This window comes from Thauera terpenica 58Eu (assembly GCF_000443165.1).
Lineage (GTDB): Bacteria > Pseudomonadota > Gammaproteobacteria > Burkholderiales > Rhodocyclaceae > Thauera > Thauera terpenica.
This window is the reverse complement of sequence record NZ_ATJV01000046.1, coordinates 1-55,312: the sequence shown is the minus strand read 5'-3', so window position 1 is coordinate 55,312 and position 55,312 is coordinate 1. Positions and strand designations below refer to the sequence as shown.

The window sequence follows — 55,312 nt, the reverse complement described above, 5'->3', positions numbered from 1 at the left end:
ATGGGCGCCTTGCCTGCCGCCGTCGTGGTGGTCAATCGTGCGGGCACGATCGTCCAGGTCAATCGTGCCGCCGAAGCCCTGATCGGCAAGGCGCTGGCCGGTGCACGCTGGCAACAGGTGGCGCAGCGGCTGCAGCCCACCGAAACGCCGGGTGAGCTGATGTTGACGCGTTCGCCTGGCGCTGATGCCGGCCACGCCGTGGTAGACGAGCCGCGCCGCCTGGCAGTGTCCGAGTCAGCGCTGGAGTCGGGTGAGGAGCGCATCATCTTGCTGCACGACATCACCGACACTCACCGCATGCGCCTCACCGCCGAACGCAACGAACGCCTGGCGGCGATGGGCGAGATGGTGGCCGGGCTGGCGCACCAGCTACGCACACCCCTGGCTGCAGCGCTGCTGTACACCGGCACCCTGCGCCAGCTGGACCTCGAGCCCGCACAGCGCAGCAAGGTGGCCGAGCGCGCGCTCGAGCGCCTGCGCTATCTGGAGCGCCTGATTCGCGACATGTTGCTGTTCGCCCGCGGTGACAGCGTGGGCCGACAGCGCTTTGCTGTGTGCGAGCTCGCCGCCGAACTCGCGCACACCCTCGAGCCGCTCGCCCGCGCCCGTCAGGTCGCCTTCGAGCTCGACTGCCAGCTCGGCGACAGCGAGCTGATGGGCGACCGCAAGGCGCTCGGCGGTGCGCTCACCAACCTGCTGGAAAACGCCATCCAGGTGAGCGCGCCGGGCAGCGTGGTGAGCTGGCAGATCGAGCCCGCAGCGGCCGGCGACAGCGGCCTGGGCGTGGCTGCGGTGCGCTTCGTGGTGCGCGACCGCGGTGCCGGCATCGCCGCCGAACTGCACGAACGTCTGTTCGAGCCCTTCTTCACCACCCGCGCCGATGGCACCGGTCTGGGCCTGGCCATCGCCCGTGGCGTCGCCCGCGCCCACGGCGGCGACATCACGCTGCGCTCGACGCCCGGGCAGGGCGCCACCTTCACCCTCAGTCTGCCGCTGGCGCTGGACGATGCCCAGGCCGGCCCTCCCGATGCCACTGACTCCACTCCCTTGCCGCCATGATCGAAAAACTCAACATCCTCGTCGTCGAGGACGATGACGCCCTGCGCGACGCGGTGTGCTTCACCCTCGAGCTCGCCCACCACGAGGTCACCGGCGTCGATGGTGGCCCGTCGGCACTGGTGGAACTGGAGCGCCAGCGCTTCAACCTCGTCATCACCGACTTGCGCATGCAGCCGATGGACGGTCTGCAGGTCTTGCACGAGATCCGTGCCCGTCAGCCGCAGCTGCCGGTGCTGCTGATGACCGCCTACGGCGACGTCGACAAGGCGGTGGCGGCGATGCGCGCTGGAGCCTGCGACTTTCTCATGAAGCCCTTCGAGCCCGAGCTGCTGCTCGAGAGCGTGCGCCGCTACGCTGCGCTGCCGCTGGCGGTGGAAGACACCATTGCCGAAGATCCGCACACGCTGAACCTGCTCGCGCTGGCCGCGCGCGTGGCCGACACCGACGCCACGGTGATGCTGTCGGGTGAGTCCGGCACCGGCAAGGAGGTGTTCGCGCGCTACATCCACAGCCACTCGCCGCGTGCCAAAGGGCCCTTCATCGCCATCAACTGCGCGGCCATTCCCGAGAATCTGCTCGAAGCCACCTTGTTCGGCTACGAGAAGGGCGCCTTCACCGGCGCACAGACGGCGCAGCCGGGCAAGTTCGAGCAAGCCCAGGGCGGCACCATCCTGCTCGACGAAATCTCCGAAATGCCGCTCGGCCTGCAAGCCAAGCTGCTGCGCGTGCTGCAGGAGCGTGAGGTGGAGCGCGTCGGCGGCAAGAAGCCGGTGGCGCTCGACATTCGCGTGCTCGCCACCAGCAACCGCGACATGCCGCAGGAGGTGGCGGCCGGGCGCTTTCGCGAGGACTTGTACTACCGCATCAATGTGTTTCCGCTGGAGATTCCGGCGCTGCGCGCGCGCCCCGGCGACATCGTGCCGCTCGCGCGCCACTTCCTCGCCCAGCACGCTGCACGGCTCAAGCGCCCGGCGCGCCTGTCCCCCGAGGCCGAGGCCTTGCTGCCCGGCTACGCCTGGCCAGGCAATGTGCGCGAGCTGGAAAACACCTTGCAGCGCATGCTGATCCTGAGCCAGGGCGAAGCGGTGAGCGCCGACACCGTGCGCCTGTGTCTGCCGCATTGGGATGGCAGCACGTCGAACCCGGCAAATTTTGCCGCCCACACGGCAAGGCCTGCCGTTGCACCGCCCCCGCCTGGCTTCCCGTCCGCTGCGAGTGCGCCCTTGTCGTCGTCAGCGCCGATGGCGCCGGCTTCAGCCGCCCCTGAACGCCCGGCCAACATGAAGGATCTTGAGCGCGAACATATTCTGGCGACGCTGCGCGAACTGGGCGGGTCGCGCAAGAAAACCGTTGAAAAGCTCGGAATCTCCGAACGCAGCCTGCGTTACAAGCTGCAGCAGTACCGCGCGGAGGGTTATGATGTGTGAGGCAAAGCACGCTGGCGCTGCATCTGGCATGCGGCTTGCTCTGCTTGACTGAACAATCAACACCCTACCTACACCCTAAGATCGGGGGCGAGCATGGACACCCGTGGAATTGACCAGATGTTGAGCGACCTGCGCTCGGTGTCGCAGGCTGCGCAAAACAAGCCCGTCGCTGCGACCGAGCAAGCCGCGGGCGGCGTCAATTTTGCCGACGTGCTCAACAATGCGCTCAAGGACGTGAGCGCGGCGCAGACCGAGGCGCGCGGCATGGCGCAGAGCTTTTCCGCCGGCGACCCCAACGTCAACCTGCAAGACGTGATGGTCGACCTGCAAAAAGCCAGCCTGTCCTTTCAGCAGATGGTGCAGGTCAGGAACCGGCTCGTCACCGCGTATCAGGACATCATGAATATGCCGGTCTGAGGACGTCCAGCGGGATCCGTGGATGTCTGGTGTTTTGCGCTAATTAACTGAAAAACAAAGAATTACGCCCTTGGGTCTTTCCAGGGGCGTTTTTGTTCGTCCATTGTATTCCGGCCCTTGTGTGGGTAAAGTTGTGGGTAAAGAACGGAAGAGATTCCGCCATGTCCGCACACACGCCGCTGACCATCCTGCTCGAGCTGTCCGAAGAGAACCGCCTGACCTCGGACGACTTCACTCGCGCATTGAACGCCGCAAAGGTGCGCGCCACGAAGCCGGGCACGGCACCCACCAAGTTCGCCGACGGGGGAGGGCTTACCCTCTACATCCCGCCGACGGGTGCGAAGGTCTGGCGCTACCGCTACCGCCTTGGGGGCAAGGAGCAGATCCTCACGGTCGGCGCCTATCCCGATGTCTCTCTCGAGCATGCCCGCATTGCCCATAGGGCGGCGCGCTGGCTCGTGGCGCGCGGCATTCACCCACTGAGCTACGCCGAGCATGAAGCAAGGCGCCGGGCGGCGGAGGCCCAAGCCTTCGATAAGCACACCTTCCAGGTGATTGCCGAGAAGTGGCAACAGGCCACCGCCGCGAACCTTGCTCCGCGGACCGTGGAACACCGCCGCGCCATGCTCGACAAGCACGTCATGCCCACGATCGGCGCAAGGTCGATCGGCTCCATCGCACGGAAAGAACTACACGCCATGCTCACCGAGCTTGACCAGGTGTCGCCGGTGACCGCGCGCCACTGTCGCGGCTACATCCGGCAGATCTTCGAGTACGCCGAGGATGCGGAATTGGTTGACGCGAACCCGACGCCGCGTGCTCGCGTGCTCGTGAACGCGACAAAGCGGTCCGAGCAGCCGCGCAAGGCGCTGCCGCTCAATCGCCTGGGGGAGTTCCTGAAGACCCTGGACGATGCGCCAGGGACCGATCCGACGACCAAGGCGGCGCTGCGACTGCTGGTGCTGACCTGGTGCCGCACGTCCGAAGTCACCGGCGCGCATTGGGAGGAGTTCGACCTGGAGACCGGGACGTGGGTCATTCCGGCCGAGCGCATGAAGGGCAGGGAGGCGCATCGCGTCTTCCTCAGCAGGCAGGCCGTCGCGCTGCTTCGTGGGTTGAGGGCGAAGGCGGCCGGCCCGGTATTCCCGAACCGCCGGCATCCGTCACAGCCGATGCATCGAATGACCCTGACCAACTGGCGCAAGCGCTGGGGATTCGCCGATGTGATGGAAGTCCATGGCCTGCGCGCCATGGCATCCACATGGGCGAACGAGTCGGGCAGGTACCGGCCGGACGTGATCGAGGTGGCACTTGCTCACAAGGAAGGGGACCGTGTACGGGCCGCGTACAACCGCGCCCGGTTCGGTGACGAGTTGCGGGCCTTGTGGCAGGACTGGGCGGATCTTTGCGACGAAAAGGTGGCTGCTGCCCGGTCTTGCAACGCGACGTGAACCGCGCCCGACGCCCTGAAGGTGGACCGTAAGCCGGTACGCACGGTGACGGCGCTGCAGCGGGTGGGGCTAGGCCGAATCCGGTGATGACTCACCGACCAGATCGCCCAGGTGCATCGCGCCGACGTGCATGGCGCGTCCGGCGAACCGGGATAAGCTGTCGTCGGCTTCGGCTTTCGGCCGCAGCAGGTAGGTGATCAACTGCGGCGACAGTCCGGCCAGCGGGCGCATCACCACGCCGAGCGGACGATGGGCCACGATCTGCGCGGCCGGCGCTAGGCCGGTGCCGAAGCCTGCAGCCACGAGGGTCATCATCAAGTCGGAGGATGCGACCCGCTCGGCCACGATGGGGGTGTCGGTGACGTCATGAAGGATGCAATCGACTTGCCGATGGATGCCCGCGCAGGCTGTCGGATCCCATAGCACCATCGGGTAGCGCAGCACCTCGGGCAACGGGACGTGCGTGTAGGCGAGGAGGGGAGAGCGCGCCGGCACTGCGAGCGCAAGCGGCTCCCGCCAGATGGGCTCGGCAGTCAATCCGCTGCGCTTCTCTCCAGATGTCGCTAACCCGACATCGTACAAGCCAGTCAGCAAGCCCTCGATTTGGCGACCAAGGATGGCTTCGGAGAGCGAAAGCTCAACGTCCGGCTCCTCGTTGCGTTGATGGGCCAGAAGACGAGCCAGTGGTGGCTGAACGCCGGCCTCACTGATGACAAGCCGGAGCTTGGAGGCGCCGGGAGCATGCGTCGACATTGGCATCGTCCAAGTGGATGATCTCCTGGAGATTAGCATTATTGAGTTAAATTTAACGTGGTTTAAGATGTGCTGATATTCGACGCTTCTGCCGATGCAGAAGCGTCCGATACAACGCGGCCGCCCGGCCGGTTCCACCTCTTTCGAAGCTGAGCCCGCCCTGGCCTTTGGCGCCGCCGTGCGGGAGGCCCGGACCGCTCAAGGGGTGGCCCAGGAGACGCTCGCGCACCGTGCCGGCATCGAACGATCCCACATGGGCAAGATCGAGCGCGGCGAGCACGTGCCGACTCTGGCCTTGATCATCCGGATCGCACGTGCGTTGGGGTGTAGCGCGACGGCGTTGGTGGAAGAGACCGAACGGAAACTCGGGGTGCCCGAGGGCGGGCGTGGATAGCCGCGCTTCCCGACGAATAGGGGCGTGCTGCCTCGGAGTTCGAGGACTGCGCGCCGGGGAGGTGTGAGCCGGCAATTCGCTGAACAGCGAATATTTCTGCTGATTCGAATATTCGACCAATGCGCTCCTCAGCCGACCTACCTGCTTTCCATTAGCTGTAAATACGGATTGTTCGCGGGCGTGGCTTCGAAGAGCACTTCAGGTGCCATCAGGAGGTAGCCGTGCAGACGCCGCGATTTGCGCGGCCCCGCCACCTCGCAGGTCCAGATGTTCAGGCCGTTGGGTTGTTTGCGGTGCAACTGCAGGCGTTCGAAGCGCTTCTGCACCCATTGCCAATCGGCAAGTTCAGCTTCCTTGGCCTGTTTCGCGAACATGGGGTGCTCCTGCGCGTAGCGCTGGAATACACCGGGGCTGACCAGGTAGGCGGTGTCGGCCACGGTGTGCACCAGCGCCTTGGCGTCGTTGATGATGAGCTTGCGGGTGTGGATGGCATGCCGCAGCCAGGCAATGAAATGCTCGCCGGAGGGTGCGATCGTGGGTGGGGTCATTACTTCTGAGACGATCGACGGCACGTCGGCAGGTGCGGACGCTGCTCCATGAGGTAGCGGAGCGGGCGGTTCGGTACCGGCGGAGGTGTCGGCTGAGGACGGGGCGTGCGGCGCTGGCGGCTCGCCAAGCATCTCCAGCAGGCCTGCGAGTGGGTCCGGCGGAACGATGCTGGATGTGACTGCCACGGGGGTAGTATCGACGGTGGCGGCCTCAGCGGTCACGGTGGCCGGCGCTGCAGGCGGTGGGCAAACCTCCGGCGATGCTTCGTCCTGTTCGATGTGCACCGTTCCTGCGAACGGCGCCGGCCGGTCGGCGGCATCCCAGATCATCGCTGGCGAGAGTTTCAGGAAGGTGAAGGCGTGCGACCAGCCGGCGTCGCTGGTGACGGTAGCCTTCCAGATCGCCTTGCCATCCGGCGTCGGTTGCACGATGCCGTGATCCTGCAACACGTTGAACACCGCCGTATTGTTCGCCGGGATGCCGTCGATGCCCTGCGACAGCAGATGTGCGCGCAGCTTGTCGGAGACGGTCTTGCTCACCAGCCACAAGGCGTCCTGGGTCAGCCAGCCGTCCGCCGGGCCGGCTTGGTTCAACTTGAATTCTCCCTTGAGCAGGTAGCGCAAGCCGTCGAGCAATTTGCGTTGCAGCGCATGCTTGGGGGCCGCCAGCGCCTTGCTGGGATCGCCGCCGAGTTCCTGGGCGACCGATGCCTGGTCGGCCTGCACGACCAGCTCGCCGAGCGTGCCGGCATGCTCGTACTGGCCGGCCAGTACGTACAGCAGCGCGGCCCAGAGGTCGGGATAGCCGCTGAGCCAGTCGAAGATGTCCCGATCGAGAAGGCGCACGTAGAGCAGCCCGGTGGCGGCGCTGTGCAGGCGGTATTCACGCTCCTTTCGGTAACGGAAGCGGTAGGGCTTTCGCAGCGGGCCGTGCCAGGGATGCCAGACGCTGCCGTCGGCATGTTCGACGTGCAGATCGACCGCAATCTTGCCGATGTCGTGCAGCAGGGCCGCGTAGGCCGTGCCTGCAGTCCAGGCTTCGGCCTGGGCCGCCTGTGCCTCCGGCGTGACGCCCGCAGGCAGCAGGTATGACTGCCGCAGCTTCAGCGCATAGGCGACGATCTCCAGGCCGTGGTCCAGCATGCCGCCCGGATAGGCGTGGTGGTGGTTCTCGGAGGCCGGGAACTGCTGGACCAGCTCGGCGTAGCGCTCCAGTGGGGCGAGGTAGAGCGTGGCGAACTGCCGGCGCGAGAGCGATGTGCGCTGCCAGATGTGTTCCAGCAGTTTCTGCCGGCGCGGCGTGGCCAGCAGCGATGCGGCCGACTCCGGCCGCATCGACCCTTTCGGAGTTTCGATGGCGGAGGTGGGCGGCGTGCCGGCGGCGGGTGGCACCCTTTTGCGCTGGAACAGCGAGAGCATGGCGAACCCCGGATGACGGGCTGCTCGGGGCGCCTTTTGGCCTTTTCAGGATAGGGCCTTTCCCCTTGGCGCCCTTCCTTTGCCCCTTCCCAGCCCTTTGGCCTTTGTCGGAAGCCTTTGGGTATAGGGCCGCTGCTTCGTGGATGCCACGATGAATGCGGCATGGGGCAATCCCGGCAAGTGGGGCGCTGCGGGATGTTCGTCAGCTCTGGCCCAAGCCGGTGTCGAGGGCGGCGGATTGCGCTGCGAAGTCGTCGGGACGGCGCTTGCGGAAGGTTTCGAGATTGGCGAGCTTCCAGCGCAGTGCCGGCAGTTGCGCGGCGTGCTGGCACCGCACCAGCGACCAGTCCGGTTCTGCGCGCGCCAGCCCGCTCAGAAACTGCTTGTGCGCGGTGCTCAGTCGCTGTGGCAGCTCGCGCCGCATCCTGGCGCGAGCATCAAGCAGTGTCTCCAGGGAGCAGTCCACTTCGGTCATGCCGACAAAGGCCCGCTCGTACTCGCCGGCGATGTCCTTGTCGTTGCCGAACAGCACTTCGTGGGGCGGCCGGTTGTGGCCCGCCAGATAGATCACGAAGCACTCGACCATGCCGTCGCTGATGTCGCCCGATTCGTAGAGCTGCCACACGTCGAACAGGTCGCGGGGGTGCTGCCGATCCAGCGCGGCCACCAGCTTGCTGGCGTACAGCTCGTCCGGTGCCAGAACCGGCAGCTCGAACTCGACGCCGAACAGATCGCTGGTCTTGGCGCTCAGCGGCCGCCGCTCGACGGGCAGCACGCTGCCTCGGAACACGACGTTGACCTCGATCTTCACCTGGCTGGCATCGTTCTCGACGATCAGCTTGGTGTCCCCCAGGTCCTTGGCGCGAACCAGGCGTGTCTGCACGCCCAGCGGTGCAAGGCGCGCGGCGATGGCGGCCAGCTCCTGGTTGATGGCTTGCAGCGCTTCGTCGCGCGGCGTCTGCCACGGGAGGTATACCACGTCGATGTCCACCGACAGGCGCGGCATGTCCCGCACGAAGAGGTTGATGGCCGTGCCGCCCTTCATGGCGAAGATGTCGTTGGCGAACACGTCGGGCGCGACGGCCAGCAGCAGGCGAACGGTGTCCGCGTAGGTCTTATCCATGAGGTCTCAGGCTCAGCAAGGTGCCGTCATCGAGCCGGCTCATCCAGCGCGTGTTGCTGCCGGTGCGAACCGGGTACTGCTCCAGCAGGGCATCGACATCCACGAGGCTGGTCTCGCGCGCCCAGGTGAGGAACAGGCGCACGGCCTTCACGCTGGCGCAGCAGGACAGCAGTTGTCCGAGCAAGTCCTTGCGGGGGGAACGCAGTCCATCGAAGATGTTGCGGGCCTCTTCGAGGCTCTGCTTGACGCCGGCTTCGTACAGCAGCTCCAGAACGGCACACTCGGAGGCAGCCACCCGCAGATCCTCGGGCAGGCCAGGCGGCGTGGTCAGGGTCTTGCTGGCCAGCGCCGTGTCCGGCCAGTCGAACAGGCGGGCGTGGACGTAGCGGGCCGGAAAGCGCGAGGTGAACCAGGCCGGCAACACGAAACGACCGTCGCCCCACAGCACCAGCGCCTCCCGGCTGCCCAGGTTGTGCCGCACACCCTGCAGGGCCAGGGCGCTCTTGCCGCCGACGTGCAGGCCGGGCACGCGCTGTTGCAGGAACTTCAGCGCACCGTAGACCCCGAATTCATCGTTCGGGAAGGCATAGACGCCATGGGCCAGGCGCACGAGCCACCCGCCGTCGGCATAGTGGGCGGCGAGCTGGGGCGACACCCCGAACTGGCTCAGGGTGGCAAGGTCGAACGGCGCCCCGCGGGGAAGTCCCGCCTGCAGCCGCTTGATTACCTGGTGCCTAGAATTTCCATCCATGCTATAAAAATAGCACGGAATCCAATCAGCCCCTAGAGCTATCGCAGGAATGTGCATGGAAAGTAGCATAAGGTTTGATTTATAGCGCAGAATCTAATCGACCTGCGCCCCGAGCCAACCCGGCTCTGCCGGACGCAACCCGCCCTCCTGATCGCGGTCTATGCTGGAGGGCAGGCCACGACCGGCCGCTCCGCGAGGTGAGGCACCACTGAAGCCGAGGCATATGAGCATGACCACCAACACGCACAACGGGCGCTGGAGCCACCGGCTGGGCCGGGGGGCTGGCCGTGCCTGGCGTGGATACCTGCGCCGCGAGCAGCGTGTCGCCGGCTGGCTGGTGACGCGCGGGGTGCCCGCGGGCGCGGCGACGGCGGTGCTCTGGATCGTCAAGCTCGCCGTGCTCGGTGCGCTGCTCTACTCCGCGTTCTGGCTGGCCCTGCTGCTTGCCTTTGCGGTGACTGCTGCATGGCTCGTGCAGCACGACGACTCTGATCAAGAGGAACCGCAACCCGAGTGGAGGGAAGGCCCCAACGGCTTCGGGCTTTATGACAAGAGCGACTGGCGCATCGACCCGCATGTGACCGACGACGACTGAACGGCGGTCACTTCTTCGATACGGCGCTCATTGCCATACCAGCGCCACGCCCCCCAGCGCCCTTGGCGTCCGAGGTGGCGGTGGACAACCCCTGCACGATATTTCCCGTGCGAACGCCTGCCCAAGCCAATGCCATGACCCAAAACGTCGGCAGCACGATGAACATCATCGCCATGACGAAGTTGAGCAGCATGTCGCCAAAGGCGTTGTTCAAGCCGATCAGCGGATCGAAGTTCGTGTGCGGCCTGTCGGCGCCAAACCCCCAGCCGTAGAGCGCGTCCAGGATCGTGCTGTCGATCCAGCGCGCGAGCTGGAACCAGAAGTCCACGAAGAACAGCGCGAACTGGACGCAGCTCACCGTCACCACCGTCTTCAGGTCGTAGGTGCCGATCAGCAGCACCAGCGGGATGCAGATGACGAGCGCCATCTTGAGCATCGTCAGCACCATCGGCAGCGCCTGGCGCACCACGTCCATCGCCGGAAAGAAGCCCAGCGAGCCAACGGTCATCCCCAGCTCGCTCGCGCCGCGCGTGACGATGTTCGGCAGCGTCTTGTCGATCTGGCCGCCGTAATCGGTGTAGACGGCGCCCTGGTTCATCTTCTGCTGCCGCGGTGAGACGACGGCGCGGATCACCGAGTCATTGACCTCGCTCTGCGACAGGAAGCCCACCCAGCGCCCGATGCGGGTCAGCAGGTCCGGGTCGACCTGTGCCAGCAGCCGGCTGCGCAGTCCCTGGCCGCCATCGGCCCACCACTGCCGGCAGGACGGATAGCCGCCGCCGCTGTCCACCTGTGCCAGCCCCGCATCGCGGGTCGCGTCGTAGGGCCAGGCCGTGCGTGGGGTCTTGGCGCGATAGGTGTCATAGAAGCCGGGCGTGTCGAGGAAGTAACTCGACCCGATCCAGGTGACGTCGTTCATCTGCTCGTCGGAGAGCGTTGGCCGGTTCATGAACAGCTTGGCGCGCGACGGCCCGTAGCAGTCGTGCGTGAAGTCGGCGACCTCCTGTGCCAGCACCGGATCGTCGATGCGCGTGGCATCGACTTCCATGCGAATCTGACGCAGGTCCGTGCCGCAGGGAATCGCCGCCACCGCGGAGCCCGTCACGGCTTTCGACAGCGCGTGCATGAAGAACCACCACACCGGCACCAGCGCGCTCTGGTCGTTGAGCGCCGTGTAGACGTTGGACCAGCCCGTGTCGTTGGGCAGCGGGACGCTGACCTGGCATTGCGCGGAGCGCGTGGTGTCGAACTTGATCGTGGCGAGATCCACCGGGATGAACGGGATGCCGGCGAACATGATGACCACGATCGCCACCCACACCCGGTTCTCGATGCGCATCGACGACAGCACGCCCTTGTTGCCCTCGTCCGCACCTTCGCTGCGCGCCTTGAGCCATTCCTGTATCACGATGGCCACGAACGGCAGCGCGAACACGCCGCTGGCCACGAGGATGCTCCAGATGCCGTTGTTGACCACCCAAGCAACCAGGGTCAGGTAATACTCCAGGTAGTCCGTGGTGTAGAGCGTCATGCCTGCCTCCCGGTCTCAGCCGTGCCGCAACAGTTGGCTGGCTTCCAGCGCGACCACGGCGATCACGGTCGCGACCTCCGTGCGCAGCAGGCGCTGATGCGTCTCGCGTGACGGCTCTCGCCGCAACAGGCGCCGACGCATCCACCACCAGCCGTAAGCCGTCGCTCCGTAGAGGCACAGCCGCCACACGAAGAAGTGGCCGGCATGCGCCTGCAGCCAGTGCTGCCAGCCCTCGACGCCGCCGACCACGTGGATGCCGGCGATGTTCACCGCCACCGCGGCGGCGGCCACCAGCAAGGTCCACAGCAGCGCCACGCCGACGCGGCGGTTGAACAGCCATGGCAGCCGCAGCCAGGCCAGCCGGCTCATGGCGTACCGCTCCGCGGCTTCTGGACTTCCCGCAGACGGTCGCGTGTGGTGTCGCCCTCGAAGACGCCGCGCGAACCGGCAGCGCGGGTGCTGTGGCGCTGGATGATCGCCATCGCCGAGTTGCCGGCCAGCGTGCGGCGCAGCTCCAGTTCGGTCTTGAGGTTGTTGATCTCCTGCTCCAGCGCGCTGTTCTCCTGGTCGACCGCCCGCACGGCCAGCTCGTTGGCAGCGACGTTCGGCTCCTTCTTGCCGGTGAGCAACGTGCGTTGCAGCAGCAGGGCCTTCTCCAGCACGCTGGACAGCGCCGCCTCGGACGCGAGGCGCCGGCCCAGCACGTCCTGGTCAGGTTCGTCACGCAGGGCCTCGATCACGCCGCGGGTGATCGGCAGCGAGCTGCTGCCGGCCGCGTCGAGATTGGCCGGCGTCGTCGGCCGGGCGCCCGTCACCAGTTCCTGCAGCGCCTGCAGCTTGGTCTCGTACTCTTCCTGGATCACTGGCGTGAGCCCGACGCCAGGCGTGGTCTGGGTCTTCGTGCAGTTTTCGCAGGTGCGTTGCTCGCGTTCGCCCAGAACTCGATTCGCAAAGGCCGCGGCCGCGCCAGGCGACGACCAGGTTTGGCAGGTCAGGCGGTTGCCGCAGGCGCTGCGCGCGATCGACGAGGTATCGGTGGCGCTGCGCCCGTTGAGCAGGTTGTAGCCCGCGCGCGTCACATCGCCGACCACCTTGATCGAACTCTGGCCAGAGCCACCCGCGTTGCCGCCGCCGACCCAGGGCACGCCGTTGTTCCCTTTGTTGGACTCGGCCTGCTCGATGGCGGAGACGGCGTCGGTGCTGCTGACCGCATCCCGCAGCGCCATCCCCTCGGCGAGCTGGTCCCAGCCGGCCTGGCCACCGGCCATGTCCGCCATGCGATTGGCGATGGCCCGGCAGGTCATCTTCGAGCGGTCGAAGTCCAGGCGCGCCTGGAGGATGCCGTTGGTCAGCAGGTTGTAGAGCCCCGGGTCGGCGCGCTGGATGATCAGCGCCGGCAGCGAGGCCACGGCGCTGGTGGCGTTCTGGATCACGTTGCTCATGATCGTCTGGAAGCCGTTGGTGATTCCGTTGAGCTGGTTCTGCAGCGTCGTGGTGATGCTCATGTCGCCGCAGATCAGGTTGCTGTTCCAGCCGACCCCCACACCGATGCCCTGCATGTTGCCGGCCCCACCCATCGACACGGCACGGCCGCCGCCGATGCTGTAGAGGACGTCATCGCCGATCACGCTGCCACTGACGTTCACGCCGTTGGGGTCGATGCGGGTCTGCGCCCAGGCGACGCCCGCCCCCAGCGTGATGGCTGCCACGAGCAGCGTGGCCCGCAGGAGCGGCATCGCGCAGCGCAGGAAGTCAGGGAGGGATGTGGTCATCGTGGGTTTCTCACATGAAATCGACGCTGCCGAGGAAGACCTGGCCACGACGCCGGCAGCAGGCGTACGGCCGCCACAAGGCCCAGGCGTAGTCGCCTTGCCGAGCCTGCACGCGGGTGCGGCTGTGCGGGAAGACCACGCAACTGTTCGAGAGCGTGGGCGTCAACTCCTGCCACTTGCCCGTGGAGGCGTCGGTCTCCATCAGCGCGCCGGCAGGCCAATAGCCGTCGCGCGCGCTTGCCAGTAGCGGCTGGTACACGTGAATCTGGTTGCGGCGCGTCACGATGTCGCCTGCGCGCTGCGCGACCACCGCGCCGCTCTTGTGGCCATCCGTCTGGTGCAGGAAGCCACCGCGGGGATACACGTTGCCCCAGAGGTTCAGGCCGGTGCGCGTACCGATCTCGCGCAGGCCGGGAACCAGCGCTTCCGGGTACGCCATCTCGGGGACGTTGTAGCGCCAGGCCAGCGTGTCGAGCGTGCTCAGCAGATACGGCATGAAAGCGGTGCCTGCACCTTCGCAGGTGTAGCCGGAAGTGCTGGCGAACTGGCGGAACACCATCCCGGCCGGATGGCCGACGACATCGGCGTTCTTGAACTTGGCGAGGTTGTTCTCGTTGTCGTGGCTGGTCGTGCCGTCACCGCCTGCCTTGGCGCTCGGGTTGGGCATGCTCATCGCCCTGACTTCCAGCCAGGGGTTTTCGCCGGTGTTCGAGTAGCTCGACACCACCGCATCGGGGACGTAGTGGCGCACCTTGACGGAAGTGCGCACCGAACAGCCGGATCGCCCGCAGTTCAGCCAGTAGCAAACACCCACCACGCGGTATTCCAGGCAGTCGCGGGACAGCGCCGACGAGACTATGGTGGCCGAGTCCAGGGCGAACGTAGACGTCGCCGCGCTCAGCAGCAGCGAGGCGACGGTCGCGTGCAGGCGCGAGGACGCCAACAGGCGGCTCACGGCCGCGTGCTCCGGTATGCGTCGATGCGTGCAACGGCGCGGGGAACGTCGGGCTCGCCGTAGACCACGTACTGCCGATCGACCACCACCGCGGGAATCCTGACGACCCCCAGCCCCCAGGCCTCCGCGACACCCTGATAGGCGTGGCCGATGCGTCGCTGCAGCGCCTCACCGCCGGCATGCAATCGTTGCCGCACCAGGGCCGCGGCCTGTCGCGGGTCGCTCGGCAGATGCGCCGCGAGTTCGCTCTCGATGCGCGCGGCCTGATCCAGCTCGATGACCCGCACCCCGGCCGAAGCCTGCACCGGGTGACGGCTGTCGGTGACGACGAGCACATCGGCCGCCGCCGCTATGGGACCGAGCAGCGCGGCGCACAATCCAGCGGTCACCCTGGCGGCCAGGGGGCGCCGCGAGGCGCCAGGAAGGTTGAGGGAATGAGCCGGCACGGCGCGCCTCCGCGGAGTCGATGCAGACTCGTAGTCGAACGCAATGCCCATCAGGGCGCGACAAGGAAACCGAAACCGCTCAGTCCCGATTTCCTGCGGAAGAACTAAAAGGAAGCGGGAGCCAATGGCTCCCGTGGTGATGAAATGAATCCGCCTGAGATGCTGCTACAACAAGCCGGCTTCGGCGAACGAGTACGGGCTGCCCTTGCCGACGATGAAGTGATCCAGCACCTGGACATCGATGGTGGCCAGCGCGCTCGTCAGTCGCTCGGTGATCGCACGATCGGCGACTGAAGGCTCGGTTTTCCCCGACGGGTGCTGATGCGCCAGGATCAGGGCCGAAGCGTTGAGCGCCAGGGCACGCTGAACCAATACGCGCGGATACACCGGCGTCTGGTCGACCGTGCCCTTGAATAACGGCTCAAAGGCGAGCACCTGGTGCTGGCTGTTGAGAAACACGACGGCCAGGATTTCGTTCGGTTCCGCGACCAGTTTCAGGCGCAGGTAGTCGCGCACGGCGGCGGGACTCTCCAATACGGGACCGCCCCTGAAAACGCGGTTCTCCAGCAGCATGATCGCCTGCTGGATGATCCAGTCTTCGTGCTGGGTGGCAATCAGGGTGAGCGACTCCGGGCCGGAGTCGGCGATGACAAGAGACATGGCGAACCTCCATTGGATGAGATCGGAGGGCGCCTGCCCCCGGAGGGCAAACCCTCCGGGGGCCGATAGGAATGGAACAGGTGACGAGCGGGCATCCACCACCGCGGATGCAGTGGCTGTTCGCGTCAAGGGATGCGATGCGAACGGGTTTCGATCAACGCGGACCAGCCGCGCCGTAGCCTTGAGGATCGATGGCTACCTGGGCATGTCACCGGCAACGCCGGTGGGCATGTCTGCGGAATGGGCGGGTTCGGAAACGGTCCTGCCGCCGGCAGCGAGCAGGTCTATGGCCGACAGCAAGGCATCGCCTTCGACAGGACCCTGCAGCAGGAGGGTCTTGCCGGTCTCGCGGTCGCGCAACTGGAGGGCGGGCGTGGCCGCGATGCCCTGCTCTGCGGCTTTCACCGTCTGGGCACGGATGACGGCATCGGGCCGCTCGCTGTCGAGACAATCCTGCATGGCTGGCGTGAGCTCGGGATAGCGCAGGCCCTCCGGCAGGCCCTGGCCGTCGCCACGGGTGTGCGCGTAGAGCCACGCCACGGCCTGCCAGAACGTGGCATGTCCGCCCGTCTCGCCCGCGCACTCGGCCAGGCGAGCCCCGGCAGTCGCGGCCGGCTCGTGCATGGACAGCGGCAGGTGGTGCCACTGCCAGTTCACCTCGGGATGGGCGTCGATCCAGCGCTTGAGCGCGGGGAAGTAGGCCCGGCAGTACGGACACTCCAGGTCGGCGTACCCGATCACGGTGAAGCGCGCATCGGCACGGCCATACAGCCAGGGCCGGCCGGCCGGTTTCGACGCTTCGGACCCGGCGGCGGCCGGGGACATGGGCTCGGTTGCCGGATGCGGCGCGCGCAGCAGCATCCACGAGACAACCCCAATCGTCACCACGATCAGTAGACCGATCCAGGGATGACGGCGGGCGAATGAAGGCATGCGCATCGTGCTGCTCCCGTCAGGCCAACGTGTCCAGCGCCAGGGGTTCGATGCCCCGCGCACGGTCGATCTTCTCGGCCACGCGGAAGGCGGCATCCAGCTCGCTGATGCCGTTCTGCTGCATCAACTGGAAGCGTTCGGCCTTCTCCTCGGGCTCGGTCATCGCCATCGCCAGGTAGAGGCTAGGCGGCACGGCGCGGAACAGCACCTCCATCGACTTGGACAGGATGACGCCCTCGCTGAACTTGCCGGCCTCCTTGCGCGCCGAGAGCATCAGCGCCTTCTGCGACGCGTTGAGTTCGCGGAAGCGCGCGATCTTCTCCACTTCATCGGGCGGCATCGACAGGCAGATCCACCACTCGATCATGTTGAGCATGGGCTCGGCCGCTTTCGGCAGGTCGTCCAGGTTCTGCGTGGCGAGCCAGAACCAGGCGCCGAGCTTGCGCCACATCTTGGTGATCTTGACCACGTAGGGCGCGAGCAGCGGGTTCTTCGTGATGATGTGGCCTTCGTCCGTCACGTTGATGATCGGGCGGCCCAGGAACTGGTCGCGCTCGGCGATGTTGTTGACGGTGTTGATGAGCGAGATGTAGGCAATCGAGAGTTGGGCGTTGTAGCCCTCGCGCGCGAAGGTGGCCAGGTCCACGATGGTGATGTCCGCCTCGGGCCACGGCGTGCCGGACCGGTCGAACATCTCGCCGTCCACGCCCTGGCAGAACATGTCCATGGCGTCGGCCATCTCCAGCAGCCGTGCGCGCCGCATCTCCGGCAGCGTGGCGTCGCGGGCGCGCTCGCGCAGCGCGTCACGCACATCGCGCGTGAGCACCGTGCGCCTGTCCGCCACGCAATGCTGGGCCGCATCGAGAATGCACTGGCGAATCAGGCTGCGGTCGGCGCGCGTCATGCGCGCTTCTTCCTTGTCCTCGCCTCCGGTAATCATCAGTCGTGCAGTGATCTCCAGCTCGCCGAGCACGTCGCGCTGCTCATCACCTTCCACGGCCATGCCGGCATCGGGCTGGTCTTCGTCGAGCGCATCGGCGTCCAGCGTCTGTACCTGGCTCGGCGTATCGACCAGGCGCCAGGCGTCGGCGAACGGAGCCAGACTGACGCCCGCGCCCGGCGCGAGCTTCACGCGATGCACGGTGAGGCCCAACCGTGCCGCGAAGTCGCCGAACAGGCCGAAGCTGTTGCCCGCCTCGACGATGAACAGGCGCGGCCGATAGATCGCCGTGACTTGGTTCAGGATGTTGTTGAGCGTCGCGCTCTTGCCCGACCCCGTGGGGCCGAACAGGAACAGATGCGCGTTCATCTGCCGGTCGAGGCGGTTCAACGGATCGAAGGTGATCGGACCGCCGCCGCGGTTGAAGAACGTGATGCCGGGATGCCCCGTGCCCTGGCTGCGGCCCCAGACCGGCGCCAGGTTCGCCACATGTTGCGCGAACATGAGCTGGGTGTACCACTGGCGCTTGTCGGCAGCCGGATCGAACACGCACGGCAGCCAGCGCAGATAACTGTTCAGCGGCGCCACCTCGTCCTCTTCGCGTACCGGTTGCAGGCTGGCGTTGAGCATCACGTTGACGAGCTGCAGGCCGCGCGCATCGAGCTGGACCAGGTCGCGGCCGCGCAGGTAGAACGCCAGCGCGCCACGGTAGAGCTTGTGCGCGCTGCCGATCAGGCCGCGCGCCTGCTGCACGTCCTGCCGGGTCTGCTCCGAGGCCAGGGTCTCGCCGACGGCCTTCCTGGCGAGGTGGTTGAGGTGCGCCTCCAGCACGTCCTGGGGCGTGGCGACCAGCGTCAGGCACATCATCGTGTCCTCGGGCATCTGGTCGAACAGCGCGTTCATGGCATCGCCGCCTTTGCGCGTCTCGCCCGTCAGATGGCCCGTCACGGGTGGCGTGCGCAGGCGATCCATCACGATCACCCGGTGCGGCATGCCGTCGAAGAACCACAGGCCGTTGGGCACGTCCGAGCGGGGTTGGCCGAAGAACAGCCGTTGTGCGAAGTCGGTGCCGCTGGCGAGTTCGATCTCGCCCTCCTCCCGCTCTTCCGGGTAGCGGGTCAGCGCGTAGAAGCGTTCCCGGTCTTCGGCGGCGGCGCCGAGCAAGGTCGGATTCGGGTTGAACCAGCGCAGCAGCCAGGCGTGGATGTCCGCCGCACCGAGGCGCCGAGCCTTCACGCCGACATTCGCCAGCCCGCCGACGAGGCGGTCGCAGATCGTGGTCAGCGCCTGCTCGGGCGACTGGCCGCGCCGCGAGGTCTGGGCCGCGGACGTGCGGCGGTAGACCACCATGCGCACGCGCCGGACTTGGCCGCGCCACGGCAGGCGCGTCACCGTGGTGTCCTCGAACAGGCCACCCGGCTTGGCGATGGCCCGCAGGTGATGGGCGAAGAAGCGCAGGTAGAAGTCGCTGAACGCGCTGCCCTGTGCACGCGGCTGCAGGTAGTTCGCCAGGGAGCGCCGATAGTTGTCCCGGTCGGCCTCGTCCTGGGCGTAGAGCTGCACCACCCAGGGGTTGTCGTCCAACTCGTCAAAGGAATCCTGCAGGGCGTTCTCCAGCGCATCGCGCGCCTGCCATAGCCAGGCCATCTCGCGGCCCTCGGTGCCAACCGGCGCCAGCTCAAAGAAGGCCGCCACCGACTGGCCATCTTCCAGCAACATGCACCTGGTGTCGGGCAGGTACTCGACCCAGGGCAGCAGGTCCGCGAACGACGGCGCGACGCCATAGAGCGCATCGTGGTCGGCCTGGGTGGCCGGCCCGCGCCGGCCCCGGCCGAGCACGCTGCCCGGCTCGGCGACACCCTGTGCCGCCAGCGCCGTTACGTGCCGTGCCCAGGCATCATCGGCCGCATCCACGGCGTCAGCAGGCGATGCGTCGGGCTTGCGTGACCACGGCAGCGACCAGGCCATCAGTAGTCCTCCACGCGCTCGCCCGGCATCGCGTACTGCACGCGCTGGTAGAGCGGGAACACCGTGCTGTAGCCGGGCACCGGCACCGGGTCGGTGCCCGCTAGGTGCGGGAACACGTACATCACCAGGTCGGGGTTCGGCAGGCGGTGGAACTGGCGGTAAATCTCGTTCTGCGCGGTACGGGTGTAGCGCGCCTGCACGTCGGGCGCCGCCTGCACATCGGCCTCGGTCAGCGGCCGGCGCAGGCCCTGGCGCGCATCGAGCAGTTGCCGCGCGGCCTGGCCGCCGCCCGCGCTGCCGCCGGTCTCCTGATGCCAGATGTCGAGCATGGTGCTGTCGCCGTGCGGCAGCAGCTTCTCCTTGCTGGTGGCGCAGCCGCCGAGCAGGGTGGCCGCCAGCAGCAAGGCGGCCGCGTCAATCCAGATCCGAGGCATGGGCTTCTCCGGTGCGGTGGTGGACCCGACGCCCCTTGGCGTCGTAGTCGATGTCGAGCGGCTGCTCCAGATGCACGGCCACCTTGGCGCCGGGCTGCACGTAGACCGCCGCGAAGGCCTGGCCGTAGAGCTTGTTGACCCAATCGGCCATGTCGCGCACGCCGCCCGCGAGGATGCGGCCCATCGCTTCGTTGCCGCTGATGCCGACGGTGCCCAGCGAGCCGTTGCTGTTGGCGACCACGGCCACGCTGCCGTTGTCGGACTTGATGAGCGACGCGGCGCCGGCGCCGGCCGCGGTGATGAGCGCCTGGCTGCCCAGGTACTGCTGGGCGTTGCTGCGCCGCTCGCCGCTGACGCAGGGAATGCCGTAGGGGTCGCTGATCCAGCCCAGGCCGCCCTGGATGCTGGCGCCGTTGTGACCCGAGTTGCCGCCGCTGCTGCCGCCCTTGCTGCTGTCCTCCGGCACCGTGCGGATGGTGCCGTCCTGGAACACGAACGTGACCGAGCGGATTTGCCCTCGCACGCACGAGAGCGTCCAGTCGCCCGAGGCCGTGCCGCTGACCACGGCGCCGGCCACGTCGGGGATGTCGATGCCGTTGGCCGTGAGGTTGTCCGGGCCGATCAGCACCTTGAACGGGTACGGGTCGTTGACGGTTCCATCGATCGGTACGCGCCCGATCAGCGCCGTCATGGAAACCGACCCCATGAGCGTCGAGTTCGACGGCACGGTATAGACGGCCTTCGTGGATGCGCCCACCGCGCGGCTGCCAACGTCGGCGACGGATTCCACCGCGGTCGACAGGCTTTTCTGGGCCGGCCCGAAGCTCAGGGGAAAGCTCGGCGTCTTGCTGCCGTTCTTGGCGTCGACCTTGGCATCGTCGGGCTCGACCCATTGCGTGCCACTGGTGCCGCGGGTGAAGCTCTTGCCGTCACCTTCTTCCAGCCCCAGCCCGACGGGCAGGTCGGATGGGCCACCCTTGCCGGAAAGGCCGTCCAGTTGCCGCTGCAGATCCTGCAGCAGCCCCTGGGTCTGCTGCCTGTCGCTGGCCACCTGGGTGCGTTCCTGCTCCAGGCGGTTGCGTTCGCCTTCCAGCGCGCTCTGGATGCGCTGGTCGATCGCGCTTTCCCGCGCGCGCAGGCGCTCGTTCTCGGCCTTGTGCTGCTTGTTGTCGCCGAGCGCGCTCTGCAGCTCGGTGCGCAACTGCTTCACCTGGGCCACCAGCGTGGCGACGGTATCGCGCGGTGTGTCGCCGGCGATGCCCAGGGCTTTCATCTCCTCGGGCGTGAGCGTACTGGCCGCGCCCTTGGGGGCGGGCTGGCCGCCGGGGGCGCCGGAGAACAGCTTGATGCCGACGAACACCAGCAGCAGCGCCATCGGGATCAGCAGCCACTTGAGCAGCGGATTACTCTTCATCGCGCGCTCCTCCGGTCGAGCCGGCCGCGGCGGCCGGCAGCAGGTTCACGGTGGCGTCGATCGGGCTCAGCGCCGGCAGCAGCGACTCGGCCAGGCCGTGACCGCGCGTGATCAAGTAGAGCACCGTGGTGTCGGACGGGGTGCCGTCCGGCCCCAGGGTCGGGTGCTGGAAAGTCGCCGCCACGAAGTTCCCCTGCAAAGCGCGCGGGTCAAGGTCGAGCCAGCGCGCGGCGGTATTGGTGAGTCGCACGGCGGTCACCCACTGGTCTTCCAGGCGCCATGCGGCCAGTGCCCGCGCGTGCACCGGCAGCGTCGGCAGCAAGGTGTCCAGCGCGAGGTCGCGGCGCAGGTTTACGCGCCCGATGCCGGCGACCGGCTCGACGGTGCGCAGCGGCGCGTACAGGTTCTGCGCGGCATGGCGCGTCAGCACGACCGGTACCGGCGTTTCGCGCCGGGGAACGGATTTGTCTGCGGGCGCATCGGCCTGCTCGTCCGCGCCGCCTGCTGCACCGCCGCCGTAGCGCTTCGCGGGGGCTTCCGCTTCCACGATGCGCACCGGCTCCAGCGGCGCCTGGCCGTCCTTCGCCGGCTCGGCGGCGATGTCGAGCAGGATCAGCGCGCCGGATTCCACGTCCTGCAGTTGCAGCCGCGTGGGCGGAATCGGCTCGTTCGCCCGCAGGTAGATCGCGCCGCCCGCACTCTGCACGCGCAGGTGGTCGCCGACGCCGGCCGGCACGCCGACGCGCACATTGCGGTCGATGAAGACCACGCGCTCCTGGCCGACCACCAGCGGCACCGGCAGAGGCAGCCGCTCCCAGCGCAGGATTTCCACGGCCTGGCTGGCCGGCACGAAACCGAGGATCAGCAGGACGCCGGCCAGGGACGACAAGGCAATGGGCTTCATGGGGAGTCTCCCTGCAGGTGGCCGGAGGCGTTGGCGGGCGCGCCGGCCTGGGTCGGTGTCGGCGGTTCGATGCGCTGGGGCGCGCTGGCGTAGCAGTCCAGCGCCAGGCCGAAGGGGTTGTGCTCGGGGTCGATGTCCAGCCGGACGACCTTGATGGGGTAGCGCACCAGGGCGCGCTTGACCTGCTCGGAGCCGTAGTATTCGTCCGCGCTCACGTCGAGCGTGACGATCCAATCGCGATCGGAAACCACCTTGACGCGCGTGGCCGGATCGTCGCCGTAACCGCGGCCGGGAATCTCGTAGATGCCGCGCACGCGCTGACGCAGCTCGCCACTGGCGCGCCGGTACTCGTAGTCCTGTTGCAGGAAGGCCCGGCAGCTCGGCGTCAGGTAGGCCGACAGCGCACGCAGGTTGCGCGGATAGTCCTCTTCGCCGTTCGTGGGCCAACGCTGTACCTGCTGCCAGATGTAAAACGAGAAGGCATACACACTCTCGGGCGGCACGTCCCACCACTTGCGCGTGCTGCCCGAGCGCAGGTCCGGCGGCACATGGATGGTGAGAATCTTCGGCGCACTCCACCAACCGAAGCCGAGCAGCAGCGCCACCACGAACAACGCGCCGGCCCCCAGACGCAACGTCTTCACGTGCGCCTGCAGGTGCGCAACCTCGTTCTTGAAACGGCTCATGGCGCACCTCGATCGGTGTTGCGCCGGGTCGTCCAGTAGCCCGAGCGGGTGATGAGGCGCTGCCCGCTCAGGAGCGCTGCCAGCGCCGGATGCCGCAGGGCCAGCCGCCACTGGAGCTGCCGGTACAGCCAGGTGTCGGGCCGGCCGCGTTTCTGTGCGCGCAGGAAGCCACCGCCGACGAAGACGCCCAGCGCGATGCCGGCGACGATCAGCGTGGGCACCATGGCGATGCTGTGCGTGAGCCACGCCAGCGGCAGGCCGAGCGCGAACCCGGCGGCGGCCGACAGGCCGGCGCAGATCCACAACTCGTCGGCGGTCAGCCCGCGCACGACCACCGGCTGGCGGTTAAGCCGGTGCGGCAGGAAGGTCACCAGCGTGTCGCGCGGGGTCTCCGGAGGGACGGCCATCGCTTGCCGCCCTTACAGCACGCCGGTGGCCTTGGTGAGCAGCCAGATGCCGACCACCAGCAGGATCGCGCCCACGGCGACCGTCAGGCCGAACTGGCCCCAGGTGGCGCGGCCCGTGTGGATCTCCGAGTAGCGTGTGTAGGCGTGATAGCAGACACCGACGAACATCGAGGCGACCACCAGCAGCGCGATCAGCAGCACGATGTCGTAGCCGTAGTTCTGCAAGGTCTGCAAGATGCCGCTACCCTGGCCGCGCGATGGGTCTTCCATGGTCGGCAGGCCCTGCGCGAAGGCCGACAGCGGCAGGCCCGCGAGCGCCAGCGGCAGCAGCGGAGCGGCGATGCGGGACGGAATGCGATGGGGTGTCGGAGGCATGTTCATGGCGTATGGCCTTTCGTGACGGTCAGGAGAGGAGGAAGAAGGTCAGCACCAGGTACATCGCCACGAAGCGCACGACGACGGCGAGGAACTGACGTTCAGTGATGCGGTGCTCGGCCCAGCCGACGTAGGCGGTGCGCATGGCCCACACGCCCCACAGCAGCAACACGGCGAAGACGAAGCCCAGCACCACGGCAGCAACGGCCGAAGGCGCAAAGCCGCCGTTGGCCTGGAAGGCGGCGACCTGATCGGCAGAGGGCGTCATGGCGACGGCTCCTCGTCGTCGGCGCGGTCGCGGCGGACGTAATCGCCAACCAGCGGGACGGGATCGCGCGGCTGGGCGCGCTGGGGCACGAGGTAGTCCTGCAGGCCGGCGCGGATGCGCTCGATGTCTTGGTCCAAGCGGGCGTAGTCGAACTGATAGCGGGCGCGCTCATCTCGGGTGAGGCTCGCGCCGTGCCGGGCAGTCCGCTCAAGCTGGTCGAGCTGGCGGACGAGAGCCACCAGTTGTGCATTCTCCAACGCGGAGTCGCCGGCCAGCACAGGTGGCGTGGTGGACAGCGCAGCCGCCAGTACCAAGGCTAGAATCGGTGTGCGGCTGCAGTCGGTTGTCGGTTTGCCATTGGTCGTCATCACGCCCTTCCGCATTCGTCTGGATGGCGGGATGCTGCAGCGTTAAGCTTGGGTGTGCCGCAGAGAATCGGAACGGGCGGTGCACCGGATTTTCCTCAATGGTTGGCGTACCAGGTGATGATGAATGAAGATTCTTCACCTGTCTGACTAGCACATCGGTCGCACCCTTTATCCTCCCCTGGATGCGGCAGGTTGAGCGCTACAGAACGGGTAGTAGAAGCAGGTCAACTTGAGAATGAATCGACAGGCGATGACTTCACCAAGAGAACATCATTTCTACGTTGCGATTGCCAAGTTCCTTTTCCACCATCCGGAGCATGGCGTTGTATCAGTGCAGGACCCGATCAAGGTCAAGGATGCAGAGCGGTACGGGCTCAACCCCCTCATACTCTATGGATTGACCGTTGCCGGGTTGCCCATTCGGTGGATGACATTTGCGCCGGTCGATCAGCCCAAGGCCTTCCGGGATGTTCTTCTGGATGCGTGGCGTAATGCCAAGGGCCTGTGTGGGCGACCGGACATTCTGAGGATCAACCGCCACCTCGCGACATCCAGCCCTGAACTCGCACGGGATATGGCAAAAATCGGAGTCCAGGTCGAGGTCGCCAGCGCCAAAGAGAAATCCCTTCCAGCTTCACTGCGCTCAGCCCAGGACGCCAGCCGGTGGCTGCTGAGAAAGCATGACGGAAAAGACCGGTCTCTTACCGGGTCCATTCAGGCCCTTTGCCGGGAGGCTCAAAATGACCACGATTTTCGCGTCAGAGATGGTCACAGAAGCGTGAACAGCCGCAAGATCGAGGACAGAATCCAGCAGTGGCTGGCCTTAGCGGCGCAAGTTCCGGTGCCAACAATGACAGATGGGCTCGACTGGGAACCCGGTCCATGGATGTCATCCTGGGAGACATCCCTACCGCCCGATCAGCCACGTTATTTCAAGCTCGACGGGTTCCATGGCAGGACTTGGCTGCTGACAGGTGAGAAGGTACCGGAGGACATCGTTGAGGATGATGATTTCTGGGCCGACAGTGACTATGACAACGCAGCCGAAATCACCAAGAACCTCGTGGCGTGCTGGCCCAATTCGCCTGCAGACGTTGCCAAGTGTGCAGGGATCACCCTGCGGGAACTTCAATGGTTCACCTCAGGAAAGGCTCCCCTGGACCGACATGCACGCTTTGACCTGGAAGACTTGCTCGGCATCGAATACGACGAACGCATGGGTAGCTATGTAGGGGCCGGGCCTTATGTCCTGGTGGCCCACAAACCCCAGGCCATCAAGGAGGTCTACGAAGCCATTTCCAAAGGCGGAGACGCACGTCCCTGTGAGATTGTCCCTCGCCAGGGAGCCGCAGACCCAAGCTGGCGATACGTGTTGATCAATACGTATGGAGAGCCCCCGAGCATTGTGATGGCACCTCGCGGAGCAAATATCACGGAGCGTATTCCGGACTTGCTTATGAATTATGACGGCATCAGGACTGTCGCCCCGGAGTTCTACCGGGATGTCGTTTCCACCTGCGCCCGGGCCTGCCGCGAACCTGCCGTCAACATCCGGGAGATGAAAGACTTTGTGAAACGCTACGAAGCGCACTGGGCAGATTGCGCCTGGCAGCCGGAGTGATCTACAGGTACTTCTTGAACGTCGCCGCCGCAATGCACACCGCCACGCCGAGCAATGCGGCGCTGGGCAGCAGGATCAGCAGCGGGTTCACGCTGACCGGCAGTGCCAGATAAGTCACCCACGGCAGCACGGCCAGCGGGATCAGGCTGGCCCTGGCGCGGTGATAGATGAACCCCGATTCGCGCCCCGCGCCGAAGCGGCGGATGTCCCGGCGCACCAGGCCATCCACCAGTCCGACGAAGGCGGTCATCAGGAACAACGGCAGCGTCAGACACAGCACCAGCAGCCGCACGAGGAAGACCAGCGTCGTGTAGGCCGCCGCGATCAGGTAGCTTTCCGCGTTCACGTAGACCAAGCCGATGTAGTAGCGGAAATCCTTGATCGGGCGATGGCTGCCGGCGCTGGCCTGCGCCGAGGCGTCGCGTATCCAGTCCAGCAGACCGCTTTTCACGAACAGCCAGTCGTAGCCGTGTTCCACCATCCGGTGCGCCGTGCGCCCCGGCTCCTGCACCAGCGCGCTGCGCGTGAAATGCGTGGAGAGCTGATCCAGCTCGTAGTTCAGCATGCCCTGCGCGTGGCGCCAGCCCTGATCGGGCCAGAAGAAGTGCATGCCGACGCATTCGATCAGGATGCACAGCAGTAGCGCGCCGCACAGCACGCCGAAGAAGCGGAACGGCAGCGTGACCAGGCCGGCGATCAGTCCCTGCTGTCGTTGTTGCTGGCGCTGGGCCGCGACGGCCGGATCGCTCATGCATCGGCCTCTTCAGCGGCGGCCATCTGCTTGAAGTCGTCCAGCAGGTCGTCGGGCAGCGCCTTGTCCTGCAGGCCGGGGATGCCTTGGTTCTCCCACCAGTCTCCTGCCTCGACGTAGTGCTGTCGCATGTAGCCGGCCAGCTCCTGCAGATCCTTCGGCATGGCTTCGTCGGGGTCGGGTGCCGGCAGCGGCATGCGGACTTTCCAGAGGTTGCCGCCCTCGATCAGCGCGAAGCACTGCCCCTTGGGCAGCGCCACCACATGCGCCGGCTCGATCAACGGCACGCTGTTGCTGCTGATGCGGTCCTGGGTGTTGGACGTGAACGCGGTATTTCCATGCGGGTCGGAGCTGTCGGTGGCGCCGCTCATCAGTGCCGTGGCATACACCTCGACCTTGGGTAGTTGTCGCGTCAGCAGCTCGGCGGTGGCGGTCTCGCGCACGCGCAGCATGAACAGATTGTTGAAGTTGCCGACCACTTGGCCGGCCTTGGCGCGGTTGCCGATGCGCGCCTCGATGTCGCTCAGGGTCTGCGTGTAGGCCGTCACCAGCACGCCGGCACCGCCGCCCTTGTTGACCATCGGAATGAACTCGTCGCCCATGAGTTCATTGAATTCGTCGGCGTGGACGTTGATCGGAATCTTGGCGCCCGCCGCGGCGCCGGGCAGCCCGTCGTCGATGCCGAACTTGTAGATGTGGCCGGCCACCGAGACCAGATCGCTGAACATCGAGTTGCCCACCGCCGCCGCGACTTCGGCGTCGGACAGCGCATCCAGCCCCACGTAGACCACCGCGCGTTTGCGGATGACCTGCATCCAGTCGAAGATCGGCCGCGGGTCGGACAGGTCGGAATAATTCGGTGCGAGCAGTTGCGCGATCTTGCCGGTGGTGAGCTTCTCCAGCAGCGGCAGCAGCGAAGCGACGATCTTGTCGAAGTACGTCCGGTCGTAGCGCACGGCGCTGCGCAGGCCGTCGAGCACCGGGTCATAGATGCGCACCTGGGACAGGTACTGTTCGAGGGCCACCACGCGCTTCTCGCGCCCGATCATGTTGCGCGGGATGTTCTTGTCGTTCAGCTTCGCTTCGAGCTGGACGATGACCTCCCAGGCCTTCGGCTCGTTCTTGGCGAAGTAGTGCTGGGCGTACTCGATGAACAGCGCGTCGATGTTGATGACGTGGCGCTGGATCAGCAGATAGTCCGGCCGCTGCCCCAGCTCCACCAAGGCACGCGCGATGATGTTGACGAAGCGCCAGGCGAATTCGCGGAACGCGGCGCTGTTGCCTTCGCCCGAGAGCTGTCCGGCGATGCGCGTGGCCACCTCGGAGATCCGCCCGAACCGGCCGACGGCGTTGTAGCGCGCCGAGATGTCGGGCCAGCCCAGATGAAACACGTAGAACTCGCCTTCGCGCCCGGCGCGCTTGGCCTCGACGTACATGCGCTTCAACAGGTCCGCATCGCCCTTGGGGTCGAAGACGATCACCACCTCGTGCTCGCCGCGGACCTTGCGGCGGATGTCCTGAGTGATGAACAACTCGGCCAGCCGCGTCTTGCCCACGCGCGTGGTGCCCAGCACCAGGCTGTGGCCGACGCGCTCGCCCAGGGGCAGGGTGACGTCGACCTCGTGCGGCTCGATGCCATGCAGGCGCGGCATTCCGCCGACCGGCGGCAGCGGCCGCGCCGGGTTGAGCGGGCTGTCCCAGGCCAGTGCGCGCGCCAGCGTCGAGACGGGAAACGGCGCGAATTCAAGCCGCTCTTCCAGCCGCCGGGCGGCCCGGTAGATCGCCGTTGGCTCGACGTAGCGGCGGAACTCCGGCCGGTAGGTCTGCATCAGCCGGTGCGTGTGCCGCTGCTCCCAGCGAAAGCCCCGGCCGACGAACAGCCGTTGCTGACTCACCGGCACGTCGCGGCTGGTCATCACGTAGCGCGGCAGGCGGCGGATGTTGCGGCGATAGCGCAGGATCGCCCAGGCATCGCGCAGGCGAATTGCGCCGAAGGTCAGGAAGGCCAGCGCCGAGCCCAGGCCGAGCAGCGGGTTCAGCGCAAGCGACCACGGTGCCACCAGGCAGAGAATCGCGGCGCCGGTGCAAACCGCCACGGTATGAAGCTCCACCGCTGGCCGCAGCAGAACCTCGACCGCATGCGGTTGGGCCATTTGCGCACCTACTGCTCGACGCCGGTGGACGTGATGAGCACCGGGTAGTGGCGCAGGCCCAGGCGCTCGGCCAGGTCGTCGCCGGAGGCCGGCGACAGGGTCAGGCCGGGAGCCAGCCTGCGCAGCGCCGTCAGCGCGGCCATCGACTCCACGCTGACCACCAGGCCCACGGCCTGCAGATCTCGCAGCGCCGCCTGCCGCTGCCGCAGCCAGGCACGCGAACGCTCGTCGTCGCCGATCAGGAACAGCGCCGTCAGGCCCGGCGCACGGATGACGCGGCGCTGCACCTCGCCCGGCGACAGTTGTGTCGAGCGCACCGGCAGCATGGCGGCTTCGGCGTCGGCCGCGTTGCCCGCGCGAGGGCCCGGCATCGGGGCCGGCGGTGTGGCCTGATCCGGCTGGGGATTCAGGGACCGGTAGTACGGCAGCGCGGAGGCGCCGCCGCGGTCTTCGACGACGATCAGCGGCGCGGAGGCGGTCTGGGCGAAGACGGCAGTCGTGGGCAGCAGCCCGATGGCGGCGATGAGAACGATGTGGTTCATGGTGTGGTGGCCTGGAGGGTTGGAACGGGAACGCCGGGGTCGAGCACGCGGGTCAGGTGCCGATGCACACTGCGCCGGTAGCGCGCCGCGGGTGCCCCGCCGGCGGGCCGGTGGTAGCGGCCGATGGCAAGTAGCCAGTCTTCGCCGGGCGTGTGCTGCTCGCGCAGGATTTCCGCAGCGATGGCGAGGTTGCGGTACGGGTCCAGCAGCTCGCAGGGCTGCGTGTAGCGATGCGTGTGGTAGCCGAGATTGACCTGGCCGAGGCCGGCGTCGATGCGATTGGCCGGCGTGCGGGCGAGCGCACGGTGCAGCCCCGCGCAGGCCTCGGCGCGGGTGGCGTAGCGCTGCGGCGTGCCGGCGACGTTGAGCGTCCACGGCCAGGGGATCAGGCGCCCGCGCAGCATGGCGCAGCTCTCCTGCAAGGCCACCGCGTACAGCACCGCCGCCGGCACGTCTGCACGATGCGCCGCCAGTCGATAGGCCGGCGGCGGCACTTCCCGCGCCAGGGCGGCCAAGGCCCAGCCACCGGTGGCGAGCAGCAGCGCGGCGCTGGCGCAGCGAATGGCGACGCGGGATGGCCGACGCTCCCGGCCCGGAGTACCTATTGCCGCTGCCATTGGCCGTTCACCTCGCGCACCACGGCCGGCAGATCGCCGGGCAGGCCGAGCGACAGCCAGCGCCCCGCATCGTGGTTGAGCGTGATGGTGCGGGTGCGCACCCTGGCCGGATCGATGCCCGCCTGGGTGGCCCACTGCCGGATGCGCGCGTCGTCCTGAAGGCTGCCGACCATGTAGAGGTCGAAGGCCGTGCCGGCCGCCTGCAATTGCTGTACGCGCTGCGCGCACGGTACGCAGTCGCCCTTGACGAAGACCGCCAGGCGCCCGGAGCCGGTGTTGCTGGCACCCCGCGCCGTGGCGCCGGGCAGGCTCACGCGCGGCTGGCCGGGAAACAGGCGCTGCCACGCCGCGTCGTAGGCCCGCTGGTAGGCCAGCGTCTTGCCGACGCGCCGTGCCTCGGCCTGCACCTGCAACTCCGCGTAGCGCCTGCGCTCCTCCTCGCTGCGGGCCTCGATGCCCAGGGCCGTGAGCGGATCGAGGGTGGGGGAATAGACGCCGAGCGGTCCCTGCATCAGCTCCCGGTAGCGCGCCCAGTCTTCGGCACCCAGCCCCCAGTCGCGGGCCATCAGCTCGTCGCTACGGACGATCGCCACCAGCCGCTCGCGGCCGGGGACGGTGGCCGACGTGGCGGCGTGCTGGGCAACCGCGACCGGTGTCGAGCCGGTAAGAAGCGCGACGGTCAAGAGGGTGACGGTCCTGTACTGCTTCACTTGCCCCTCCTATCGCTCGGGTACTGTCAGGCGGCGGACCTCGTCGCCGTGTCGGAAGACGGCGACGCCGTCCTCGATCACTTCGAGCCGCCAGCCGGCCTCGGTTTCACCAGCTCGCAGCAGACGGGCCGATGCGAGCGCAGCCGCATCAATAGGCAGGATCGACAGGAAGCGTTCGCCCGCACGCAGCTCGATGCCGATCACCCGGAACGCGGGCTCAACGGGCTGGGGCTTTGCGGGCGCGAGTACGGGGGGACGGGAAGCGGCCATCGGCACCGAGCGGACGGTGGCAAGGCGTACTTCCAGCCGTTCGATGCGAGTCTGCAAGGACTGCAGATCGGTGGTTGGCCGATCGCCGAGTGCCTGTTCGAGCGCTGCTAGCCGTTGATCCAGGGCCAGGCGCTCGGATTCGTAGCGTACCAAGGGCAGTGCAGCCGGCCCTTGCCGGTGCTGCTCGAGCTCCCGGGCGAGTTCGACCAGTTGCGCTTCCAATACGGCGACCTGCATGCCAGGCACGCGGTCTTCGGCCTCTTCGGCCAGTTTCGACAGGACGACGTGGTCGATCACGACTGCGGCGCTGATCAGCAGCAGCCAGGTGGCCGCGGCCACGTGCAGCAGGGTGGTGCGACGCCACCGTTCGGTGTACGGCGTCGTCGTCATGGCTGCGCCTCCTCGGCAAGCGGGAATGTCTCGGACGGGGCGTCGGCATCTCCGACGGGAGTAGGCAGTGGCATGACCGGCTCGGCAGGCATTCCGGCCGGCGTGACACACACCACGCGCGCACCCTCGTCGGCGTGCAGGTTCCAGGCCGGACCGGTGAGGGTCAGCAGGGCATCGCGCAACACCATCGGCCCGAGCCGGTAGTGCGCCGCCGGCAGCGGGAGGGCATCCAGTGCACCAGTTTCGGGGCCGCTGCAGAGCCGGTAGCCGGAGCGCCGTAGTACATGACGCAGCGCGTCGCCCACCGTCGCGTGCAGGGTGACGGGCAGGGTCACGTCGATCACCTGCAGCAGCAAATCCCGCTGGGCCTCGGTCGGCCTGAGTTCGACCAGGGTGTAGCGGCCGTAGCGGACCACTGGGATGTATTGCGGTGGTGAGATTGCAGGTTCGACTGCCCGGGATGAAGCGGCTGGTGGGGAGGACGGCGCGGTCGTCGCGCAGCCGGCCACCAGGGAGGCGGTCAGCGCCAGGCAACCGCAGGCTGTCCGGCAATACGGGCGGGCTGATGGCATGGATCGGCTCTCTGCGATGTGGAGCCGATACCTTCGCCATCCTGGGATGACGCATCAGCAAACAAAGGGAATCGCCGCCTTGCCGATTCCTGGAGGAACGGGCGGCCCGCTGGTCAAAAAAGCGTCACAGCGTCCAGGTGCCTGAACGCCGGGTGGTGACCGAGTTATCGAGAGGGTTATCCACAGAATCTGTGGAGAAACGGAGGGCCACGTTCGGGTACGCGGGCGCCCGGTGCGTTTTGGGGATACGTGAGGGGGATACCTGAGCTTTCTTGCTCCCCACACTTTGGCAGTTGCAATGTGCCGCCTCGTCGGCTTGTTGCGCTACCAATACCGGCAGTCCCGTTCAGGCGGCTTTCTTGCGGACGGCTGCCGGCACGGGGGCAACATCCACTCGGTCCCGCAACTCCTTGCCCGACTTGAAATGCGGCACGTATTTCCCGGGGACATGCACCGTCTGGCCGGACTTCGGGTTGCGGCCCACGCGTGGCGGCCGGTAGTTCAGCGAAAAGCTGCCAAAACCGCGAATCTCGATTCGGCCGCCTTGGGTGAGCGCATTGGTCATGCTGCCGAGGATCACCTTCACCGCCTCTTCCGCATCCCGTGCAACAAGCTGGGGGAAGCGCTGTGCGAGACGGTCGATGAGTTCTGATTTCGTCATCCGGCGATTATATCAATCGAAACAGCAGCTTCACGCTCGACCAACATCCTGTGCTTGGTGCCGACCCCGGAACACATGGGGGCGATTCGTCATGGCTTCATCTTTGAGATGGGGCGTATCTGAATTGGTACGGGGGAAAAATACGGCGACCCACTGGGCCGCCGGCATGTGTCAGAGAATCAAGCCGCAACCAGTTGCCTGGCGAGCGCGACTTCGACGGAGTCACCGTCCTGGTTGAGGACATCCAAGCCCGACTCGGGCACGTCGCCCGAGGTGCTTTGCGAGACCATGATCTTCCTGGCCATCAGCCCCAGGCAGGTCATCTGCGAGGAGCTGGCGTAGCCCAGGTAGATCACGCGCACCGGCTGCTTCTGGCCGATGCGCCAGGAGCGCCGGGCAGCCTGCTGCAACGAATACACGTTGTAGCCCGACTGGAGGAACACGATGGTCGGGAACTCCAGCAGGTCCAGGCCGGTTTTCACCAGCTCGGGATTGGTGATGAGCACGTCGATGCCACGGTCCAACTGCTCGGCGATCCAGTCCTCGCGGCGGGAGGCATCCACGCTCGCGCGCAGTACCGCCACCTTGAAGCCTTCCTGCTCCAGCAGCACCTTCAAACGCGACGTGGTGTCGCGCGTGCCGGTGTAGACCGAATAGACCAGGGTCTTGCGACCTTCTGCCTTCTCCTGCTTGCAGATCTCGATCAGCTCGCGCTCCTTGGGCATCACCTCCAGCTCGTTGAACTGAGCCGGAACGAACGCCAAGGTGTTGCGCGTGCGCGGATGCACCACGGTTTCCGACCGGAAGCAGCAGTCCGGCCAGGCCAGCAGCACGTTGAGGACGACACCGAGCAGCGTCGTGTCGCGTCTCGCCAGGGCCTGCTTCAGCTCCTGGGTCAGCCGACCCGCCAGATCGCGGTAGGCCGCGGCTTGCGCCGTGTCCATCGCGACTTCGCGGAACGCCTCGTCGTAGGGCGGCAGCACGTTGCCACCGATGTCCTTCAGCTTGAGGAAGACCGTGAACGGCAGGACGCAACGCAGCACGCCCTTGGGACCGAAGCCCGGCGCCTTGACCGTGCGCACCGATACCTTGGTGCCCTTGGCCGTCTTGTGCGCCGTGCCCGTGCTCTCGGAATAGATGTCCTTGAGCACGCCGTGATCGCGCATGAACGCCATCGCGGCCGAGGTCATGCTGCCGCTCTTCGTCGGCCGGTAGCCGTCTTCGATCATCCGCCCCGGCAGGGCTCGGAACAGCAGGTGGAACAGGTCGTCGCCGTAGCCGCCCATCAGTGTGCCGGTGAGCAGCAGCGTCTTGCGCGCCTTGGCCGCCAACACCCCCATGGCCTGGCCCTGTGCGGAGCCGCCGTTCTTGTACTCGTGTGCCTCGTCGGCGATGAGCAGGTCGAACGTGCCTTGGGGAAGCTGCCTCTTGATGAACTCGGACGGCTGGTAGCCGCCCTCGCCGAAGCCGAACTCCATGTTGGCCATCGCACGTTCCATCCGATGGGCTTGCCGGTCCGAGAAGACCAGCTCGCCGTTGCCATCCATCAGGTTGATGAACTCGTGGATGTTGTCCCCGAGCATCGACGCGAGGAAGGCGTCACCGAACTTTTGCATCAGCTTCTGCGCGGTGACTTCCCCGATGGTTGGAATACGCTTCAGTGCCTTGAGCACGGTCGAGGACTGGTCGCTGGCGGACAGGCCTCTGGGACGGATCAACGACCACAGCGGTGCACGGCAGTGGCTGCACTTGCGGCGGGACTCCTCGGCTTCGAGTTCGACCGGGTTGATCGGCTCGCCGTCGAGGTCGGTGATGACATGCCCGCAATCCGGGCAGGCCCCCACTTCGCCGTGATGCGTGCGCCGCCGAACGAAGACAGGTTTCCAGTGGAACCCCATCCGCATCCGCACGCGGCCCAGGACGAAAAACTCCTGGCCCTGGGCCGGTACGCCCAACTGCTCGCGCAGCTTCAGCAGCTTGACCAGCGTGTCCGGGCCATTGAGCACCCAGACCTTGGCGCCGGCCACCGTCTCCTGGATTTCACGCCGCCACTTGTAGACCAGATGGGGTGGCGAGAGCACCAGGGTGCGGCGGTAGCCTTCGGCGTTGAGCACTGCGGCGGTGGCAATGCCCACCGTCGTCTTGCCGCAGCCCATCTCGCCGTTGACGATCGCGGCACGTTCGCCGCGGTCGACCAACAGCTCGGTGACGGCATGGACCACATCGGCTTGCGCCGGGAACAGCTTGCGCTTGAGCGAGGCGAGGATCAGTTGCCGCTGCACCCGCATCTGGCCGGTGTAGACCGGTGGATTGGCGCGGTTGAGCGAGTCGAGCAGGTCGTCGCCGAACTCCGATACGAAGTCCTGCAGGCTGAGGGTGAGGGGTGAAGCGGCCGCTTCGAGCAGGTCGCCCTGCACAGCGGTTTCGGGAACGGTTTCGAGATCGAGGGACATGGTGATGCTCCAAAGCAATGGGGCATGCACCTCCCCCACGGGGCGGTGACATGCCCCTGGGTGGGAAGAAAGAAGCGGCGCGAGGCCGCTGGATGCGGATCAGTATTCGCTGGGCAGCAGCAGTGTGGTGACGCTGCGATCCCATTCGGTGATGATCCAGAGCTTCAGGCCGGGCGTGACCTGGTAGGACGAAAACAGACGATCCTCGCCGGACTTCAGCGCGGCGTCGTTCAATCGCCGATCGTCGTCGCTCAGGTCGCCCCAGTCGCCATGAAGATGGCGGCGCAGGTACGGCGTGGGGTTGAGCCGGCCCTGTCGGACCAACTCGTCGACGCCGGCGGTCATGACCACCTGCCCGGGCGAAAAGCGTGCTTGTGACGCGAGGTTAAGGATTGTGAGTGCCATGGTGGTCTCTCCTTTCGGAAAAGCGGGCCACGGCACCCCGTCGGGGCGACATGACCCCGGTGGGTGAAAAGCATGACGGCGAACCGTCGGGGAACAACAATCAGCGGATGGTCAGCACCTCGCCCCGAGTCGGGGAGCTCGGCGTCATGTCCCAGGCGCGGATGACCGGCACGAACTTGTCGGTGAGGATGCGCGTCTCGGCCACAGAGCCGTCGTCGCGTTCGGTGTATTCCGTCTGGAGCGTCTTTTCCTTGTGGGTATCACCTTTGACGACGAGCACGCGCCCGGTCCTGGACGTCACTACGCCGGAAATCGCGCCTGCGGCCAGGGCCAGGGCGAGATGCCAGTGCGACAAGGCCCGCGCGGGCGGACGCAGCGACTGCTGCGCGGCGCCCAGGTGCGTATCGAGCGCCGGCCAGAGTCCTTGCAGCCGGCCGACCTCATCGGCGAACTGCTCGGGCTCCATCGTCACGCGATAGAAGTGCTCCGGCTCGGCCGGGCTGGCAGGGACGGTGTACGGCAGGAACGGCCATTCGAGCGGCAGCTCCTCGGCTTCGGCGTCGCCCTGTCCGATCTGCAGCAGCAGACCGCGCACGGCCTTGACCGAATCCGAAGCCTGGTCGCGCTGGCGAACCCGGCGACCGAAGATCACCACCTGCTTGAACTGCGTCTCCACCGCTCGGTAGATGCGCAGGTCGGCGAAATGGCGCGTCAGCCATCCGACCAATTCGGCATCGAGCACGTAGGACGGCACGATGAAGATCAGCACGCCACCGTACTGCAGCAGCGGCAGCGAGCGCTGGTAGAACAGCTTTTCCAGCCTGGCGCGGCCCTGGCCCTGGTAGCCGATGTTGCCGTTGGCATCCTTGCTCAGGTCGCCATAGGGCGGGTTCAGCCACAGCAGGCCAAAGGACTGGCGCGAGATCAGCGTGTCCATCAGGTCGCCGTGGATGCAGCGATCGACAAGTTGCCGTGCGTGGCGGGCACGCTCGGCGTCGTATTCGACGGTGAAGGCCTGGACCTGCTCGCGCCCGAGGGCGTGGGCGGCTTCGGCAATCGCCACGCCTTCGCCGGCGCAGGGGTCGAGGATGGACATGGAGCCGGGAGACGGCGCCAGTGCGGACAAGGCCCGCTCAAGCGTCGGCTCGTCGGTGGGGAAGTAGCCGTTACGAATGAAGTTGCGCGCCAGGCGCGGAAACATGAGAGCCATGGATTTCTCCTGGTGATGGATGAGGGAAGGCGGGCACGCGCGGCGGGCATGCCCGTGGAGATGGCTCACGCCACACGCCGAAGCGGCGCGTTCGCGGCCAGTTCGTACTGCGTGGCGCCGAGGGTGCCGTTGCGGATCAGTTCGCCCAGCGCCTTCGTCAGCGCCGGGACATCGAGGGCCAGCCGATGGCCCTCCAGCGGCCCGAGGGCCAAGGGAAGACCGGTCAGCATCCGCCGTGTCTGCAACAGCTCCAGCACGGTGTCGCGCCAGTGGTCGAGCAGTGGCAGCGGGCAGGTGTCGTGCACCAGCGTCCACAGCCGTTCGAGCCGGTGAGCGGAGTCCCTGGGCAGAAGCGCCAGCGCGCTGGCGTTGGCCTTGTCGGGCTGCACGGCGCGACGGTCGAACAGCCACACGTTCGTCAGCGAGCCGAACAGCGTGCGGCGGTAGGCGCGGGTGATGCGCTTCTCTAGGTTCTCGACGTTGCCGACGAAAATCGGAACGCTCGCGCCCTGGTCCGTGAGGATGTGGAACTGCTCCAGCCCCTGCTCATCACGCCCGAGGGTCAGGCGGGCCAGGAACTCCTGGACGGCGGTGTCGCGCGCCCAAACGGACACGAAGACCAGATTGCCGTGTTCGTCACCGACGCAGCCGTCTGCCATGAGGTCGGGGCACTCGTCGATGCGGTACAGCGTTTTGGAAGAATGGTTAGCAGGCATGCTGTTGTCCTCGGAGGAATCAGGGGCAGCACAGCCCGCCGGGGCAGACGCTGCCCCAAGGGGTGGAAGAAAGCGCCGGGAACGGCTTGGCGAAGAGAAAGACCAGTGCGGCGCAACGCACCGTAGCCTTGAGGGTCTGGGCTACCTGGGCATGTTGTCGGCATCGCCGACGGACATGGGGGCAGATTGCTTCAGGTGATCAATGGGCCGTAGCGAAAAACCGCTTTGCAGGGTGCCCTTGTTTGCCCGCTTGGCCCCGATACCCAGAGGAGGGCGGTGGACAGCAATACCCTCACTCCAGTTCCCTGTAGCGCGGTTCGGTAATCCGGGCGAGACGAAGGCAGACTTCGGGCATGACTGGCCATAGGCGAAGCTCACCCGAATGTCTGCTTCAGGCTGAGGGCGGGCGCTCAGCTGAGAGGTGGTTGAGTGTCGCCTGAGGCCGAACGCAACCCGTGGAAAGTCTCCTCGATATAGCTCACATCGCCTTGATCGGGCGGGACTTGTCTCTTCCCTTTGGGGCTTCGTAGCCAGGTGCAAGCTGGGCGTTGCTCGCCCCGTACAGGGCCAACGGGTCCCTCAACCAAAGCGCGTACTCAAGCCCTTCCAGACGATGGTTGGGAGAGCAGTCGACCGACCACCTGCGTAGCATGTAGCCTGCATTGGCGGCCCGCACCTTCACCTTCATCACACCATCGACCATGGGGTAGTCCATGGCGATGATCTCGGGGCGCTTGTGCGATGGATGGGGTACCAGATCGAGTTCGATGATGCGACTCCACTGGACGTCCTGATCGGGTGACTCCTCCCGCTGCACCTGGCTGTCCTCTATGACCTCCGGGTTGTCCATGCGCGTGAAGACGAAGTCTCGAAACTCTTGCCGGAGGCGGCAGTAGGCGCGAACGTGCCAGCGCAGGCCGATGTCGACCAAAGCAAGCGGCACGATCACCCGCTCGGTATGCCCGGTTTCCACCGATGTGTAGCCCAGCCGAACAGCCTTGCTGCGGTTGATGGCCCGCGTTATCGGAGCCAGGACCGACATTTTGGGCAGGGTGAGTGCGGCCGGTATCTCGCACCGGATCATCGGCTGCAACTGATCGCCGATGCCTTCGCCAAAACCTTGGGAAAGCGCTGTCAGCACGCGTTGCGGCGCGTGCTCGAACAACGGCACAAAGGTTTCGCTCGGCCGATAGGTCTTGGTCGCCCCGTCGAACTCCAAGTTCTCGGGCGCGATGTCCCGGTACAGCGCGATGTCGCGGGTAGCGCCAGCAGGGCCGGTTTCGAACCGATCGACGACGTCGGCACGGCGCAGCTCTCCTAGGAAATAGAGCTTGAAGTCAATGTGGGAGAGCCTCTCGCGCTGCGCGCGAGGCAGGTGCTCTAGCAGCCGGGCGCGCCGGTTGGTTGGTAATTCGCTCATGGCCGAATGATACTTGATCAGCGGATATTTTGGGATCGCTTTAGGCTTCTTACCGAATCATATTGATGATGTGATAAGCTATGCGCAAGCAGTCGATCTCGACATGTGAAGAGGATGTGGCCGCGCGCGCTGTGCTCTGCAACGGGCAGTGGGGTAGCGGCAATACGCCCGACTTACGCCATTGGACGCTTGTAGCCAGCCATGTCATCGCCTCCCGAAAACGCAAAAGGTATCCATCGCATCACGTCGCTCCCCGACGGCGGTCTGCGCGAGCTGTGGTCATCGATCGTGATCGAGAAGAGGACCAAGGACCAACTACTCTCGCAGGCCATCGTTAACTTCACGGTCAGGAGCAAGGTCGCGCGAACCGTTCTCCCGCTGCACGGCACGATCCTCCTGGTCGGCCAGCCGGGCACCGGCAAGACCTCACTGGCCAAAGGCCTCGCTGCGGAGACGGCAGCGGTGTTCGACAAGGGCAAGTTCCGGCTGCTTGAGGTCGATCCTCACGCCCTCGGCAGCGCCATGATGGGCAAGACTCAGAAGGCTGTCTCCGACCTGTTCTCGCAGACGATCGCGGAGAGCGCGCTCACCGGCCCGACCATCGTCCTGCTGGATGAGGTTGAGACCCTCGCGGCTGATCGTAGCAAGTTGAGCTTGCAGGCAAACCCCGTCGACGTCCATCGCGCCACCGATGCAGTGCTGGTTCAACTGGACGCTCTCGCGGAGACGCACCACAACTTGCTCTTCATCGCCACGAGCAACTTTCCCCAAGCGGTGGATAGCGCGTTCACGTCGCGGTGCGACTTGGTACTCGAGATCCCGATGCCGGGCGCAGCGGCCTGCGAGCAGATCTTGCGCGAGTGCCTGAACGGCCTGGCGCAGACGTATCCGTCGATCGCCGATCTGGCAACCGGCCCGAGGTTCAACGCCGTGGTGGATGAGGTTGTCGGTCTCGACGGACGGGCGATCCGCAAGACGGTCGCTGCGGCGCTCACCATGCGGAAGGAAGTCGCCATTGCTCCGGCGCAACTGAAGATCACGGATCTGCTGGATGCAGCCAAGGCCGCCAAGGCAGCCCGGACCGACAAGGGCGGTGCGAAATGAGCACCGTCGCCAGCCGCGTGATCCGTAGCTCGCCGCATCGGGACACCGCTCAGACCTGGGCGCTGATCGTTGAACTGCTGACGCAGGGCAAGGAGGGCACCGCGAAGGCAGAGCTGCAATCCGTCGCCGGCGTAGCTGGCTCGATCATCGCCGAGCGCGCGCCCAAGGACGCCGCCATCGTTGTTACCTGTGATGGGCCGCGAACCCGGGTCTACTGCCTCTACGACGAAGACGCGATTGACGGGTCGGACGCGAAGGAGGACGTCCTGGGCTTCGACCCGCTGAAGGGTAATTGGTCGGTTTCATTGCCATGCCCCGCGGACGATCTCGAATGGGTGCAGCGTGCGCTGAAGGCCAAGAGCACGAGGATCACTGCCCGCGACCAGACAGCCACGCTGGGCGAAAGTGAGAAAGCGGCTGCGCAATCACAGGGCTTGTCCCTCAACGTCGATGCCTTCCTGAAATCATGAGTGCCGTAGCCGTCTTCTCGTACACGCAGTCGGTCGTCTATGTGGCCGACAACATCCTGAAGAGCCTGAAGGACATCATCAGGCTGAGCGGCCTGGATCCGACCAAGCTGGTCAACGACTGGGCCGTTCTTCTGCGCGGTCTCAGCGCGTGGATTGAGTCCCGACATCTCGAGAGCGTGACGCTCGAGATCTTCGATCCGAAGACCGACGGCCTGCTGTTCCGCTGGGACATCGAGGTCGTCTACACGTGGGACGTATCGGCAGGCACTTTCTGGACCGACACCGACCAGTTGAAGTGGGCCATCAAGAAAGCCGGGCTTGTTCCCTCACAGGCCGACTACAGAGTGTCGGTGCACAACAAGCCAGGGCGACCTGATGTCAGCGGCTGGAGCAATTGCACCCTGCGCTCGACCGACGGCATGGTTCGCCAAAGCCTCGGCACTACCGTCGAACACAACGGCCTGAGCGCCAACACCACCTACTGGAGAAAGGCCTGATGCTGACCGTCGACGAGGCATTCCGCAAGTTCAAGTCCCGGTTGGAGCTCAACGATCGCGAGCAGAAGAACGCGAGCGCACGGCACACGGAGGTCCGCGAGTTCGTGCGCACGAAGTTCGCGATCGACCGCGACTTCCTGACGGGCTCGTACGCCCGCTATACCAAGACCAAGCCGCTCAAGGATATCGACATTTTCTTCGTCATGAAGCAGGCCGAGCGACACTATCGGGATGAGGCTGCCGGCGTCGTTCTTGACAAGTACAAGGAGGTGCTCGTCGAGAAGTACGGCGAGAAGGCGGTGCGCCGCCAGAGTCGTTCCATCAACATCGACTTCGGCGTCGACGTGAAGGAAGAGGACAAGACGGACTACAAGATCTTGAGTGTTGATGTCGTGCCGGCCTTCGACAGCGGCGACGACTACGAGATTCCTGACGGTGATACCGGCAAGTGGATCAAGACCAATCCGCAGAAGCACGCCGAAAAGGCCGTTAATGCGCACCGCGCATACGGCAGCGAGTGGAAGGGACTCGTGCGGATGGCGAAGTACTGGAACAACAACAAAAAGCATGGCGAGAAACCCGTGAAGCCGTCGTTCCTGATCGAGGTCATGGCGCTCGACTGCCTGTATGGTGGCTGGAGCGGCCAGTTCGATCGGGAGATGCAGGCCTTTTTCGCCACCCTCGCTCAGCGTATCGGCGAGACTTGGGCCGATCCCACGGGGCTGGGGCCGCCGATCAGCGCCTCGATGGACGCGACCCGCATCGCGAACGCCCGCCGCGCTCTGGAAGAGGCGGCTCACCAAGCCGGCATTGCCATCAACCATGTGCGCCAGGGGCGCAACGGCGAGGCGCTGAGGACCTGGCGCGAACTCTTCGGTCCGATGTTTCCCCTGAGCTGAAGACGGGAGAACTCAATGACGCAGGCGGTGGTCACGCGGCGCGATGGGGACACGTTTCAGGCGCGCACGTTCTGGCTGCACGCGGCACACCTGCTTGATCCAGAGGGCAGGGTAACGCGCGTGGGGTTCGAAGCTGGCCCTCGCGGCTTTGACGACATCTGGGTGGAGTACGACCCCGCGCACGCGCCGAAGAACCAGTTCGGGAACGCGATCTTCGTGGAGCGGATGCAGTGCAAGTGGCACGCCACGGGCGGCTACTACACCTTCGAGGATCTCACGCTGCCCGCGTTCATCAACGCCCAGACGACCTCGATGCTGCAACGCGCCTACAGCGCGCTTCAATATGACCGGGCGGAGGGAAGGACGTCAAAACTCTCGCTGGTGACTAACCATCGCACCCGTGTCGACGACCCACTGCACACCCTGCTGCGCATGAAGTCGTTCACCCTGAACATCGAGGAGATGTTCACGGGCAAGACCGAGCGCAGCGCGATGTTCAAGTTGCGGCAGTTGTGGATGTCGCACCTGGGCATCGACGAAGCAGAACTGCGTGCCCTGGGCGTCGCGCTCAGCCTCACGCACACGAGCGAATCGCTCGACATGCTGCGTGATCGCCTGGACGTGGCGTGCCGGTTCGCGGGGTTGAAACGACCCGATCCGAGTTCGAGCAGCACGATCTACGACGGCAACATTTTCGAATGGGTTGGCCAGCGGAGAACCGAGTTCGATCGCAAGACATTCCGGGAGAAGTGCGGCGACGAGGGGCTGCTCGCAGCGCCGGAGAAATCGGTGCGCATGTATGGCGTAAAGACCTTCGAGCATGCGTCCGATCGGCTCGAACTCGTGTGCGAGGACACCCTGAACATGGTGCCGGCGTTCGACGATCGTTTCATCCGTGATACGAATGCCTGGAAGGCATCGATACAGCCTCGCCTAAAGGAGTTCCTGCTGAAGCTGCCGGCAGAGGACGGGCATCTGCGGTTGGCGATCGACGCGCACGCGACGATCGCGTTCGCGGCCGGCGCCGTGCTGGATACGAAGTCTGGTCGCATCATTGAGATCGTTCAGCGCTCGCCGACGCGCGTCGTCTGGTCGCCGAACGACCGGCCGCCTTCACCTTCGTGGCCCACCTGGGTCTTCGAGGAGGAAATCGTCTCTCCTGAAGGGCAGGGGACGGCGTGCGCGGTCAGCATCACGCGGGATACCGCGCCCATGGTGCGTCAGTACGTGGCGCAGAAGCTGCCAGGCTTTCGTCGCGTGTTGATCGCCCGGCTCAATGTCGCCAATGGGCAAAGCGTAGTCGAGTGCGGCGCACATGCGAATCAGCTCGCCGAGAGCCTGGCCGATCGCCTCAAGAGCGATCGTGAGGCCAATCCTGCACTCCTCATGGAGCGCGTGCATCTCTTCGTGGCCGCGCCAAACGCATTCACGTTCTTCCTCGGTCGACACGTCCAGATCTTGAAGCCGGTAACGCTTTATGAGTTCGACTTTGGCCGAGACCGTCATGGATCATATGAGCCGTCGTTGTTGTACCCGGACATCGAGCGGCCCTGATAGAGACCGATTCGCAGGAAGGACGAACGAGTAACGCCCTGCCTCGGCAGGTAACACCCTGTATGGCCCGAACGTCAGATAGACGGCCGATACTGGACTTCAGTGCTCGGTGCGGGGGCGACGGTAACCAACCGCCGCAAAGCGGACGATCAGACCGATCAGGTGAGCGGCCAAGGGTCGTTTTGAGACCGTGAGCCCACCCCGCAGATCGGCGAAGAAAAGGAGCGGACCATGCCGCGATGGGCACGATCCGCATGGGGGGCAGGCTTTCAGCTTGCGCAGGCCATCCGCGAGCAGCCAGAGTGCCCGGTTGAGCCGGACGTTCTGGTCGATGCCCTGGACAGGCCGTGTGCGCAGCTGGCGGCCGTTGGCGCTGCGGCCGCTCAGGCCGCCTTTGACGAGGTTCTCCTGGACCCGGTTGAACGTGGACCATAGGTCCGCGTGGTTGTCGTCGAAACGACGGGGACGCAGGATCTGGCTCTCCGTGATCGGCAGGGTCTTGCCAGGCTCGTCGTACTTGAGGACCAGTGCCGATCTGGCGAAGACCTCGGCCTCGCTGTTGTTGAGCGTAATGGCTCGCATGGCATCGCGCGAGTCCTGCACCTGCTCGAAGCCATGCAGCACCTCGTAGGCGCCCTCGATCACGTGATCGGTGACGTTGCCCTTGTGAGGCACGCGCACGTCGGCAAACGTGTCGCCGCATACCAAGCCGTTCTGGCAGACGAAGCGGAACATGCCCGCCAGCATCTGGTAGCTGCTGGTGCCATCGTGCGAATTGAGCAGGATGATCTCGTTTGCCTCGGCGCCATTGATCTGGCTTACGTGGCGAAGGCGCAGCATGTGCTTGGCGTAGTCGCGGCGGTCCTCCTGGCGCACGCGGGTCTGGCACACCATGAACGGCTGGAAGCCTTCCTTGCGCAGTTCGGTCAGCACAGCCGCCGTGGGGATGTAGCTGTACCGCTCGGAGCGACTCTCGTGCGGGGTGTCCGCGAAGATGGAGGGCGCGACGGTGCGAATCTGGTCATCGGACAGTGGATGATTCGAGCGCAGCACCGGGGAGCGATAAGCGAAGCGGGATGCGAGTTGCATGACGATCTCCTTGGATAAGAGACCGGAGCCCCGCCCCGCCGGGGAAGGAACCCCGGTGGGTGGTGGAACGCCGCTGGCGCGGTGGTAGGAATCAGGCCGTGGCGAGATGCCAGTCCTGGGACAGTGGGGCGAACTCGTAGCCCAACGCACCGAGACGGTCGCGCTGCTGGCGCAGGACGCGACGAGCGACGGTGGCATCGAGCTTGACAATCTCGCCCAGCGGCCAGAGCGCACCGAACAGCGCCGCGTCGTCGGCCTCGGCCGAGGCCTCGGGAGATGAGGTGGCTGGCTCGCTGCCGAACGGCGTGGTATCGACCAAGGGATCGCGCGGGCCTCGCGGCTTCGCCTTCGGCTTGGCCTGGGGCGCCGCCGGCGCGGGTGCCTGTGCTTCCTCATCGATCGGATCGACTTCCTGCGGACTCAGCCGGCGGGCTTCGTCGCGGCTCAGGGCGTCGATGTTGGACAGTGTCATCCCGCCCAGATGGGCGCGGATCTCGATGACCATGCGGCCGTTGGCGTTGTACGTGGAGGGACGAATCTCGACGATGACGAAATCACCGTCGTACTTGCCCTCGCGGTACTGATCGAGTTCGGCGTTCTTCACGACGAACTCACCGATCGAGGTCGCCAGGCGGCCGACGTTGAAATCGCCGTTGCGGCCGTGGATGGTCTTGATGGCCAGTTGGCCGGGGAGGGTGATCATGAAGGTCTCCTGCTGACGAAGAGAAGACAAGGCCCCGGGGATGGGGCCTTGCGGATCAGAACGACTCGGCAACGGCCAATGCGGGGGCATCGGCTGCGTCGTCGGCAGCATCGGCGACGGGCTCGGAAGGCTCCGGTGCCGAGGCTTGCTGCGCAGCAGGCGCGTCGGACGTCACAGGGACTTCCGGGTCCCGCTCGTCGGTCTCGGTCGGCTTGGGCTCGGCCTTGTAGACGAGCTTGCCGTCGACCTTGATCCAACTGACGAACAGCAGGCGGGCCTTGAGGCTCACACCCTGCTCGCCGGCACGCTTGCCCTTGGAGTAGGTGAAGTTGTCGGTCCACAGGTCGCCCATGCGGAAGCCGATCATCACCTTCTTCTCGGCGTCGACCGCCTGAATGCAGCGGCGCACCAGGTGCTGCGCTTCCGAGCCCGATACGCGCGTGTCGAAACGCACGTACGAGACGTCGTCGCTGGGACCGTTCAGGGCTGCGATGTCGCAGGCCAGGAACGCATCGCCTTTCTTGGGCTTCACTTCACGGATGCGATTGAGATACCCGAGGCCGGTGATGTGCAGATCGAAGTAGGACTTGTCGGTGGAAGTGGTCATGGTGAATCTCCTGAAGGACAAAGAGGCGGAGACACACCCGACCCAAGGCGGGGAAGGTGTGGAACCCCCGCGTGGGTTGATGGAACAGCTTGGTGGCATCGCCATCGAGAACCGATGGCCGTTCGCGCACGGATGCCGGTGCGAACTGGGGTGATCAACGCGGCAGGAACGGCGTCGTAGCCTTGAGGATCGTGGCTACCTGGGCATGTTGCTGACGGGAGTCAGCGGAACATGGTGAGAAGCGTGGTACCAACACGGCATCTACGCGAGCGGATATCGTGATTCGTCAATGCCCGCATTGGTGGAGCTTCCGTGATGAAGCATCCATGACACAGGATGGCGACATGCTTTGCTTTCTGGGCCCGGCCAAAGCGGCCGTTCCGGCTGCTTCGGGCTGAAAGGCAGCCGACGATCTGTTCGAGCCATCCCACCCCGAAAGGGCGCGCAATTGCAATTGCGGTCCAGCGTACAATCGGACATGACAGCGAGCGGCACCGTCGCCGAGATTCGTCGTTATTTTCTTTGACCCCGGAGAATTCACCTCGTCATGGATCTCAGCCAGTACACACTCCCTCAGCTCCAGCAGTTCCGCACGAAGATCGCCAAGGAAATCGACAAGCGCAAAACGTCGACCAAGAGCGACTTGCTGAAACGCCTCACGAAGATGGCAAAAGAACACGGCCTCTCCCTGACCGACGTCGTCAGCAGCGCCGCGCCGGCAGCGCCAAAGGCCAAGAGCGTCACCGCGAAAGCGCTGATTGCCCCCAAGGTGCCGCTGCCGGCGAAGTACCGGCACCCGAACAATAAGGATTTGGCGTGGTCGGGCCGTGGCCGTCGGCCGCAGTGGGTGGACGCATGGTTAGCGCAGGGTGGCTCGCTGGATGGGTTGGAAATCGCTGCGCAGAAGATGGGGAAGAGGAAGGCTCGCGCCGCGGCGCCAGCGGCCGAAGCGAAGGCAGCCAATCTCGAGCAGCAAGCTGAGGCACCGGCCGCCGCTACCGAATGACAGCTCCGTCACGGCCTCTGTCGTAACGTCTGGCGATGAAACGCCCCCGGAGCGGGGGCTGGGAATGTGGGACGGTCAGTTGCCGTTCGGCATTGGGGCCACGACCCGCAGCGACAGATGCGTCGCCGTGGCCGACACTTCGAGGTCGTTCGCGCTCTGGAGGATGAGCGCAAAGACACCTTCGCGCGGATCGAAGAACTCGCCGAAATCGTCGCCGCCAAACTCGGCGCGCGCCAGCTCCCACCAGTCATCGAAGGCATCGACATCCGGATTGCAGCCGACGGCGTAGGCGATGAGCTTCTGGCGCCCATCGGGCCTGCGCTCGCCACGCTCGGCCAGGAGATACACGCCCTGATCCTTGACCAGGACGACGCGACATTGGTTCACCACCGCTTCGAGGAGCACGGGCCGCAGCTCGGTGCCTTTGAATCGAATAGACATGGATGTGATCTCCGGGGAAAGGAATGAAGGGCCTCCCGCGGCGAGGACGGGAGGCCGCGTGGCGGTCAGTGCTGAGCAGACTTGTGGCCGGGCAGGCATTGCACGCGGATGCGCCGCCAGTTCCCGTCGTCGATCAACCGTTCCAGCGTCTCGCCGAGCGCATCGAAGAACACCTCATCGACCCGCTCGACGAGCTCGCCGTCTCGGTGCAGTTCCAGCGCGTACAGATCGAGCCCGCGCTCGTACAGCACGGTGACGCGTCCCTGGAACTTCGCCGTGGCCACCGTGAAGGCGATGGCCGGCGGCGTCGCGATGATGTCCTTGGGCAGCGGATCGACCCAGGTGAAGTCCCGTGCGCCGGCATCCACCAACAGGTGGGTGATGCGCCGGAAGCCGTCGGGAGCGGGCAACTGCTCCATCTGCTGGATCAGCTCCTGGAGCTCGGGGCAACGGGGCTCGGGGATCGGCAGCGTCGCCGGCGCGGAACCGAGCACGAGCGTCTTCACCGTGTAGGGCTGGCCGTCGGCGGTGAATTCGGTGCGTTCCTCGGGCGTATCCGCGCGCTGCCCGTCGAAGCGGCGTCGGGCGTAGGGTTCGACGTGCACCCTGGTGCCTTCGTCAGGCACCTCGGTCACGAGCGCCCGGTCGAGTACCGCGAACTCGGCTCGCCCGGTCTTGACGATGACAGCGTCGTCGGTCCTGGCGATGACCTTGCCCTCGAAGGGCTTGGGATCGATGTGGAAACCCAGCGTCGAAACCTTGGGCTGGCCGTCGAAGATGTTGAACTTGAAGGTGCGCACGTTGGAAGGCATGTGGCCGCGAACGAGCAACGGCATTTGTGCGCGGATGGATTGGGTGTCCATGGGAGACTCCTTGTGGTGACCAAGGGACTCCCGCCCGCAAGGGAGGTCTGTCCCTTGAGGATGAGATGGATGGACGCGGCATGCGTCCGGGGAAAGAAACGACGAGCGCGGTGAACGGACTCACCAGCCGCTGTAGTTCAGCACCAGATCGGCGATGACCTGGCGGCGCTCCAGATCGAGGCCTCCCAGATCGGACAGCCCCTCGAATCCGCAGCGCTTGAGCATCGCGCCGCCCTCACGGGCGTTGTAGAAGCTCACCATCGCGGACAGGAACATGCGCTGGCCGCCGCTGAGGACATCCAGGGCGTCGTTGAGCAACATCACCTTGGGGCGCAGATCCCACTTGCTGGTGGCGCGCTGCAGGCCTTCGGGGGTGCCGTCGCCGAACCATTCGGGGCCGGCGATTTCCGCACCGCGCTTCCACGCATCGAAGAAAGCCCGCGGCGCTTCGGCGAAGTGCCGTTCTTCCGCGGCGATCTGATCAAGGACGTCTTGGGGCAATGACCGGTTCATGACATGACTCCTGGTAAGTGGAAGTCAGGGGTGGATGCGTTGCTGCCAGCACCCCGTTGCCAGGGCGTGGTTGGCGGCGCGCTGCGAGCGGAAGTACTCGACGGACTCTCGGGACACCGGGCCGTCTTCGTCGGCAGTGCCGATGTAGTGGCCGGCGGCGCTATGGCGCACCTGCAGGGGCAGGCGCTTGCCGGTGTAGGTCAGGGCCAGATAGCCAATGGCTTCGGCGCGGGCCTGGGCAGCGCTCAGCGGCGCCGATGCGAATGCAAAGGACATGGGGCTCTCCTGATTGAAGGACCGGGAGCCCTACCCCCAAGACGGGAGCAGAAACCTCCCGAGGGGTTGAAGGAAAAAGCATCGGCGTTGTGAAAACGCTCGTCCGCGGTGGGTGATGCGAGGCGGACTGGTTCGATCCACGCGGCGAACCGCGTTGCAGCCTTGAAGACCGGGGCTGCCTGGGCATGGTGCTGACGGAGGTCAGCGACGCATACCGGCAGCATCGGGCCACGTATCGCCCAAGTCATGCCGAAATGAGAGGCCGGCACCGACCCGATTGGCCAGAGGTGGGGAGAGAAAGCGCTGTCGAGGCGGGGCGTGCGGGAAGTGGTGATCTGGTTAAACGCAGGCGCGCGCTGGGCGGATGCCTGTGGTGCTTGGACTACCAAAGAAGGCAGACCACCGACCGCTGCGCGGTACTGTCCGGAAAGGCCGGCTCCGTGCGGAGCCGCTGGTGCGAAGGATCGACACCAGAGGATCGTGACGGCTTCGCAGGCACAGGGTGCAGTCCCTGGGCCTGGCAGGGCACGGCGCCGACACGCTCAGATCCGGCACCGCACCCCGGGCGGGATAGGCCTACATGAAGAAGCTGCCTTGGTCCGAATAGCCGCGCGGCTCAATCTTCAGGCCGGCCAGCCGTGATTGCACGACGCGCTTGCATGAGAAATCCTCGCCGCCATCCTGAATCCACGCACCCAATCGCCGTTCCACCCAGCAATGCGCGCAGGCATCCCCATCGCGCAAACCGCTGAACGGACCTGGCTCCACCTCCTCGTTGCGGGGGTTGAGCACGACATGAAGAGAAAGCTCGTCGCCGCTGATGGCGTCTACGCTGGCAACCGCAGACAGATCCCCATCGAACGTGAAGCGGTAGATGCTGCGTTCGCACTGGTGGCTTTCCGTCGCACCGCCGGGCCACCAGTTTTCGCCGGGCGATAGCCCGAACAAGCGGTGTTCCAGGCCGGCGTTGATCGCAGCCACCAGCAGGTTGCGCCACGCTTGCCAGCGCACGCTACGTCCCTTCCTGAGCGGGAAGGATCGGAACGGCGAGTAGGAGTGCTCGAACTCCGGCACCAGCTTCAGATCGTCGGGCACGGAGGCATAGCCGAGTTGACGAAGGCGCTGCACCAACTTGGCATTGCTGGGTTTCGGGACCTCAATGGTTGCACTGCCTGCCAGCGCTGCACGCAACGCCGCATGGGTCTTGAATCCCAAGGCTGACGCCACGCACTCACTCAAATGGGAAGAAGAGACTCCGCTGACACGCCGTTCGGCAAGGTGCTTGAGATTGCGTACCGCGGCTTCGGAGACGAAAAACGTCGATTCAGACATGCCAAATTCCTCTGCGCATGGTCGATGTCTGCCGATTACGCATCGACCGGGGAATAGGCACGGTCAGCAGCGAAAGGGGAATGGGAGAAACGTCGTTTAACCCGGCAGCAGGTTCAGCGTGACGCGGCTGTCCGCGCATTATAGTCACCTCGGACAGGGCAGTGGCAAGGCAGATTCTTCAACTCCGATGCCATGAGATCAAGGGAGACCGGGATCAAGCCAAGAAAATGCCGAACGCCTGAGCCTTCGGCTAAGAACAAGTCGCCACCCGTGAGTCGCCGTCCCGGCACGGCCGTCGTCAAAGCCCGCCGCTGGAACAGCTGCTGCACCCGACCCGTGTCGTGGCTGGGGTCGACATCCTTCGGCACACATCCGCGCACAAAGGGAGCCCGTTGTTCCGCCGGCGGGCACCGGCACCGAATACCGTCGACCCGAGGGGTCTCCTGACGGCTCGCTACGACACAGGTCCGCCAGGCGTCAGGAGACCCCGCGTCATCGACAGGAGCATCTCGATCAATGGAGTCGCGACAGACGCGATTCGCGGAGAAACGGCCTTCTCGTCTCGCGAGCCCGTCGTTGGGCAAGCCAGACGTGCACACCGTTGCAGAAGGGGACGTGTGCTGGGGAATCCCGCGTTGCGCGGGAGAGGTTGGCCCCGCCGCTAGAAACGGCCGGCGTGGCGAAGGGATTCGTCGGCGTCAGGACGCCTTGCGTGAAGCCCTCTGCTTGTGCGGCGCTCCACGCTTGCTTGTCGAGGTATCGACTGGCTGCGTTCCCTTGCAATCCGGGTAGCGGCTGCACGACCAGAAAGCGCCGTTCTTGCCGGTGCGCTGGCGCATTGGCGCGCCGCACTGTGGGCAGGAGGGAGACGGCGGCAGCTTGATGGCGAGCGTTGCACCGCTGTACTGCTGCACGAGCTGGGCCACCCAGGCGGATTGCTTGGCGATGAGGGTGTCCAAAGTCATCTGGCCGGCCTCGATCATGTCAAGCGCCTGCTCCCAGACCGCCGTCGTGCCAGGATCGGCGATGGCCGCCGGTACGGTGTCGATCAGCATGAAGGCGGCATCCGAGGCGCGGATGGCGCGGCCCTTCTTCAGTAGATAGCCGCGGCCAAGCAGGCCGCCGATGATGTTGGCGCGCGTGGCTTCGGTGCCGATGCCCGTCGTGTCCTTGAGCTTCTGCTTCAAGCGCGGGTCGGTGACGTGCTTGGCGACGCCCTTCATGGCCTTGACCAGTTCGCCCTGCGTGTAGGGCTTGGGCGGCAGGGTCTTGAGCGCCTTCAGATCGACATTGCCGACCTGGCAGGACAATCCGGCTCGCAGCGCCGGGAGAACTTGACTGCGCGGGGTGTCATCGCCGTCCGCGTCGCTTTCCTCCGGCGCCGCCAGCACTTGGTGCCAGCCGGCCACGGCGATCTGCTTGCCCACGGCCTGCAGCGACTGCCCGCCGCAAGCGAGCTGCGCCACCGTCCGGTCGAACTCATGGTGCGGCAGAAACTGCGCGAGGTAATGCGCGCGGATCAGTCGGTAGACGACCAGTTCCTTGTCGTTCATGGCCGACAGGTTGGCGGGCTCCAGTGTCGGGATGATGCCGTGGTGCGCCGTGACCTTGGCGTCGTTCCAGGCACGCGAGCGCTGGGTCGGGTCCAGGCGGTCGGTCAACGGGCGCAGGCCGGGATCGGTCTTGACCAGGCTGTCGAGAACGGTCGGCACCTCGGCCAGCATGCTCTCGGGCAAGTAGCCCGAGTCGGAGCGCGGGTAGGTCGTCGCCTTGTGCGTCTCGTACAGCGCCTGGGCGATGTCCAGCGTCTCCTGCACGTCCAGGCCCAACTGCTTGGAACACACCTCCTGCAGCGTGCCCAAGTCGAACGGCAGCGGCGGACTTTCCCGCACCCGCTCCGTCTCGACCGACACCACCTGGGCGCTGCCGGCGGCGCGCATGCGGTCGGCTGCCTGCTGGGTGACCGGCTGCTGAAGGCAGCGGCCGGCGTCGTCCGTACAACCCTGCGGCGGCGTCCAACCTGTAATGAAGGATTGGGCGGCATGGGACAGCGTGACCTCGATCGCCCAGAACGGCACCGAGACGAAGCTCGCAATCTCGCGATCGCGATCCACCACCAGCTTCAGCGTCGGCGTCTGTACCCGGCCCACCGACAGCACGCCGGTGTAGCCGGCCTGCCGCCCTAGAAGCGTGAACAGCCGGCTCAGATTCATGCCGATCAGCCAGTCGGCACGCGAACGGGCCAGAGCCGAGTAGTACAGCGGCAGCGTCTCGGCCGACGGCTTCAGCGCGCCCAGTGCCTTGCGGATCGACGCATCGTTGAGCGCCGACAACCACAGGCGCTGAATCGGCCCGCGGTAGCCGCACAGCTCGATGATCTCGCGAGCGATCATCTCGCCTTCACGATCGGCGTCGGTGGCGATGACCAACTCGCTGGCCTGGCCTACGAGATGCTTGACGATCTTGAACTGCGCGGCGGTCGCAGCCTTGGGATCGACGCGCCAGCGCTCGGGGATGATGGGCAGTTGCTCGAGGGTCCAGCGCTTGTAACGATCGTCATAGCCCTCGGGCGGAACCGCTTCGACCAGATGACCGATGCACCAGGTCACGACGACACCCGCGCCGCTGTAGCAGCCGGCACCACGCTGGCCGGCACCCAGCACGCGGGCGATGTCCTTGCCTTGGGATGGCTTCTCGCACAGGGACACGCGCATGCTGAAGCTTCCTCGGAAATGTGCGGTTCATCGGATGGACAACAGCATGGCTGGGCCAGGTGAGACCGGCTGCGAGGAAGCCGGACGGCAGGGGCTCCGATTTGTGATCGGCTGGGGAATGGTTGCCACAGCGGCATGCTCGGATCGCCGGGGTATGAGGGGCCGGAGATTGGTGTCGGGAGGGCCGCTGGAACTCGGTGGAGCGCAGTGGAACTATCCCCAGGGGATAGCCCGCTGATGCATGGCGGGCGTCTGACGGTTGCTACAGCCGCCCGCGATGCCTGGTCACTGGCTCCCGGCGGGCCTGGTGCCGAGCGTCACCGCCTCGATGCGGTACGGCAGGATGCCAACGCGCCGGGCCTCGATCTTGAAGGTGACGCGCTCGTTCTCGTCGGCGTCCTCCCATTCGTCGCGCACGGTGCGGCCTTCGACCAGCACGCGCATGCCTTTCTGGTACAGCGACTGCCAGCGCTCGGCATCGCGATGCCACAGCTCCACGGGTGCCCAAAAGCCGCCGCGGTCCTCGTACTCGCCATCCTTCTTCGGGATGGGATTGTCGAAATAGACGTTCAGGCGCAGCAGCCTGCGCGGTTCGTCGTTGCCGTTGGGGAATTCGCGGTACTCCGGCGCAGAACCGATGTTGCCCTCGCCGATGAAGTGCGTGCTCATGGTGGCTCCTTGGGGGTGGTGGCGGGTGTGGTAGAAGCGGACGCGACAGGCCCTTGGACTCGTCGCAGATAGGTCGCCTCCGCTTGGGCCATCCTGCTGGCGCATTCCAGGGCGAGGCGGGCGATGCTGTGGGTCAGGCTGATCTGCATGTTCAGCGCGATGCGCTGAAGTTCGATCGCATACAGGTCGTCGATCAGCGAGGCCGGTGTCGCGGGGCGATCGAGCAGCGACTCCCACAAAGTCACACCCATGGCCGAGCGGTCGGGGTTGCGCCAGCGCAGAAAGGTCGTCCCTGCGCCAGTCGTCTGCTGGGCCAGTTGCACATCGAGCAGATTAAAGGGGTAGGCCCGCGCCTGCGGCAACACCTGCCCTTGTGCCAGAGCGATCAGCTCCTCGCGCAGCGCCATGCACTGGCTGGCCCAGGTCTCCAGACTCCCCTTACCTTTAAAGGGCTGTAAAAGGCCTTTTAGGTAGCCTGCGTGTTCCAGCCGCTGGAAGTCCGCCTGTCCCAGCGGAATGAAGCGTGCTGGACGGCCGGAAGAAGACGCTGCCGTCATGCCTTGGCGCCTTCGTCTTGCGTCGCGGCGTCGGCTGCGCCATCGGCGAGGCTTGACTCCGAGGCGTCCGCGGCCGGTGCCTCGGGCCGGTTCCCCCGCCGTGCGATGGGTGGCGCAAAGCGCGAACGGCGCGTGCCTTCGAGCACGTCCTGGGGCAACTCGCCGAACTTCTCCAGCGCCGCCCGCGCCGCGGCATTCTTCGCGGCGAAGTCGTCGCGCGTCGTGCCGGAATAGCGGTACTGCTGGGCCAGGGAGAACAGGCTGCGCAGCGCATGCGCGCCATCGTTGAGCCAGCGTTCCAGCGTGCTGCGGTCGATCAGCGCCGTGTGATGCGCCAGGATCAGCTTGCGCGCCAGGTCGTCGTAGTCGGCCAGCAGGTAGACGGCGGCAAAGCCGAGCTGGGCATTGACGAAGAGCGGCAGTTTCACCGGCTGCACGTTCAGGTTCTCGCCGAGGCTGAGTGCGGGAGGAACACCGGACAGCGCCTGGTCCACCTGCTCGCGCAGCGTCTGCAAGCGAATCTTGGTATCGGCCAGCTTGTCCTCGATGCGCAGCATCCACCAGTCCGAGTAGGGATCGTCCTGCTCGGCGCCGCGCTTCATCTTGTTCATCACACTGATGAAGCCGTTGAGGCCGACAATGCCGGGGCGCCCCTCGGCCGGCGCGCGGCCGTGCCAGATGCGCGAGGCATGATGGGTGTGCAGCGTCAGCGACATCGCGCTGCGCAGCGATCCGAGATTCAGTTGCAGGGGTTCGTTGGCCATGGCGACGACTCGCGGTAAAGGAACAGTCGCCACCATCGCCACCGGCTGGAAGGCCGTCAGTCAACAAACCGCAGCCGTCGTCCGCCCGAATGCCGTTCGTGGAAGGCCGCCTGTGCCAGCCATCCCCAGGGGATGGCGATACGGAGAGCCGAGTCGTGCCCGTCTGCGGGAGCGAGCCTGACGGCCGGCCTGATGGCACGCGATCCGACATACCAGTGCGCAGGGTAGCTGGATGCGGGTAGCGCTTGATGGAGTTATCCCCAGGGGATAGCTCCGGCGACGTGGCAGCGATCAGGTCATGCGCAGCAACGATCGCAGATGCTCGATATGCTGCTGGACCACCTCGGGGTCGGCGGGTGGGGGCGTCGGCGAGGGTGCGGTCTGGTGTGGCGGCGACGCCGACTTGTCCATGCCGGGCGGGTGGTGTCCCACCCACGCCTTGAACTCCCCGCGGATCGCCTTCTGGATAATGCCGAACAGGTAGCCAGCCGGGTTGCGCACCGTGCTGCTCCGACAGCGTGCGTCCCATTCGTCGAGCACGGCCTGGCGCAGCGACGGCTCGACCTGCTGCAGGGCGACCAGCGCGCCGGCCTGCTGCTCGGCCTTCAAGGTCTGGAAGCGATGGGGCGGGGATGGCGGCTGCGCGTCTTCGGTGTCGCGTGCGCGCGGTACCGTACGTACTTCATACATACGATCTCTACGTACTGTACGGTCCTGCTTCGGATTCCGAAGCGAGCCGTCTGGCGCGGGTTTGCGGCTCGCTTC

The 55,312-nt window shown here is 66.0% G+C and carries 58 protein-coding genes and 1 pseudogene (1 of these 59 cut by a window edge); 13 read left to right on the top strand and 46 right to left on the bottom strand.

Features of this window, described 5'->3' with window-relative positions; genetic code table 11:
• The 4 genes from M622_RS26525 to M622_RS26510 all read left to right on the top strand — a co-directional run.
• A protein-coding gene (locus M622_RS26525; protein WP_021248627.1) for a sensor histidine kinase crosses the window boundary here: on the top strand, positions 1-1,059 show its 3' portion. Its footprint begins 171 nt before the window's first position; only the last 1,059 of its 1,230 coding nucleotides appear in the window; its start codon lies beyond the left edge, outside the window; the stop codon is at positions 1,057-1,059.
• Entirely contained in the window at positions 1,056-2,486 is a 1,431-nt protein-coding gene (locus M622_RS26520; RefSeq protein ID WP_021248626.1) for a sigma-54-dependent transcriptional regulator, read from the top strand. The genes M622_RS26525 and M622_RS26520 overlap by 4 nt, the downstream gene beginning before the upstream one ends.
• A gap of 93 nt (positions 2,487-2,579) precedes the next feature.
• Positions 2,580-2,903, top strand: coding sequence for a flagellar hook-basal body complex protein FliE (fliE, locus tag M622_RS26515; RefSeq protein ID WP_021248625.1), 324 nt, complete (start codon positions 2,580-2,582; stop codon positions 2,901-2,903).
• 161 nt (positions 2,904-3,064) lie between these two features.
• Complete coding sequence (locus tag M622_RS26510; protein ID WP_021248624.1) at positions 3,065-4,354, top strand: tyrosine-type recombinase/integrase; 1,290 nt, start codon at positions 3,065-3,067, stop codon at positions 4,352-4,354.
• Between the two features lie 69 nt (positions 4,355-4,423).
• Here M622_RS26510 and M622_RS26505 read toward each other — a convergent pair whose 3' ends face one another.
• Positions 4,424-5,107: a LysR family substrate-binding domain-containing protein gene (locus M622_RS26505; protein ID WP_021248623.1), complete on the bottom strand. Its 684-nt coding sequence runs from the start codon at positions 5,105-5,107 to the stop codon at positions 4,424-4,426.
• A 94-nt stretch (positions 5,108-5,201) separates the two neighbouring features.
• Between M622_RS26505 and M622_RS26500 the strand changes: the two genes are divergently transcribed.
• Complete coding sequence (locus M622_RS26500) at positions 5,202-5,501, top strand: helix-turn-helix domain-containing protein (protein WP_021248622.1); 300 nt, start codon at positions 5,202-5,204, stop codon at positions 5,499-5,501.
• A 137-nt stretch (positions 5,502-5,638) separates the two neighbouring features.
• On the opposite strand, the gene mobH is transcribed toward M622_RS26500, so the two are convergent.
• From mobH to M622_RS26485, 3 genes are all read right to left on the bottom strand, one after another.
• Positions 5,639-7,468, bottom strand: a complete 1,830-nt coding sequence (mobH, locus tag M622_RS26495; RefSeq protein WP_021248621.1) for a MobH family relaxase — start codon at positions 7,466-7,468, stop codon at positions 5,639-5,641.
• Between the two features lie 202 nt (positions 7,469-7,670).
• Positions 7,671-8,591, bottom strand: a complete 921-nt coding sequence (locus M622_RS26490; RefSeq protein ID WP_021248620.1) for a nucleotidyl transferase AbiEii/AbiGii toxin family protein — start codon at positions 8,589-8,591, stop codon at positions 7,671-7,673.
• Positions 8,584-9,342, bottom strand: coding sequence for a type IV toxin-antitoxin system AbiEi family antitoxin domain-containing protein (locus M622_RS26485; RefSeq protein ID WP_031346503.1), 759 nt, complete (start codon positions 9,340-9,342; stop codon positions 8,584-8,586). The genes M622_RS26490 and M622_RS26485 overlap by 8 nt, the downstream gene beginning before the upstream one ends.
• Before the next feature lie 229 nt (positions 9,343-9,571).
• Between M622_RS26485 and M622_RS26480 the strand changes: the two genes are divergently transcribed.
• Complete coding sequence (locus M622_RS26480; protein WP_009521870.1) at positions 9,572-9,937, top strand: DUF3742 family protein; 366 nt, start codon at positions 9,572-9,574, stop codon at positions 9,935-9,937.
• 7 nt (positions 9,938-9,944) lie between these two features.
• Here M622_RS26480 and M622_RS26475 read toward each other — a convergent pair whose 3' ends face one another.
• The 16 genes from M622_RS26475 to M622_RS26400 form a co-directional block, all read right to left on the bottom strand.
• Positions 9,945-11,468: a conjugal transfer protein TraG N-terminal domain-containing protein gene (locus M622_RS26475; RefSeq protein ID WP_021248618.1), complete on the bottom strand. Its 1,524-nt coding sequence runs from the start codon at positions 11,466-11,468 to the stop codon at positions 9,945-9,947.
• A gap of 15 nt (positions 11,469-11,483) precedes the next feature.
• Positions 11,484-11,837, bottom strand: coding sequence for a hypothetical protein (locus M622_RS26470; RefSeq protein WP_021248617.1), 354 nt, complete (start codon positions 11,835-11,837; stop codon positions 11,484-11,486).
• Positions 11,834-13,240: an integrating conjugative element protein gene (locus M622_RS26465; protein ID WP_031346501.1), complete on the bottom strand. Its 1,407-nt coding sequence runs from the start codon at positions 13,238-13,240 to the stop codon at positions 11,834-11,836. Before M622_RS26465 ends, M622_RS26470 begins: the two co-directional genes overlap by 4 nt.
• 10 nt (positions 13,241-13,250) lie before the next feature.
• Positions 13,251-14,195 (bottom strand): TIGR03756 family integrating conjugative element protein, encoded by a 945-nt coding sequence (locus M622_RS26460; RefSeq protein ID WP_021248615.1) that lies wholly within the window; start codon positions 14,193-14,195, stop codon positions 13,251-13,253.
• The gene (locus tag M622_RS26455) at positions 14,192-14,641 is read right to left on the bottom strand and encodes a TIGR03757 family integrating conjugative element protein (RefSeq protein WP_031346499.1); all 450 of its coding nucleotides are present in this window, start codon (positions 14,639-14,641) and stop codon (positions 14,192-14,194) included. Before M622_RS26455 ends, M622_RS26460 begins: the two co-directional genes overlap by 4 nt.
• A 165-nt stretch (positions 14,642-14,806) precedes the next feature.
• Entirely contained in the window at positions 14,807-15,301 is a 495-nt protein-coding gene (gene radC, locus M622_RS26450) for a RadC family protein (RefSeq protein ID WP_021248613.1), read from the bottom strand.
• 195 nt (positions 15,302-15,496) lie between these two features.
• A complete protein-coding gene (locus M622_RS26445; protein ID WP_021248612.1) occupies positions 15,497-16,240 on the bottom strand; it encodes a DsbA family protein in 744 nt (247 codons plus the stop codon).
• A gap of 13 nt (positions 16,241-16,253) precedes the next feature.
• The gene (locus M622_RS26440) at positions 16,254-19,142 is read right to left on the bottom strand and encodes a conjugative transfer ATPase (protein ID WP_021248611.1); all 2,889 of its coding nucleotides are present in this window, start codon (positions 19,140-19,142) and stop codon (positions 16,254-16,256) included.
• Positions 19,142-19,576 (bottom strand): TIGR03751 family conjugal transfer lipoprotein, encoded by a 435-nt coding sequence (locus M622_RS26435; RefSeq protein ID WP_021248610.1) that lies wholly within the window; start codon positions 19,574-19,576, stop codon positions 19,142-19,144. The genes M622_RS26440 and M622_RS26435 overlap by 1 nt, the downstream gene beginning before the upstream one ends.
• Complete coding sequence (locus tag M622_RS26430; protein ID WP_021248609.1) at positions 19,557-20,990, bottom strand: TIGR03752 family integrating conjugative element protein; 1,434 nt, start codon at positions 20,988-20,990, stop codon at positions 19,557-19,559. Before M622_RS26430 ends, M622_RS26435 begins: the two co-directional genes overlap by 20 nt.
• Positions 20,980-21,894, bottom strand: coding sequence for a TIGR03749 family integrating conjugative element protein (locus tag M622_RS26425; protein WP_021248608.1), 915 nt, complete (start codon positions 21,892-21,894; stop codon positions 20,980-20,982). Before M622_RS26425 ends, M622_RS26430 begins: the two co-directional genes overlap by 11 nt.
• Positions 21,891-22,580, bottom strand: a complete 690-nt coding sequence (locus M622_RS26420) for a PFL_4703 family integrating conjugative element protein (RefSeq protein WP_021248607.1) — start codon at positions 22,578-22,580, stop codon at positions 21,891-21,893. The genes M622_RS26425 and M622_RS26420 overlap by 4 nt, the downstream gene beginning before the upstream one ends.
• Positions 22,577-22,987 (bottom strand): TIGR03750 family conjugal transfer protein, encoded by a 411-nt coding sequence (locus tag M622_RS26415; protein WP_021248606.1) that lies wholly within the window; start codon positions 22,985-22,987, stop codon positions 22,577-22,579. Before M622_RS26415 ends, M622_RS26420 begins: the two co-directional genes overlap by 4 nt.
• 12 nt (positions 22,988-22,999) lie before the next feature.
• On the bottom strand, positions 23,000-23,368 hold the full coding sequence (locus tag M622_RS26410) for a TIGR03745 family integrating conjugative element membrane protein (protein ID WP_021248605.1): 369 nt from the start codon (positions 23,366-23,368) through the stop codon (positions 23,000-23,002).
• A 22-nt stretch (positions 23,369-23,390) separates the two neighbouring features.
• Entirely contained in the window at positions 23,391-23,630 is a 240-nt protein-coding gene (locus M622_RS26405) for a TIGR03758 family integrating conjugative element protein (protein WP_003294214.1), read from the bottom strand.
• On the bottom strand, positions 23,627-23,998 hold the full coding sequence (locus M622_RS26400) for an integrative conjugative element protein, RAQPRD family (protein WP_021248604.1): 372 nt from the start codon (positions 23,996-23,998) through the stop codon (positions 23,627-23,629). The genes M622_RS26405 and M622_RS26400 overlap by 4 nt, the downstream gene beginning before the upstream one ends.
• 235 nt (positions 23,999-24,233) lie before the next feature.
• Between M622_RS26400 and M622_RS26395 the strand changes: the two genes are divergently transcribed.
• Positions 24,234-25,619, top strand: coding sequence for a hypothetical protein (locus M622_RS26395; protein WP_031346498.1), 1,386 nt, complete (start codon positions 24,234-24,236; stop codon positions 25,617-25,619).
• Between the two features lies 1 nt (position 25,620).
• Here M622_RS26395 and M622_RS26390 read toward each other — a convergent pair whose 3' ends face one another.
• From M622_RS26390 to M622_RS26335, 13 genes are all read right to left on the bottom strand, one after another.
• On the bottom strand, positions 25,621-26,370 hold the full coding sequence (locus M622_RS26390) for a TIGR03747 family integrating conjugative element membrane protein (RefSeq protein WP_021248602.1): 750 nt from the start codon (positions 26,368-26,370) through the stop codon (positions 25,621-25,623).
• The gene (gene traD / locus M622_RS26385) at positions 26,367-28,523 is read right to left on the bottom strand and encodes a type IV conjugative transfer system coupling protein TraD (RefSeq protein ID WP_021248601.1); all 2,157 of its coding nucleotides are present in this window, start codon (positions 28,521-28,523) and stop codon (positions 26,367-26,369) included. Before traD ends, M622_RS26390 begins: the two co-directional genes overlap by 4 nt.
• An 8-nt stretch (positions 28,524-28,531) precedes the next feature.
• Positions 28,532-29,065, bottom strand: coding sequence for an integrating conjugative element protein (locus M622_RS26380; protein WP_021248600.1), 534 nt, complete (start codon positions 29,063-29,065; stop codon positions 28,532-28,534).
• On the bottom strand, positions 29,062-29,682 hold the full coding sequence (locus M622_RS26375) for a lysozyme family protein (protein WP_021248599.1): 621 nt from the start codon (positions 29,680-29,682) through the stop codon (positions 29,062-29,064). The genes M622_RS26380 and M622_RS26375 overlap by 4 nt, the downstream gene beginning before the upstream one ends.
• Positions 29,667-30,392 carry a TIGR03759 family integrating conjugative element protein gene (locus M622_RS26370; RefSeq protein WP_021248598.1) on the bottom strand — a complete coding sequence of 242 codons (726 nt, stop codon included), beginning with the start codon at positions 30,390-30,392 and terminating at the stop codon, positions 29,667-29,669. Before M622_RS26370 ends, M622_RS26375 begins: the two co-directional genes overlap by 16 nt.
• Positions 30,393-30,401: 9 nt before the next feature.
• Complete coding sequence (locus tag M622_RS26365; RefSeq protein ID WP_021248597.1) at positions 30,402-31,052, bottom strand: hypothetical protein; 651 nt, start codon at positions 31,050-31,052, stop codon at positions 30,402-30,404.
• Positions 31,049-31,468, bottom strand: a complete 420-nt coding sequence (gene pilL2, locus M622_RS0120030; protein ID WP_021248596.1) for a PFGI-1 class ICE element type IV pilus protein PilL2 — start codon at positions 31,466-31,468, stop codon at positions 31,049-31,051. The genes M622_RS26365 and pilL2 overlap by 4 nt, the downstream gene beginning before the upstream one ends.
• A 502-nt stretch (positions 31,469-31,970) precedes the next feature.
• Positions 31,971-32,285, bottom strand: coding sequence for an integration host factor subunit beta (locus tag M622_RS26360; RefSeq protein ID WP_021248595.1), 315 nt, complete (start codon positions 32,283-32,285; stop codon positions 31,971-31,973).
• A gap of 179 nt (positions 32,286-32,464) precedes the next feature.
• A complete protein-coding gene (locus M622_RS26355) occupies positions 32,465-34,738 on the bottom strand; it encodes a helicase-related protein (protein ID WP_021248594.1) in 2,274 nt (757 codons plus the stop codon).
• A gap of 99 nt (positions 34,739-34,837) precedes the next feature.
• A complete protein-coding gene (locus M622_RS26350) occupies positions 34,838-35,143 on the bottom strand; it encodes a hypothetical protein (RefSeq protein ID WP_021248593.1) in 306 nt (101 codons plus the stop codon).
• 100 nt (positions 35,144-35,243) lie between these two features.
• Positions 35,244-36,353: a DUF6094 domain-containing protein gene (locus tag M622_RS26345; RefSeq protein ID WP_021248592.1), complete on the bottom strand. Its 1,110-nt coding sequence runs from the start codon at positions 36,351-36,353 to the stop codon at positions 35,244-35,246.
• Between the two features lie 65 nt (positions 36,354-36,418).
• Positions 36,419-37,069: a hypothetical protein gene (locus M622_RS26340; protein WP_021248591.1), complete on the bottom strand. Its 651-nt coding sequence runs from the start codon at positions 37,067-37,069 to the stop codon at positions 36,419-36,421.
• A gap of 478 nt (positions 37,070-37,547) precedes the next feature.
• Entirely contained in the window at positions 37,548-38,489 is a 942-nt protein-coding gene (locus M622_RS26335; RefSeq protein ID WP_021248590.1) for a helix-turn-helix transcriptional regulator, read from the bottom strand.
• A gap of 201 nt (positions 38,490-38,690) precedes the next feature.
• On the opposite strand from M622_RS26335, the gene M622_RS26330 reads away from it, so the two are divergent.
• Genes M622_RS26330 through M622_RS26310 form a run of 5 tightly spaced genes read left to right on the top strand, consistent with a single transcriptional unit; the run spans position 38,691 to position 43,013 of the window.
• Positions 38,691-39,593: an AAA family ATPase gene (locus M622_RS26330; protein ID WP_021248589.1), complete on the top strand. Its 903-nt coding sequence runs from the start codon at positions 38,691-38,693 to the stop codon at positions 39,591-39,593.
• Positions 39,590-40,063: a CBASS system Cap8 protein gene (locus M622_RS26325; RefSeq protein ID WP_021248588.1), complete on the top strand. Its 474-nt coding sequence runs from the start codon at positions 39,590-39,592 to the stop codon at positions 40,061-40,063. Before M622_RS26330 ends, M622_RS26325 begins: the two co-directional genes overlap by 4 nt.
• On the top strand, positions 40,060-40,560 hold the full coding sequence (locus tag M622_RS26320; protein ID WP_021248587.1) for a hypothetical protein: 501 nt from the start codon (positions 40,060-40,062) through the stop codon (positions 40,558-40,560). Before M622_RS26325 ends, M622_RS26320 begins: the two co-directional genes overlap by 4 nt.
• A complete protein-coding gene (locus M622_RS26315; RefSeq protein ID WP_021248586.1) occupies positions 40,560-41,459 on the top strand; it encodes a CBASS oligonucleotide cyclase in 900 nt (299 codons plus the stop codon). The genes M622_RS26320 and M622_RS26315 overlap by 1 nt, the downstream gene beginning before the upstream one ends.
• Positions 41,460-41,474: 15 nt before the next feature.
• Positions 41,475-43,013 (top strand): SAVED domain-containing protein, encoded by a 1,539-nt coding sequence (locus M622_RS26310; protein WP_021248585.1) that lies wholly within the window; start codon positions 41,475-41,477, stop codon positions 43,011-43,013.
• A gap of 264 nt (positions 43,014-43,277) precedes the next feature.
• On the opposite strand, the pseudogene M622_RS26305 reads toward M622_RS26310, so the two are convergent.
• From M622_RS26305 to M622_RS26295, 3 genes and pseudogenes are all read right to left on the bottom strand, one after another.
• Positions 43,278-44,102, bottom strand: a pseudogene (locus tag M622_RS26305) (DUF932 domain-containing protein); the annotation flags it as partial.
• A gap of 91 nt (positions 44,103-44,193) precedes the next feature.
• On the bottom strand, positions 44,194-44,805 hold the full coding sequence (locus M622_RS26300; protein ID WP_021248583.1) for a DUF3275 family protein: 612 nt from the start codon (positions 44,803-44,805) through the stop codon (positions 44,194-44,196).
• Positions 44,806-44,860: 55 nt separating this feature from the next.
• Positions 44,861-45,412, bottom strand: coding sequence for an STY4534 family ICE replication protein (locus M622_RS26295; protein ID WP_021248582.1), 552 nt, complete (start codon positions 45,410-45,412; stop codon positions 44,861-44,863).
• 547 nt (positions 45,413-45,959) lie between these two features.
• On the opposite strand from M622_RS26295, the gene M622_RS26290 reads away from it, so the two are divergent.
• Positions 45,960-46,418: an H-NS histone family protein gene (locus M622_RS26290; RefSeq protein WP_021248580.1), complete on the top strand. Its 459-nt coding sequence runs from the start codon at positions 45,960-45,962 to the stop codon at positions 46,416-46,418.
• A 75-nt stretch (positions 46,419-46,493) separates the two neighbouring features.
• On the opposite strand, the gene M622_RS26285 is transcribed toward M622_RS26290, so the two are convergent.
• The 10 genes from M622_RS26285 to M622_RS26250 form a co-directional block, all read right to left on the bottom strand.
• On the bottom strand, positions 46,494-46,859 hold the full coding sequence (locus M622_RS26285) for a DUF3085 domain-containing protein (protein WP_021248579.1): 366 nt from the start codon (positions 46,857-46,859) through the stop codon (positions 46,494-46,496).
• 65 nt (positions 46,860-46,924) lie between these two features.
• Positions 46,925-47,722, bottom strand: coding sequence for a hypothetical protein (locus M622_RS26280; RefSeq protein ID WP_021248578.1), 798 nt, complete (start codon positions 47,720-47,722; stop codon positions 46,925-46,927).
• 120 nt (positions 47,723-47,842) lie between these two features.
• On the bottom strand, positions 47,843-48,235 hold the full coding sequence (locus M622_RS26275; RefSeq protein WP_021248577.1) for a hypothetical protein: 393 nt from the start codon (positions 48,233-48,235) through the stop codon (positions 47,843-47,845).
• Positions 48,236-48,259: 24 nt separating this feature from the next.
• On the bottom strand, positions 48,260-48,511 hold the full coding sequence (locus tag M622_RS26270) for a hypothetical protein (protein ID WP_021248576.1): 252 nt from the start codon (positions 48,509-48,511) through the stop codon (positions 48,260-48,262).
• A gap of 576 nt (positions 48,512-49,087) precedes the next feature.
• On the bottom strand, positions 49,088-49,843 hold the full coding sequence (locus tag M622_RS39300) for a hypothetical protein (RefSeq protein WP_021248575.1): 756 nt from the start codon (positions 49,841-49,843) through the stop codon (positions 49,088-49,090).
• Between the two features lie 698 nt (positions 49,844-50,541).
• On the bottom strand, positions 50,542-52,557 hold the full coding sequence (locus M622_RS26265; protein WP_021248574.1) for a DNA topoisomerase III: 2,016 nt from the start codon (positions 52,555-52,557) through the stop codon (positions 50,542-50,544).
• A gap of 285 nt (positions 52,558-52,842) precedes the next feature.
• The gene (locus tag M622_RS26260; protein WP_021248573.1) at positions 52,843-53,226 is read right to left on the bottom strand and encodes a single-stranded DNA-binding protein; all 384 of its coding nucleotides are present in this window, start codon (positions 53,224-53,226) and stop codon (positions 52,843-52,845) included.
• Complete coding sequence (locus M622_RS0120020; protein WP_031346490.1) at positions 53,223-53,783, bottom strand: DUF3158 family protein; 561 nt, start codon at positions 53,781-53,783, stop codon at positions 53,223-53,225. Before M622_RS0120020 ends, M622_RS26260 begins: the two co-directional genes overlap by 4 nt.
• Complete coding sequence (locus tag M622_RS26255) at positions 53,780-54,547, bottom strand: PFL_4669 family integrating conjugative element protein (protein WP_021248571.1); 768 nt, start codon at positions 54,545-54,547, stop codon at positions 53,780-53,782. The genes M622_RS0120020 and M622_RS26255 overlap by 4 nt, the downstream gene beginning before the upstream one ends.
• Before the next feature lie 291 nt (positions 54,548-54,838).
• On the bottom strand, positions 54,839-55,237 hold the full coding sequence (locus M622_RS26250) for a hypothetical protein (RefSeq protein ID WP_021248570.1): 399 nt from the start codon (positions 55,235-55,237) through the stop codon (positions 54,839-54,841).
• Between the last annotated feature and the right edge of the window lie 75 nt (positions 55,238-55,312).

Bases quoted from the DNA above. Each gene is read 5' to 3' on its own strand.
- M622_RS26465 (WP_031346501.1), bottom strand. From the start codon at position 13,240: ATGACCACATCCCTCCCTGACTTCCTGCGCTGCGCGATGCCGCTCCTG.
- M622_RS26440 (WP_021248611.1), bottom strand. From the start codon at position 19,142: ATGGCCTGGTCGCTGCCGTGGTCACGCAAGCCCGACGCATCGCCTGCT.
- M622_RS26380 (WP_021248600.1), bottom strand. From the start codon at position 29,065: ATGAACCACATCGTTCTCATCGCCGCCATCGGGCTGCTGCCCACGACT.
- M622_RS26310 (WP_021248585.1), top strand. From the start codon at position 41,475: ATGACGCAGGCGGTGGTCACGCGGCGCGATGGGGACACGTTTCAGGCG.
- M622_RS26430 (WP_021248609.1), bottom strand. From the start codon at position 20,990: ATGAAGAGTAATCCGCTGCTCAAGTGGCTGCTGATCCCGATGGCGCTG.
- M622_RS26290 (WP_021248580.1), top strand. From the start codon at position 45,960: ATGGATCTCAGCCAGTACACACTCCCTCAGCTCCAGCAGTTCCGCACG.
- M622_RS26285 (WP_021248579.1), bottom strand. From the start codon at position 46,859: ATGTCTATTCGATTCAAAGGCACCGAGCTGCGGCCCGTGCTCCTCGAA.
- M622_RS26415 (WP_021248606.1), bottom strand. From the start codon at position 22,987: ATGGCCGTCCCTCCGGAGACCCCGCGCGACACGCTGGTGACCTTCCTG.
- M622_RS26485 (WP_031346503.1), bottom strand. From the start codon at position 9,342: ATGGATGGAAATTCTAGGCACCAGGTAATCAAGCGGCTGCAGGCGGGA.
- M622_RS26250 (WP_021248570.1), bottom strand. From the start codon at position 55,237: ATGTATGAAGTACGTACGGTACCGCGCGCACGCGACACCGAAGACGCG.
- M622_RS26255 (WP_021248571.1), bottom strand. From the start codon at position 54,547: ATGGCCAACGAACCCCTGCAACTGAATCTCGGATCGCTGCGCAGCGCG.
- M622_RS26320 (WP_021248587.1), top strand. From the start codon at position 40,060: ATGAGTGCCGTAGCCGTCTTCTCGTACACGCAGTCGGTCGTCTATGTG.
- M622_RS26520 (WP_021248626.1), top strand. From the start codon at position 1,056: ATGATCGAAAAACTCAACATCCTCGTCGTCGAGGACGATGACGCCCTG.
- fliE (WP_021248625.1), top strand. From the start codon at position 2,580: ATGGACACCCGTGGAATTGACCAGATGTTGAGCGACCTGCGCTCGGTG.
- M622_RS26295 (WP_021248582.1), bottom strand. From the start codon at position 45,412: ATGACCACTTCCACCGACAAGTCCTACTTCGATCTGCACATCACCGGC.
- M622_RS26315 (WP_021248586.1), top strand. From the start codon at position 40,560: ATGCTGACCGTCGACGAGGCATTCCGCAAGTTCAAGTCCCGGTTGGAG.
- radC (WP_021248613.1), bottom strand. From the start codon at position 15,301: ATGTCTCTTGTCATCGCCGACTCCGGCCCGGAGTCGCTCACCCTGATT.
- M622_RS26510 (WP_021248624.1), top strand. From the start codon at position 3,065: ATGTCCGCACACACGCCGCTGACCATCCTGCTCGAGCTGTCCGAAGAG.
- M622_RS26435 (WP_021248610.1), bottom strand. From the start codon at position 19,576: ATGCCTCGGATCTGGATTGACGCGGCCGCCTTGCTGCTGGCGGCCACC.
- M622_RS26395 (WP_031346498.1), top strand. From the start codon at position 24,234: ATGAATCGACAGGCGATGACTTCACCAAGAGAACATCATTTCTACGTT.
- M622_RS26475 (WP_021248618.1), bottom strand. From the start codon at position 11,468: ATGACGCTCTACACCACGGACTACCTGGAGTATTACCTGACCCTGGTT.
- M622_RS26300 (WP_021248583.1), bottom strand. From the start codon at position 44,805: ATGATCACCCTCCCCGGCCAACTGGCCATCAAGACCATCCACGGCCGC.
- M622_RS26335 (WP_021248590.1), bottom strand. From the start codon at position 38,489: ATGAGCGAATTACCAACCAACCGGCGCGCCCGGCTGCTAGAGCACCTG.
- M622_RS26490 (WP_021248620.1), bottom strand. From the start codon at position 8,591: ATGGATAAGACCTACGCGGACACCGTTCGCCTGCTGCTGGCCGTCGCG.
- M622_RS26365 (WP_021248597.1), bottom strand. From the start codon at position 31,052: ATGACGACGACGCCGTACACCGAACGGTGGCGTCGCACCACCCTGCTG.
- M622_RS26470 (WP_021248617.1), bottom strand. From the start codon at position 11,837: ATGAGCCGGCTGGCCTGGCTGCGGCTGCCATGGCTGTTCAACCGCCGC.
- M622_RS26400 (WP_021248604.1), bottom strand. From the start codon at position 23,998: ATGACGACCAATGGCAAACCGACAACCGACTGCAGCCGCACACCGATT.
- M622_RS26505 (WP_021248623.1), bottom strand. From the start codon at position 5,107: ATGTCGACGCATGCTCCCGGCGCCTCCAAGCTCCGGCTTGTCATCAGT.
- M622_RS26410 (WP_021248605.1), bottom strand. From the start codon at position 23,368: ATGAACATGCCTCCGACACCCCATCGCATTCCGTCCCGCATCGCCGCT.
- M622_RS0120020 (WP_031346490.1), bottom strand. From the start codon at position 53,783: ATGACGGCAGCGTCTTCTTCCGGCCGTCCAGCACGCTTCATTCCGCTG.
- M622_RS26265 (WP_021248574.1), bottom strand. From the start codon at position 52,557: ATGCGCGTGTCCCTGTGCGAGAAGCCATCCCAAGGCAAGGACATCGCC.
- M622_RS26340 (WP_021248591.1), bottom strand. From the start codon at position 37,069: ATGCCTGCTAACCATTCTTCCAAAACGCTGTACCGCATCGACGAGTGC.
- M622_RS39300 (WP_021248575.1), bottom strand. From the start codon at position 49,843: ATGTCTGAATCGACGTTTTTCGTCTCCGAAGCCGCGGTACGCAATCTC.
- traD (WP_021248601.1), bottom strand. From the start codon at position 28,523: ATGGCCCAACCGCATGCGGTCGAGGTTCTGCTGCGGCCAGCGGTGGAG.
- M622_RS26360 (WP_021248595.1), bottom strand. From the start codon at position 32,285: ATGACGAAATCAGAACTCATCGACCGTCTCGCACAGCGCTTCCCCCAG.
- M622_RS26390 (WP_021248602.1), bottom strand. From the start codon at position 26,370: ATGAGCGATCCGGCCGTCGCGGCCCAGCGCCAGCAACAACGACAGCAG.
- M622_RS26355 (WP_021248594.1), bottom strand. From the start codon at position 34,738: ATGTCCCTCGATCTCGAAACCGTTCCCGAAACCGCTGTGCAGGGCGAC.
- M622_RS26480 (WP_009521870.1), top strand. From the start codon at position 9,572: ATGACCACCAACACGCACAACGGGCGCTGGAGCCACCGGCTGGGCCGG.
- M622_RS26500 (WP_021248622.1), top strand. From the start codon at position 5,202: ATGCAGAAGCGTCCGATACAACGCGGCCGCCCGGCCGGTTCCACCTCT.
- M622_RS26405 (WP_003294214.1), bottom strand. From the start codon at position 23,630: ATGACGCCCTCTGCCGATCAGGTCGCCGCCTTCCAGGCCAACGGCGGC.
- M622_RS26375 (WP_021248599.1), bottom strand. From the start codon at position 29,682: ATGGCAGCGGCAATAGGTACTCCGGGCCGGGAGCGTCGGCCATCCCGC.
- M622_RS26425 (WP_021248608.1), bottom strand. From the start codon at position 21,894: ATGAAGCCCATTGCCTTGTCGTCCCTGGCCGGCGTCCTGCTGATCCTC.
- M622_RS26260 (WP_021248573.1), bottom strand. From the start codon at position 53,226: ATGAGCACGCACTTCATCGGCGAGGGCAACATCGGTTCTGCGCCGGAG.
- M622_RS26445 (WP_021248612.1), bottom strand. From the start codon at position 16,240: ATGCGCATGCCTTCATTCGCCCGCCGTCATCCCTGGATCGGTCTACTG.
- M622_RS26280 (WP_021248578.1), bottom strand. From the start codon at position 47,722: ATGGACACCCAATCCATCCGCGCACAAATGCCGTTGCTCGTTCGCGGC.
- M622_RS26350 (WP_021248593.1), bottom strand. From the start codon at position 35,143: ATGGCACTCACAATCCTTAACCTCGCGTCACAAGCACGCTTTTCGCCC.
- M622_RS26330 (WP_021248589.1), top strand. From the start codon at position 38,691: ATGTCATCGCCTCCCGAAAACGCAAAAGGTATCCATCGCATCACGTCG.
- M622_RS26325 (WP_021248588.1), top strand. From the start codon at position 39,590: ATGAGCACCGTCGCCAGCCGCGTGATCCGTAGCTCGCCGCATCGGGAC.
- mobH (WP_021248621.1), bottom strand. From the start codon at position 7,468: ATGCTCTCGCTGTTCCAGCGCAAAAGGGTGCCACCCGCCGCCGGCACG.
- M622_RS26420 (WP_021248607.1), bottom strand. From the start codon at position 22,580: ATGAGCCGTTTCAAGAACGAGGTTGCGCACCTGCAGGCGCACGTGAAG.
- M622_RS26345 (WP_021248592.1), bottom strand. From the start codon at position 36,353: ATGGCTCTCATGTTTCCGCGCCTGGCGCGCAACTTCATTCGTAACGGC.
- M622_RS26275 (WP_021248577.1), bottom strand. From the start codon at position 48,235: ATGAACCGGTCATTGCCCCAAGACGTCCTTGATCAGATCGCCGCGGAA.
- M622_RS26270 (WP_021248576.1), bottom strand. From the start codon at position 48,511: ATGTCCTTTGCATTCGCATCGGCGCCGCTGAGCGCTGCCCAGGCCCGC.